The 57671-nt window shown below is 56.9% G+C and carries 52 protein-coding genes (2 of these 52 running past the window's edge); 31 read left to right on the top strand and 21 right to left on the bottom strand.

Annotated elements, in window-relative coordinates:
• From N5C09_RS10550 to N5C09_RS10490, 13 genes are all read left to right on the top strand, one after another.
• A protein-coding gene (locus N5C09_RS10550) for a DMSO/selenate family reductase complex B subunit (protein WP_022649006.1) crosses the window boundary here: on the top strand, positions 1-287 show its end. 343 nt of this gene lie to the left of the window's left edge; the window shows 287 of its 630 coding nt (coding positions 344-630); its start codon lies off the left edge, out of view; it ends in the stop codon at positions 285-287.
• A complete protein-coding gene (locus N5C09_RS10545; protein ID WP_279748997.1) occupies positions 280-1068 on the top strand; it encodes a DmsC/YnfH family molybdoenzyme membrane anchor subunit in 789 nt (262 codons plus the stop codon). The genes N5C09_RS10550 and N5C09_RS10545 overlap by 8 nt, the downstream gene beginning before the upstream one ends.
• Entirely contained in the window at positions 1068-1943 is an 876-nt protein-coding gene (locus N5C09_RS10540; RefSeq protein ID WP_279748996.1) for a 4Fe-4S binding protein, read from the top strand. The genes N5C09_RS10545 and N5C09_RS10540 overlap by 1 nt, the downstream gene beginning before the upstream one ends.
• 124 nt (positions 1944-2067) lie before the next feature.
• The gene (ndk, locus tag N5C09_RS10535) at positions 2068-2499 is read left to right on the top strand and encodes a nucleoside-diphosphate kinase (RefSeq protein WP_003860625.1); all 432 of its coding nucleotides are present in this window, start codon (positions 2068-2070) and stop codon (positions 2497-2499) included.
• A gap of 147 nt (positions 2500-2646) precedes the next feature.
• On the top strand, positions 2647-3813 hold the full coding sequence (locus N5C09_RS10530; protein ID WP_003860623.1) for a bifunctional tRNA (adenosine(37)-C2)-methyltransferase TrmG/ribosomal RNA large subunit methyltransferase RlmN: 1167 nt from the start codon (positions 2647-2649) through the stop codon (positions 3811-3813).
• A 291-nt stretch (positions 3814-4104) separates the two neighbouring features.
• A complete protein-coding gene (rodZ, locus tag N5C09_RS10525; RefSeq protein WP_279748995.1) occupies positions 4105-5109 on the top strand; it encodes a cytoskeleton protein RodZ in 1005 nt (334 codons plus the stop codon).
• Positions 5110-5135: 26 nt separating this feature from the next.
• Complete coding sequence (gene ispG / locus N5C09_RS10520) at positions 5136-6254, top strand: flavodoxin-dependent (E)-4-hydroxy-3-methylbut-2-enyl-diphosphate synthase (RefSeq protein WP_003860619.1); 1119 nt, start codon at positions 5136-5138, stop codon at positions 6252-6254.
• 81 nt (positions 6255-6335) lie between these two features.
• Positions 6336-7610, top strand: a complete 1275-nt coding sequence (gene hisS, locus N5C09_RS10515) for a histidine--tRNA ligase (protein WP_193033513.1) — start codon at positions 6336-6338, stop codon at positions 7608-7610.
• A gap of 13 nt (positions 7611-7623) precedes the next feature.
• Complete coding sequence (locus N5C09_RS10510; RefSeq protein ID WP_063450510.1) at positions 7624-8244, top strand: YfgM family protein; 621 nt, start codon at positions 7624-7626, stop codon at positions 8242-8244.
• A 10-nt stretch (positions 8245-8254) separates the two neighbouring features.
• On the top strand, positions 8255-9433 hold the full coding sequence (bamB, locus tag N5C09_RS10505; RefSeq protein WP_204642941.1) for an outer membrane protein assembly factor BamB: 1179 nt from the start codon (positions 8255-8257) through the stop codon (positions 9431-9433).
• Between the two features lie 112 nt (positions 9434-9545).
• On the top strand, positions 9546-11018 hold the full coding sequence (gene der / locus N5C09_RS10500) for a ribosome biogenesis GTPase Der (RefSeq protein ID WP_022648998.1): 1473 nt from the start codon (positions 9546-9548) through the stop codon (positions 11016-11018).
• Between the two features lie 301 nt (positions 11019-11319).
• Positions 11320-12861: a peptide MFS transporter gene (locus N5C09_RS10495; protein WP_107533509.1), complete on the top strand. Its 1542-nt coding sequence runs from the start codon at positions 11320-11322 to the stop codon at positions 12859-12861.
• A 58-nt stretch (positions 12862-12919) separates the two neighbouring features.
• Positions 12920-13141, top strand: a complete 222-nt coding sequence (locus tag N5C09_RS10490) for a zinc ribbon domain-containing protein (protein WP_193033517.1) — start codon at positions 12920-12922, stop codon at positions 13139-13141.
• On the opposite strand, the gene N5C09_RS10485 is transcribed toward N5C09_RS10490, so the two are convergent.
• Genes N5C09_RS10485 through xseA form a run of 3 tightly spaced genes read right to left on the bottom strand, consistent with a single transcriptional unit; the run spans position 13138 to position 15939 of the window.
• Complete coding sequence (locus tag N5C09_RS10485; RefSeq protein WP_063450506.1) at positions 13138-13488, bottom strand: protealysin inhibitor emfourin; 351 nt, start codon at positions 13486-13488, stop codon at positions 13138-13140. The genes N5C09_RS10490 and N5C09_RS10485 overlap by 4 nt on opposite strands.
• Positions 13488-14507 carry a M4 family metallopeptidase gene (locus tag N5C09_RS10480; RefSeq protein ID WP_032623783.1) on the bottom strand — a complete coding sequence of 340 codons (1020 nt, stop codon included), beginning with the start codon at positions 14505-14507 and terminating at the stop codon, positions 13488-13490. Before N5C09_RS10480 ends, N5C09_RS10485 begins: the two co-directional genes overlap by 1 nt.
• 58 nt (positions 14508-14565) lie before the next feature.
• Positions 14566-15939 (bottom strand): exodeoxyribonuclease VII large subunit, encoded by a 1374-nt coding sequence (gene xseA, locus N5C09_RS10475; RefSeq protein ID WP_279748994.1) that lies wholly within the window; start codon positions 15937-15939, stop codon positions 14566-14568.
• A 159-nt stretch (positions 15940-16098) separates the two neighbouring features.
• Here xseA and guaB point away from each other — a divergent pair, with 159 nt between their 5' ends.
• Both guaB and guaA read left to right on the top strand, forming a co-directional pair.
• On the top strand, positions 16099-17565 hold the full coding sequence (gene guaB / locus N5C09_RS10470; protein WP_039270203.1) for an IMP dehydrogenase: 1467 nt from the start codon (positions 16099-16101) through the stop codon (positions 17563-17565).
• A gap of 67 nt (positions 17566-17632) precedes the next feature.
• Positions 17633-19210, top strand: a complete 1578-nt coding sequence (guaA, locus tag N5C09_RS10465) for a glutamine-hydrolyzing GMP synthase (RefSeq protein WP_063450503.1) — start codon at positions 17633-17635, stop codon at positions 19208-19210.
• 92 nt (positions 19211-19302) lie between these two features.
• Here guaA and N5C09_RS10460 read toward each other — a convergent pair whose 3' ends face one another.
• Positions 19303-19656, bottom strand: a complete 354-nt coding sequence (locus N5C09_RS10460; protein ID WP_107533486.1) for a helix-turn-helix domain-containing protein — start codon at positions 19654-19656, stop codon at positions 19303-19305.
• A gap of 335 nt (positions 19657-19991) precedes the next feature.
• Here N5C09_RS10460 and N5C09_RS10455 point away from each other — a divergent pair, with 335 nt between their 5' ends.
• Entirely contained in the window at positions 19992-21167 is a 1176-nt protein-coding gene (locus N5C09_RS10455) for an efflux RND transporter periplasmic adaptor subunit (protein ID WP_063868025.1), read from the top strand.
• Between the two features lie 23 nt (positions 21168-21190).
• Positions 21191-24343, top strand: a complete 3153-nt coding sequence (gene oqxB / locus N5C09_RS10450) for a multidrug efflux RND transporter permease subunit OqxB (protein WP_063868027.1) — start codon at positions 21191-21193, stop codon at positions 24341-24343.
• 66 nt (positions 24344-24409) lie between these two features.
• Here the strand turns inward: oqxB and N5C09_RS10445 are convergent, their stop codons facing one another.
• From N5C09_RS10445 to N5C09_RS10435, 3 genes are all read right to left on the bottom strand, one after another.
• A complete protein-coding gene (locus N5C09_RS10445) occupies positions 24410-24889 on the bottom strand; it encodes an Rrf2 family transcriptional regulator (RefSeq protein ID WP_107533484.1) in 480 nt (159 codons plus the stop codon).
• A 153-nt stretch (positions 24890-25042) separates the two neighbouring features.
• A complete protein-coding gene (locus N5C09_RS10440; protein ID WP_279748993.1) occupies positions 25043-26431 on the bottom strand; it encodes a HAMP domain-containing sensor histidine kinase in 1389 nt (462 codons plus the stop codon).
• Positions 26431-27108: a response regulator gene (locus N5C09_RS10435; protein WP_112791776.1), complete on the bottom strand. Its 678-nt coding sequence runs from the start codon at positions 27106-27108 to the stop codon at positions 26431-26433. Before N5C09_RS10435 ends, N5C09_RS10440 begins: the two co-directional genes overlap by 1 nt.
• Before the next feature lie 203 nt (positions 27109-27311).
• Here N5C09_RS10435 and N5C09_RS10430 point away from each other — a divergent pair, with 203 nt between their 5' ends.
• On the top strand, positions 27312-28148 hold the full coding sequence (locus tag N5C09_RS10430) for a MipA/OmpV family protein (protein WP_279748992.1): 837 nt from the start codon (positions 27312-27314) through the stop codon (positions 28146-28148).
• A 112-nt stretch (positions 28149-28260) separates the two neighbouring features.
• Here N5C09_RS10430 and N5C09_RS10425 read toward each other — a convergent pair whose 3' ends face one another.
• Positions 28261-28728, bottom strand: a complete 468-nt coding sequence (locus N5C09_RS10425; protein ID WP_279748991.1) for a DUF6130 family protein — start codon at positions 28726-28728, stop codon at positions 28261-28263.
• Positions 28729-28884: 156 nt separating this feature from the next.
• Positions 28885-29055 carry a YfgG family protein gene (locus tag N5C09_RS10420; protein WP_193036686.1) on the bottom strand — a complete coding sequence of 57 codons (171 nt, stop codon included), beginning with the start codon at positions 29053-29055 and terminating at the stop codon, positions 28885-28887.
• Positions 29056-29422: 367 nt separating this feature from the next.
• On the opposite strand from N5C09_RS10420, the gene N5C09_RS10415 reads away from it, so the two are divergent.
• On the top strand, positions 29423-31663 hold the full coding sequence (locus N5C09_RS10415) for an EAL domain-containing protein (protein WP_193033527.1): 2241 nt from the start codon (positions 29423-29425) through the stop codon (positions 31661-31663).
• Positions 31664-31667: 4 nt separating this feature from the next.
• Here the strand turns inward: N5C09_RS10415 and ppx are convergent, their stop codons facing one another.
• From ppx to purM, 4 genes are all read right to left on the bottom strand, one after another.
• Positions 31668-33206, bottom strand: coding sequence for an exopolyphosphatase (gene ppx / locus N5C09_RS10410; RefSeq protein WP_063868035.1), 1539 nt, complete (start codon positions 33204-33206; stop codon positions 31668-31670).
• Positions 33207-33209: 3 nt separating this feature from the next.
• A complete protein-coding gene (ppk1, locus tag N5C09_RS10405; RefSeq protein ID WP_006811494.1) occupies positions 33210-35270 on the bottom strand; it encodes a polyphosphate kinase 1 in 2061 nt (686 codons plus the stop codon).
• Positions 35271-35498: 228 nt separating this feature from the next.
• Positions 35499-36140 (bottom strand): phosphoribosylglycinamide formyltransferase, encoded by a 642-nt coding sequence (purN, locus tag N5C09_RS10400; RefSeq protein ID WP_063868038.1) that lies wholly within the window; start codon positions 36138-36140, stop codon positions 35499-35501.
• Positions 36137-37174, bottom strand: coding sequence for a phosphoribosylformylglycinamidine cyclo-ligase (gene purM, locus N5C09_RS10395; protein ID WP_063450491.1), 1038 nt, complete (start codon positions 37172-37174; stop codon positions 36137-36139). The genes purN and purM overlap by 4 nt, the downstream gene beginning before the upstream one ends.
• Before the next feature lie 266 nt (positions 37175-37440).
• Here purM and N5C09_RS10390 point away from each other — a divergent pair, with 266 nt between their 5' ends.
• From N5C09_RS10390 to N5C09_RS10375, 4 genes are all read left to right on the top strand, one after another.
• The gene (locus N5C09_RS10390; RefSeq protein WP_107533479.1) at positions 37441-38871 is read left to right on the top strand and encodes a 6-phospho-beta-glucosidase; all 1431 of its coding nucleotides are present in this window, start codon (positions 37441-37443) and stop codon (positions 38869-38871) included.
• Between the two features lie 217 nt (positions 38872-39088).
• Positions 39089-39715 carry a uracil phosphoribosyltransferase gene (upp, locus tag N5C09_RS10385; protein ID WP_040074548.1) on the top strand — a complete coding sequence of 209 codons (627 nt, stop codon included), beginning with the start codon at positions 39089-39091 and terminating at the stop codon, positions 39713-39715.
• Between the two features lie 82 nt (positions 39716-39797).
• Positions 39798-41087, top strand: coding sequence for a uracil permease (uraA, locus tag N5C09_RS10380; RefSeq protein WP_063450489.1), 1290 nt, complete (start codon positions 39798-39800; stop codon positions 41085-41087).
• Between the two features lie 96 nt (positions 41088-41183).
• Positions 41184-41885 carry a DnaA inactivator Hda gene (locus N5C09_RS10375; protein WP_211482948.1) on the top strand — a complete coding sequence of 234 codons (702 nt, stop codon included), beginning with the start codon at positions 41184-41186 and terminating at the stop codon, positions 41883-41885.
• Positions 41886-42015: 130 nt separating this feature from the next.
• On the opposite strand, the gene N5C09_RS10370 is transcribed toward N5C09_RS10375, so the two are convergent.
• Genes N5C09_RS10370 through celB form a run of 3 tightly spaced genes read right to left on the bottom strand, consistent with a single transcriptional unit; the run spans position 42016 to position 45713 of the window.
• A complete protein-coding gene (locus N5C09_RS10370) occupies positions 42016-43434 on the bottom strand; it encodes a leucyl aminopeptidase family protein (protein ID WP_279749026.1) in 1419 nt (472 codons plus the stop codon).
• The gene (locus N5C09_RS10365) at positions 43434-44390 is read right to left on the bottom strand and encodes a N(4)-(beta-N-acetylglucosaminyl)-L-asparaginase (protein ID WP_279748990.1); all 957 of its coding nucleotides are present in this window, start codon (positions 44388-44390) and stop codon (positions 43434-43436) included. The genes N5C09_RS10370 and N5C09_RS10365 overlap by 1 nt, the downstream gene beginning before the upstream one ends.
• A 3-nt stretch (positions 44391-44393) precedes the next feature.
• A complete protein-coding gene (gene celB / locus N5C09_RS10360) occupies positions 44394-45713 on the bottom strand; it encodes a PTS cellobiose transporter subunit IIC (protein WP_279748989.1) in 1320 nt (439 codons plus the stop codon).
• A 147-nt stretch (positions 45714-45860) separates the two neighbouring features.
• Between celB and N5C09_RS10355 the strand changes: the two genes are divergently transcribed.
• Positions 45861-46685 (top strand): XRE family transcriptional regulator, encoded by an 825-nt coding sequence (locus tag N5C09_RS10355; protein WP_279748988.1) that lies wholly within the window; start codon positions 45861-45863, stop codon positions 46683-46685.
• Here N5C09_RS10355 and arsC read toward each other — a convergent pair.
• Entirely contained in the window at positions 46682-47038 is a 357-nt protein-coding gene (gene arsC / locus N5C09_RS10350) for an arsenate reductase (glutaredoxin) (RefSeq protein ID WP_203465007.1), read from the bottom strand. The genes N5C09_RS10355 and arsC overlap by 4 nt on opposite strands.
• A gap of 13 nt (positions 47039-47051) precedes the next feature.
• Positions 47052-48515, bottom strand: a complete 1464-nt coding sequence (gene bepA / locus N5C09_RS10345) for a beta-barrel assembly-enhancing protease (RefSeq protein WP_063450483.1) — start codon at positions 48513-48515, stop codon at positions 47052-47054.
• A gap of 220 nt (positions 48516-48735) precedes the next feature.
• Between bepA and N5C09_RS10340 the strand changes: the two genes are divergently transcribed.
• Positions 48736-49800 carry an AI-2E family transporter gene (locus N5C09_RS10340; protein WP_063868052.1) on the top strand — a complete coding sequence of 355 codons (1065 nt, stop codon included), beginning with the start codon at positions 48736-48738 and terminating at the stop codon, positions 49798-49800.
• An 82-nt stretch (positions 49801-49882) separates the two neighbouring features.
• Here N5C09_RS10340 and bcp read toward each other — a convergent pair whose 3' ends face one another.
• Together bcp and N5C09_RS10330 are read right to left on the bottom strand one after the other, a co-directional pair.
• A complete protein-coding gene (bcp, locus tag N5C09_RS10335) occupies positions 49883-50353 on the bottom strand; it encodes a thioredoxin-dependent thiol peroxidase (protein ID WP_045141746.1) in 471 nt (156 codons plus the stop codon).
• Complete coding sequence (locus N5C09_RS10330; protein ID WP_000213743.1) at positions 50353-50922, bottom strand: glycine cleavage system transcriptional repressor; 570 nt, start codon at positions 50920-50922, stop codon at positions 50353-50355. Before N5C09_RS10330 ends, bcp begins: the two co-directional genes overlap by 1 nt.
• Before the next feature lie 145 nt (positions 50923-51067).
• Here N5C09_RS10330 and dapA point away from each other — a divergent pair, with 145 nt between their 5' ends.
• From dapA to ypfH, 6 genes are all read left to right on the top strand, one after another.
• Positions 51068-51946, top strand: a complete 879-nt coding sequence (gene dapA / locus N5C09_RS10325; RefSeq protein WP_063450481.1) for a 4-hydroxy-tetrahydrodipicolinate synthase — start codon at positions 51068-51070, stop codon at positions 51944-51946.
• A gap of 16 nt (positions 51947-51962) precedes the next feature.
• Positions 51963-52997, top strand: a complete 1035-nt coding sequence (bamC, locus tag N5C09_RS10320) for an outer membrane protein assembly factor BamC (RefSeq protein ID WP_063868060.1) — start codon at positions 51963-51965, stop codon at positions 52995-52997.
• Between the two features lie 109 nt (positions 52998-53106).
• Positions 53107-53820, top strand: coding sequence for a phosphoribosylaminoimidazolesuccinocarboxamide synthase (gene purC, locus N5C09_RS10315; protein ID WP_001171626.1), 714 nt, complete (start codon positions 53107-53109; stop codon positions 53818-53820).
• 120 nt (positions 53821-53940) lie between these two features.
• Positions 53941-54810: a neutral zinc metallopeptidase gene (locus N5C09_RS10310; RefSeq protein ID WP_063450479.1), complete on the top strand. Its 870-nt coding sequence runs from the start codon at positions 53941-53943 to the stop codon at positions 54808-54810.
• Positions 54810-56756, top strand: a complete 1947-nt coding sequence (locus N5C09_RS10305) for a GNAT family N-acetyltransferase (RefSeq protein WP_279748987.1) — start codon at positions 54810-54812, stop codon at positions 56754-56756. Before N5C09_RS10310 ends, N5C09_RS10305 begins: the two co-directional genes overlap by 1 nt.
• A gap of 73 nt (positions 56757-56829) precedes the next feature.
• Complete coding sequence (ypfH, locus tag N5C09_RS10300; RefSeq protein ID WP_107533468.1) at positions 56830-57525, top strand: esterase; 696 nt, start codon at positions 56830-56832, stop codon at positions 57523-57525.
• A gap of 64 nt (positions 57526-57589) precedes the next feature.
• Here the strand turns inward: ypfH and N5C09_RS10295 are convergent, their stop codons facing one another.
• Positions 57590-57671 carry the end of a YpfN family protein gene (locus N5C09_RS10295; RefSeq protein ID WP_000383991.1) on the bottom strand. 116 nt of this gene lie beyond the right edge of the window, so 82 of the gene's 198 nt are visible here — the last part of the coding sequence; its start codon lies off the right edge, out of view; its stop codon occupies positions 57590-57592.

Genomic DNA, 57671 nt, shown 5'->3' with positions numbered 1-57671 from the left:
GGTACTGCGCGTGGTCTTGCCCTTACGGCGCGCCCCAGCTCAACGAGCAGACCGGGCAGATGTCCAAATGTGATTTCTGCGTGGATCTCCAGGCGAAGGGGGAACAGCCCGTCTGCGTGGCAACCTGTCCACTCGAAGCGATTAAATTCGGGCCGATTGATGAACTACGGGCGAAGTATGGTGCGGTCTGTGATGTGAAAGGGTTACCTGATTCCTCCATCACCAAACCAAACCTGGTGATCAAGGCGCATCAGGGCGCAGAGAAAGAGGGGAAACGTCATGCATGAGTTACCGCTGCTGATTTTTACGCTGTTCCTGCAAGGATCGGTTGGCGTTACGCTCTGGCTGGCGTTCGGGGGCGCGTACGCTTCGCAACGTAGCGTGCTGCTTCCTGCCGTCGGCGCGTTTGTGCTGGCAAGCCTTGGGCTGCTCGCCTCAGCGCTGCACATGGGCTATCCGCTTAATGCGCTTAACGCGCTGCGCCACATCTCCAGCTCCTGGCTGAGCCGTGAGATCATCTTTGCCAGCCTTTACCTTGCGGCGCTTGGTCTCGCCGTGCTGCTGATGTTTGTCAAAAAGCCGGGCTGGAAGCCGCTGCTGGTTGTGGCAGGTCTGGTGGGTCTGGTCGACGTGTTCTGCATGGCGCAGATCTACATGCATGCGTCTGTAGTGACGTGGCAGCACATTAACACGCTGGTGCTGTTTATCGGCTCGGTGGGGATCATCGGCTCAGCCTGCATGGCCTGTGCGCCGCATGCCCGCATCAACGTCCGTGCGGCGGTGGGCATTGTCACGCTGCTGGTGCTTGTGCGTCTGGTGATGCAGCCCGTCTGGCTGGCGGACATCACTGCCATGGACAACGCCGTAGTGACGTTCCCTCACGCTCCGCTACGGATGCTGGAGCAACTGCGCACCGTGCATCTGCTGAGCTGGTGCGTTTCTGTTGCGGGTCTGCTGTGCTTTGCTGCGGGCGGCTTAAGAGTGGCGCGCGGCACAATGCTGCTGGGCAGCGCCTTGCTGATTGTGGGTGAGCTGATGCTGCGCTTCGTTTTCTTCAGTATTGGCTGATGGGCGGATTAACGTTTGCCCCGGCGATGGACGTGACGCAGGCGTGCGTCCGTCGCCGTTTTCGCCACGCTTCCTGCTGCGCCTGTGCGGACGCCTGTCCTGTGCAGGCTTTTTCTTTTACGGACGCAGGCATCTCGGTTGATGAGAACCGCTGTATTGAATGCGGTGACTGCCTGTTTGTCTGCCCTACGGAGGCGATCGCCGGCATCACGCCGCGAAAACGCTTTCTGTATGGCGATACGCTGGTTGGGCCTTTTACTGAACGTGCGCCCGGGGTGAATGAGCTGCTGCTGTGGCACGTGCAGCACCACGTTCGTTTTATCAGTATCGACGCGGAGCAGTACCCTGACTGGCTGCTGGCGATTGCCCGGCTCAATCTTGCGCTTCGTCGACGCGGTGAAGCGGCGTGGGCGTTTAAGCTGATACCCGCCAGCGAGGTGAATATCGCCCGCCGCGCGCTGATGCACGTACCCCGTGAGGATGTCCGGGCCTGTAGCGTCGTGCCCGGTCAGCGTGAACTGCGCAGGGCGTTTTCTGCGTTTAGCGAGGCAGATATCACCCTCGACGCCGGAACGTGCGTACTGTGCGGCGCGTGCTGGCGGAGCTGTACGGAAAACGCGATTCGGTTTGAGAACGCTGAACTGGTCGTGGAAACCGGGCGCTGTACCGGCTGCGGCGGCTGCGAAGCGGTGTGCCAGCATGGGGCGATAAAAGTGACGCAAACAGAGGGGACAGCGAAAAGCGTGGCCATACCGGCATATGAAGCCGTTTGCCTGGCGTGCCACCGTCATTTCTGGTCATTTACGCCTGATGAAAAGCAGTGTCCGCTCTGTTTTCACCACCAATACGGTATGCGAAATACGGGCTGTTGCTAATCTTCGTCTCATTTTAAAAAAATGTTATGTATAACCATAGGCAATGGCGCTATTGCTCTTTATAATCCGCGCCACACCATACTCAGGTATGCAAAAACAACAGAACATTTTACAGAGGTTATCAATGGCTATTGAACGTACTTTTTCCATCATCAAACCAAACGCGGTGGCAAAAAACGTTATTGGCAGCATCTTCGCTCGCTTTGAATCAGCAGGGTTTAAGATCGTTGGCACCAAAATGCTGCACCTGACCGTTGAGCAGGCTCGCGGTTTCTACGCGGAGCACGAAGGTCGCCCATTCTTTGACGGTCTGGTCGAGTTCATGACTTCTGGCCCAATCGTGGTATCCGTACTGGAAGGCGAAAACGCGGTACAGCGTCACCGTGACCTGCTGGGTGCAACCAACCCGGACAACGCGCTGGCCGGTACTCTGCGCGCCGACTATGCAGACAGCTTCACCGAGAACGGCACCCACGGTTCCGACTCCGTTGAATCTGCTGCGCGCGAAATCGCGTTCTTCTTCGCTGAAGGCGAAGTGTGCCCGCGCACTCGCTAATAATTTCGTAAATGCCGCGTGCAAACGTGGCATCCCTGCGCCAGACTTTGTACAATGCAACGCCCCGGACGAGCAGACTGCTTACCGGGGCGTTTCTTTTCAACCCACCAAGGGCCACAACGTGTAACAACGAGGCCGGAAAATATTATGTCTGAATTAGTGAATACCTCCGAAGTCGCCATTCCTGCGGTTCCCAATAAAAATGGAAAAATTAACCTGCTGGACCTGAACCGTCAGCAGATGCGCGAGTTCTTTAAAGAGATGGGCGAGAAGCCGTTTCGTGCCGATCAGGTCATGAAATGGATGTACCACTATTGCAGCGACAATTTTGATGACATGACGGACATCAACAAAGTGCTGCGCAATAAGCTTAAAGAAGTGGCGGAAATCCGCGCGCCGGAAGTGGTGGAAGAGCAGCGCTCCTCGGATGGCACCATCAAGTGGGCCATTGCCGTTGGCGATCAGCGCGTTGAAACCGTGTATATCCCGGAAGACGATCGCGCCACGCTGTGCGTCTCTTCTCAGGTGGGCTGTGCTCTGGAGTGCAAATTCTGTTCGACGGCGCAGCAGGGCTTTAACCGTAACCTGCGCGTGTCGGAAATCATCGGCCAGGTCTGGCGTGCCGCGAAAATCGTGGGCGCGGCGAAAGTCACCGGTACGCGTCCCATCACCAACGTGGTGATGATGGGGATGGGTGAACCGCTGCTGAACCTGACCAACGTCGTGCCGGCGATGGAAATCATGCTCGACGACTTCGGTTTTGGTCTGTCCAAGCGCCGCGTGACGCTCTCTACTTCCGGCGTTGTGCCTGCGCTGGACAAGCTGGGCGACATGATTGACGTCGCGCTGGCAATCTCCCTTCACGCGCCTAACGACGCCATCCGTGACGAAATTGTGCCGATCAACAAAAAGTACAATATCGAAACCTTCCTGGCCGGCGTGCGCCGTTACCTGGAGAAATCCAACGCCAACCAGGGCCGCGTGACCATCGAATACGTGATGCTGGATCATGTCAACGACGGTACCGAGCATGCTCACGAGCTGGCAGAACTGCTGAAAGATACGCCATGCAAGATCAACCTGATCCCATGGAACCCGTTCCCGGGCGCGCCGTATGGCCGTAGCTCAAACAGCCGTATCGATCGCTTCTCCAAGGTGCTGATGGAGTATGGTTTCACCACCATCGTGCGTAAAACGCGTGGTGATGATATTGACGCAGCCTGTGGTCAGCTGGCGGGTGACGTTATTGACCGTACCAAACGTACGCTGCGCAAGCGCATGCAGGGTGAGTCAATCGCGGTTAAAACCGTCTGATTATTATGCAGACACGGCGCATTTTTTGCGCCGTGAAGCATTAATTTACTGAATAATCAGCCACAATCATTACAACTGATTAATAATTACGGTGCGTTTCATACGACTTTCGGGCAGTATGTAACGACGTAACAACAGTTTAGCGTGAAGGCCCGCCAGCGCTGTCATCTGCGGCCCGACAGTCTTATACTGTTTGTTCCAGGTTAACTGACCTGAAGTTTCGCGGTGCGGGTGGCATTGTGACTCACCGGCACCTGAACCCTTATTTTCACGTACCAGTAGTTGTAGCGAATGAATACTGAAGCCACTCACGATCAAAATGCAGCACTCTCCACTGGCGTTCGTCTTCGCAACGCCCGTGAACAACTCGGACTCAGCCAGCAAGCCGTTGCAGAACGCCTGTGCCTGAAGGTGTCCACCGTTCGCGACATTGAAGAAGATAAGGCTCCTGCCGATCTGGCTTCAACGTTTCTGCGCGGCTATATCCGTTCTTACGCCAAACTGGTTCATATTCCTGAAGACGAATTACTGCCGATGATGGAGAAGCAGGCGCCGGTACGTGCAGCAAAAGTGGCGCCGATGCAAAGCTTCTCGCTGGGTAAGCGTCGTAAAAAACGCGATGGCTGGCTGATGAGCTTTACCTGGCTGGTTCTGTTTGTGGTTGTCGGCCTGACGGGCGCATGGTGGTGGCAAAACCACAAAGCGCAGCAGGAAGAGATCACCACCATGGCCGATCAGTCCTCCGCTGAGCTTAATCAATCCAACGGTGCACAAAGCGTGCCGCTGAGTACGGAAGGGGCTTCGACCTCCAGCGAAACGCAGACGGCAGCAGCGAACGCGCCTGCAACCGAAGCTGCTCCAGCGCCAGAGGCGACGGCGAATACCGCGCCAGCAACCCAGGCTCAGGATCAGAATGCGGTGGTATCGCCTTCACAGGCAAATGATGATACCGCACCTGCGGCAACGGCACAGGCGGATAACACCGCGGCGTCGCTGCCAACTGACCCGGCTGGTACGGCGGCCCCTGCCGTTGACCCGAATGCGCTGGTAATGAATTTTACGGCGGATTGCTGGCTGGAAGTGACTGACGCAACAGGTAAAAAGCTGTTCAGCGGCCTGCAACGCAAAGATGGCACGTTAAATCTAACGGGCCAGGCACCTTACAAGCTTAAAATCGGCGCACCGGCAGCGGTACAGATCCAGTATCAAGGAAAACCTGTCGATCTGAGCCGCTTTATCAGAACTAACCAGGTTGCGCGTCTTACCGTTAATGCCGAACAATCAGCAGCACAGTAACAGACGGGCAATGCGGGAGATTTTACATGCATAACCAGGCTCCTATTCAACGTAGAAAATCGAAACGGATTTACGTTGGGAACGTGCCAATCGGCGATGGGGCGCCTATCGCCGTCCAGTCGATGACCAATACGCGCACCACGGACGTGGAAGCGACGGTCAATCAAATCAAAGCGTTAGAGCGCGTAGGCGCGGACATTGTTCGCGTCTCTGTGCCGACCATGGACGCCGCTGAGGCGTTCAAACTGATCAAACAGCAGGTGAGCGTGCCGCTGGTTGCCGATATTCACTTCGATTACCGTATCGCGCTGAAAGTCGCTGAATACGGTGTCGATTGCCTGCGCATTAACCCAGGCAACATCGGCAATGAAGAACGCATTCGCATGGTGGTTGACTGCGCCCGCGATAAAAACATTCCAATCCGTATCGGCGTGAACGCCGGCTCTCTGGAAAAAGATCTCCAGGAAAAGTATGGCGAGCCAACGCCGCAGGCGCTGCTCGAATCCGCCATGCGTCACGTCGATCATCTGGATCGCCTTAACTTCGATCAGTTCAAGGTGAGCGTAAAAGCCTCTGACGTTTTCCTGGCCGTTGAATCATATCGCCTGCTGGCGAAACAGATCGACCAGCCGCTGCACCTTGGGATCACCGAGGCAGGCGGCCTGCGCAGCGGTTCGGTAAAATCGGCGATTGGCCTTGGCCTGCTGCTCTCTGAAGGCATCGGCGACACGTTACGCGTCTCTCTGGCCGCCGATCCGGTGGAAGAGATCAAAGTCGGTTTTGATATCCTGAAATCACTGCGTATCCGCGCGCGTGGGATCAACTTCATTGCCTGCCCAACCTGTTCACGTCAGGAATTTGACGTGATCGGCACCGTGAACGCCCTGGAGCAGCGTCTGGAAGACATCATCACCCCGATGGACGTGTCCATCATCGGTTGCGTGGTGAACGGTCCGGGTGAAGCGCTGGTGTCCACGCTGGGCGTGACCGGCGGTAACAAGAAAAGTGGTCTCTATGAAGATGGCGTTCGTAAAGATCGTCTGGATAATAGTGACATGATCGACCAGCTCGAAGCCCGCATTCGCGCAAAAGCGACGATGATGGACGAAGCGCAGCGCATCAGCGTTCAGCAGGTTGAAAAATAACGTGATGGGAAGCAGGCTGCTTCCCATGTATGATTGAGCCCATTCTTTGGGTTCTTTTTTGTATATAGAAAGAGAATAAACGTGGCAAAAAACATTCAAGCCATCCGCGGCATGAACGATTATCTGCCTGGCGAAACCGCCATCTGGCAGCGCATTGAAGGCACACTGAAGCAGGTGCTCGGCAGCTACGGTTACAGCGAAATTCGTTTGCCGATTGTAGAGCAGACCCCGTTATTCAAACGCGCGATCGGTGAAGTGACCGACGTGGTTGAAAAAGAGATGTATACCTTTGAGGACCGCAACGGCGACAGCCTGACCCTGCGTCCTGAGGGGACGGCGGGTTGCGTACGCGCCGGCATCGAACATGGTCTCCTGTACAATCAGGAGCAGCGCCTGTGGTATATCGGCCCGATGTTCCGCCACGAACGTCCGCAGAAAGGCCGCTATCGTCAGTTCAACCAGCTTGGCGTGGAAGTGTTTGGCCTGCAAGGCCCAGATATCGACGCTGAACTGATTATGCTGACAGCCCGCTGGTGGCGTGCGCTCGGTATTTCTGAGCACGTTTCACTGGAGCTGAACTCAATCGGTTCTCTGGAAGCGCGTGCGAACTATCGCGATGCGCTGGTGGCATTCCTGGAACAGCATAAAGAGAAGCTGGACGACGATTGTAAGCGTCGTATGTACAGCAACCCGCTGCGCGTACTCGATTCCAAAAATCCTGACGTACAGGCGCTGCTGAACGATGCGCCTGCACTGGGTGACTACCTGGACGAAGAATCCCGCGAACACTTTGCCGGCCTGTGCAAGCTGCTTGAAGCGGCGGGCATTGCCTATACCGTTAACCAGCGTCTGGTTCGCGGTCTGGACTACTACAACCGCACCGTGTTTGAGTGGGTCACCTCCAGCCTCGGTTCGCAGGGCACCGTGTGTGCCGGCGGTCGTTATGACGGTCTGGTTGAGCAACTGGGTGGCCGTGCAGCACCGGCAGTTGGCTTCGCGATGGGCCTTGAGCGACTTGTTTTGCTGGTTCAGGCAGTTAATCCGGAATTTAAAGCCGATCCTGTTGTCGATATATACCTGGTGGCCTCAGGTGCGGATACGCAGTCTGCGGCAATGCAGCTTGCCGAACGCGTGCGCGATGCGCTGCCGGACGTTAAGCTGATGACCAACCACGGCGGCGGCAACTTTAAAAAACAGTTTGCTCGTGCCGATAAGTGGGGCGCAAGTATCGCACTGGTGCTGGGTGAGTCCGAAGTGGCCAACGGCGAAGTGGTAGTGAAAGACCTGCGCTCTGGTGAGCAAACTACGGTAACGCAGGACGGCGTTGCGGCACACTTGCGCACTCTATTAGGCTAAGGAGAAGGACTGCGTGGAAATTTACGAGAACGAACACGACCAGGTGGATGCGGTTAAACGCTTCTTTGCCGAAAACGGCAAGGCATTGGTTGTTGGGGTTATTTTAGGTGTAGGTGCGCTGGTAGGCTGGCGTTACTGGAACAATCATCAGGCTGACTCTGCTCGCGGTTCGTCCCTGAACTACGAAAATACCGTTAGCGCAATCAGTGCCGATCGGCCGCAAACCCTGGCGGCCGCGGAAAAATTTGCCGCTGATAACAAAAACACCTACGGCGCACTGGCTGCGCTGGAAGTGGCTCAGCAGTATGTTGATAAAAACGAACTGGACAAAGCCGCTGCGCAGCTGTCCCAGGGGCTTGCTGCTGCCAGTGACGAAAATCTGAAAGCGGTAATTAATCTGCGCCTGGCACGTATTCAGGTTCAGCAGAAAAAAGCTGACGACGCGCTGAAAACGCTTGATACCATCAAAGGCGAAGGCTTTGCCGCCATCGTTGCCGATCTCCGCGGTGAAGCACTGCTGAGCAAAGGTGACAAAGCGGGCGCGCGCAAAGCGTGGCAAGCTGGCGTGGATAGCAAAGCTTCACCTGCGCTGAGCGAAATGATGCAGATGAAAATAAATAATTTGTCCGTCTGAGAGGGACCCAATGCAATTGCGTAAATTACTTCTGCCAGGACTGCTTTCTGTTACGTTATTGAGCGGTTGTTCACTGTTCAGTGGCGAAGAAGACGTTGTCAAAATGTCCCCGCTGCCGACGGTTGAAAACCAGTTCACGCCAGCCACCGCCTGGGATACCTCCGTGGGTGATGGTATTGGCGATTTTTATTCCAACCTGCACCCGGCGTTTGCTGACGGCGTGGTCTATGCAGCCGATCGCAAAGGCACCGTCAAAGCGCTGAACGCGGATGACGGAAAAGAAGTGTGGTCCATTAACCTGGCGGAAAAAGACGGCTGGTTCTCCCGTAAGCCTGCACTGCTTTCTGGCGGCCTGACCGTTGCCGGTGGTCATGTGTACGTGGGCAGCGAAAAAGCGCAGGTTTACGCGCTGAATGCCAGCGACGGTTCTGTTGCATGGCAGACCGCCGTTGCCGGTGAATCCTTGTCTCGTCCGGTCGTGAGCGACGGGCTGGTGCTGATCCATACCAGCAACGGCCAGCTTCAGGCGCTGAACGAAGCCGACGGTCTGGTAAAATGGACCGTAAACCTGGATATGCCAGCGCTGTCTCTGCGCGGTGAATCTGCTCCGGCGACCGCCTTTGGCGCCGCTATTGTGGGCGGTGACAACGGCCGCGTCAGTGCGGTACTGATGCAGCAGGGTCAGATGATCTGGCAGCAGCGAATTTCTCAGGCGACCGGTTCAACTGAAATCGACCGTCTGAGCGACGTGGACACGACGCCAGTTATCGTTGACGGTGTGGTTTACGCGCTGGCGTATAACGGCAACCTGACGGCGCTGGACCTGCGTAGCGGCCAGATCATGTGGAAACGTGAGCTGGGTTCCGTGAACGATTTCATCGTCGACGGCAACCGTATTTATATGGTGGATCAGAACGACCGTCTGCTGGCGCTGAGCACCGAAGGTGGCGTGACGCTGTGGACGCAGAGCGATCTGCTGCACCGTCTGCTGACCGCACCGGCACTGTATAACGGTAGCCTGGTGGTGGGCGACAGCGAAGGCTATATGCACTGGATCGATCCAGAGAATGGCCGCTTCGTCGCGCAGCAGAAAGTGGACGGTTCAGGCTTCCTGACCGACCCGGTTGTGGCTGACGGCAAACTGCTGATTCAGGCAAAAGACGGCACGCTGTACGCGATCACGCGTTAATTACACGGCGGTTGTAGTATACTAAACGGCTCCTGTTCACTCAGGAGCCGTTTTGACATTTTTAAAAACGCCGCGAAAGCGACGTTATTTTGAATTTTATGAGGCTTCAAACATGGTACCTGTGGTCGCGCTTGTCGGGCGCCCTAACGTTGGAAAATCCACTCTTTTTAACCGTTTAACACGCACCCGTGATGCGCTGGTTGCGGATTTCCCGGGGCTGACGCGTGACCGTAAGTACGGTCGTGCAGAGGTGGAAGGACGCGAGTTCATCTGTATCGATACCGGGGGTATTGACGGTACGGAAGACGGCGTAGAAACCCGCATGGCAGAGCAGTCTCTGCTGGCTATCGAAGAAGCGGACGTGGTTCTGTTTATGGTGGATGCGCGCGCTGGCCTGATGCCTGCGGACTCTGCTATTGCCAAACATCTGCGTTCACGCGAAAAGCCAACCTTCCTGGTGGCGAACAAAACTGACGGTATCGACGCCGATCAGGCCGTTGCAGATTTCTGGTCTTTAGGCCTGGGCGATATTTATCCTATCGCGGCTTCGCATGGCCGCGGCGTGACCAGCCTGCTGGAAACCGTTCTGCTGCCGTGGGTGGATGAAGTGAACCCGCCGGAAGAGGTGGATGAAGACGCCGAATACTGGGCGCAGTTTGAAGCCGGAGAAGAAGGCGAGGAAGAGCCGGAAGACGACTTCAACCCGCAGGATCTGCCTATTAAGCTGGCTATCGTTGGTCGCCCTAACGTAGGTAAGTCTACGCTTACTAACCGTATTCTGGGTGAAGAACGCGTGGTGGTTTACGACATGCCGGGCACAACGCGTGACAGCATTTATATTCCAATGCAGCGCGATGAACGTGAGTATGTCCTTATCGACACCGCTGGCGTGCGTAAGCGCGGGAAAATCACCGATGTGGTGGAAAAATTCTCTGTGATCAAAACCCTTCAGGCGATTGAAGACGCGAACGTAGTGCTGCTGGTGATTGACGCACGTGAAGGTATCTCCGATCAGGATCTCTCTCTGCTCGGCTTTATCCTCAATAGTGGGCGCTCACTGGTTATCGTCGTCAACAAGTGGGACGGCCTGAGCAACGAGGTGCGTGAACAGGTGAAAGAGACGCTGGACTTCCGTCTGGGCTTTATCGACTTTGCCCGCGTACACTTTATCTCTGCCCTGCACGGCAGCGGCGTTGGTAACCTGTTCGAATCCGTTCGTGAAGCCTACGACAGCTCTACCCGCCGCCAGAGCACGGCGATGCTGACCCGTATTATGAATATGGCTGCGGAAGATCATCAGCCGCCGCTGGTGCGCGGTCGTCGCGTGAAGCTGAAATATGCCCACGCCGGTGGCTATAACCCGCCTATCGTGGTGATCCACGGCAACCAGGTGAAAGATCTGCCGGATTCCTACAAGCGCTACCTGATGAACTACTTCCGCAAGTCGCTGGATGTAATGGGTACGCCTATCCGTATTCAGTTTAAGGAAGGGGAAAACCCGTTTGCGAATAAACGCAACACCCTGACGCCGAACCAGATGCGTAAGCGTAAGCGTTTGATTAAGCACATTAAGAAAAGCAAATAAGCCTTGCTCTTCCCACTGAAACCCGCGCCTGTCGCGGGTTTTTTTATGCCTGGCGGCAGGCCATTATTAAGTCTCTGTGATGTCAATCACTATTCACTTTTAACCATGTTTATATCTAAGAAAGTAGACAATCGTCGAATTTTCGTCTTAAAGTCCAGGGTTCGGTACTAGACAAAACTAGCGCCTGGTTATCAAATGGTTAACCAACTTTTCGCCGCATGTAAAAAATCGATCGGATACGTAACCGTTCGGCGTACATGCTGGTGTTTACAAGCACGACACATACCTTTTCGGGAGAATTATGCAATCCTCTGTTAATCAAAAAGAGAGCCGAACCTTCTTCGGCCATCCTTATCCGCTCGGTTCGCTGTTCTTCACCGAGATGTGGGAGCGTTTCTCGTTTTACGGTATTCGCCCGCTGCTGATCCTGTTTATGGCCGCCACCGTCTATGACGGCGGGATGGGCCTGGCGCGCGAAAACGCCTCGGCGATTGTCGGTATCTTTGCCGGAACCATGTACCTGGCCGCGCTGCCGGGCGGCTGGCTGGCGGATAACTGGCTCGGCCAGCAGCGTGCCGTCTGGTACGGTTCGATTCTGATTGCGCTTGGTCACCTGTCGATCGCGCTGTCGGCCATCATGGGCGACAACCTGTTCTTCATCGGCCTGATGTTCATCGTGCTCGGCTCCGGCCTGTTTAAGACCTGTATCTCGGTCATGGTCGGTACCCTGTACAAAAAGGGCGATGCGCGTCGTGACGGCGGTTTCTCGCTGTTCTATATGGGTATCAACATGGGCTCGTTCATTGCCCCGCTGATTTCCGGCTGGCTGATCAAAACGCACGGCTGGCACTGGGGCTTTGGTATAGGCGGTATCGGGATGCTGGTGGCGCTGATCATCTTCCGCGTGTTTGCCGTTCCGGCCATGAAGCGCTATGACGCTGAAGTGGGTCTGGACTCCACCTGGAACAGCCCTGTGGTGAAACGTAACGGCGTAGGTGCCTGGCTGCTGGCGCTGGCGGTGGGTGTTGCAATCATCGTTACGTTGATTGCCCAGGGCGTGATTGTGATCAATCCGGTCGCGGTCGCCAGCGTGCTGGTGTATGTGATCGCCGCTTCCGTTGCGCTCTACTTTATCTACCTGTTCATCTTCGCCGGTCTGAACCGCAAAGAGCGCGCCAGGCTGCTGGTGTGCTTTATTCTGCTGGTCTCCGCCGCGTTCTTCTGGTCCGCGTTCGAGCAGAAGCCAACCTCCTTCAACCTGTTCGCCAACGACTACACTAACCGCATGATTGGTGATTTTGAAATCCCGGCGGTATGGTTCCAGTCGATTAATGCCCTGTTCATCATTCTGCTGGCCCCGGTATTTAGCTGGGCATGGCCAAAGCTGGCGAGCAATAATATTCGCCCGAGCAGCATCACCAAGTTCGTCATTGGTATTTTGTGTGCGGCAGGGGGCTTTGGGCTGATGATGCTGGCGGCACAGAACGTGCTGAGCAACGGTGGGGCAGGCGTATCGCCGTTCTGGCTGGTGGGCAGTATCCTGATGCTGACGCTCGGGGAACTGTGCCTGAGTCCAATCGGCTTGGCAACCATGACCCTGCTGGCACCGGAAAGAATGCGCGGCCAGATGATGGGCCTGTGGTTCTGCGCCAGTGCGCTGGGTAACCTGGCGGCGGGCCTCATTGGTGGGCACGTGAAGGCCGACCAGCTGGACATGCTGCCGGACCTCTTTGCCCGTTGCTCCATCGCGCTGCTGATTTGCGCTGCGGTGCTGATCGTCCTCATTGTTCCGGTACGTCGCATGCTGGAAAATGCGCAGACTAAACCGGCTACTGAAGCCTGATAATTCTCAGACTGCCGGGGCGGTTATCCTGCCCCGGCCCAACTTAACGGGAGAGAGCATGTCCATTACCTGTCCTGACTGCCACGCAGAGCTCGAGCCGCAAAACGGTATCGCGCACTGCGACAGCTGCAATAAAGATATTCCCCTCGAAGCGCGCTGCCCTGACTGTCACCAGCCGCTTCAGGTACTCAAAGCCTGCGGCGCGGTGGATTACTTCTGTCAGAACGGCCACGGACTGATCTCAAAAAAACGCGTCGAGTTCGTCAGGGCCGAGGCTTAATCGCACACGCAGCCTTCGCCTTTTTGCCACAGCTCGATCAGCGATTCCGGCGCTTCCTGCTCCGGAACCAGCACGATAATATCGGTATACTGCGCCTGATTGTGCCGGGTCCATATGATCTGAATGCGAAAATAGCGCTGATCGCCGCTGCCCGGGGACGACACCTGTCCCGGCGGCTGCCCGCGCGGGATAGCCTGTTCCAGAATATTCACCACGCGCTGACGCTGCGCCTCGTTGAGGGTGGAGAGGGCGATAGTGCGCTGACCGCTCAGCTTAGGAATAAAGGCGACGCCGCCTTCCCGGGCCAGCTCGACCACGGCGTCATCCGTCAGTTCCGGTACCTGCATTACAGTACTCCCACCTGTTCCCAGGCTTGTTTAATTGCCGCCCCAACGTCACTACCGGAGCGCTTCTCACCGTGGGCGATCGTCAGTTTTGCGAAAGCGTCAAAATCGGCATCCTGCGCCAGATTGCGATCGCACACCGTGTCGTACCAGGCATAACCAGCTTTTTCCCAGGCGTAACCGCCGATCGCCGTCGCGGCCAGGTAAAACGCCCGGTTGGGGATGCCGGAGTTGAGATGTACACCGCCGTTATCCTCGCGCGTCTTAATGAAATCTTTCATATGCCCGGGCTGCGGATCTTTGCCGAGCAGGGGATCGTTATAGGCGGTGCCGGGTTCAGACATAGAGCGCAGCCCTTTCCCGTTGATGCCTTCCGCCAGCAGTCCTTCGCCAATCAGCCAATCTGCCCGATCGGCGGTCTGCTTAAGATGGTATTGCTTCACCAGCGAACCAAACACGTCGGATAACGACTCGTTCAGGGCGCCTGACTGTTCAAAGTAGATCAGTCCGGCCTCGGTCTCCGTCACGCCGTGGCTCAGCTCATGCGCCACCACGTCGATGGCAATGGTGAAGCGGTTGAAGATTTCCCCGTCGCCATCGCCAAAGACCATCTGCTGGCCGTTCCAGAAGGCGTTTTGATACTCCCGGCCATAGTGCACGGTGCCGGTGAGGATCAGCCCTTTGTTATCTAGCGAATCGCGCTGATATTCCTTCCAGAAGAAATCATGGGTGATGCCCAGATAATCGTACGCTTCATCCACCGCCACATCGCCGTTGGACGGCTGGCCTTCATAGCGCACCTGGGTACCCGGCAGCTCCTGGGTCTGTTTTGCATCGTAGATGTCACGCTCAAGCTGACCGGCTTTATTGACGTGCGGCGCGGCGGGCTTACCCGGCATATGCGCCATCAGGGTTTGCACGTGGGTTAACGTCTGACGGGCGCAGCGCTGTTGGGGCTCTGACCCGCTTTCGATAATACGACGAAGAATATACGGAGGGATGACGCTATGTAGATGGGGCATGCTGCTCTCCTTATTAAAAAAGGCAATAGCAGCAGTATAGTTTGTAACCGGCGAAGATTTATCCGCTTTTACGCTGACGCGTTTTTTTCACCGGTTTGATCTCTTTGACTTCACTCTCAACCCAGCCGTCTGAAAGACGGGTGGTGAGCACATCCCCGGCTTTTACCTGTTTCGTTTGTTTCAGCACTTTGCCGTCCGTCGCGGTGGTCACGCTGTAGCCGCGCGCCAGCGTGGAGAGCGGGCTGACGGCTTCCAGATGGGTGACCGCATTGCCAAAACGCTCGCGGGTGGTGCTCAGGCGTGAACGAATATTTTCCGCAAGGCGATACTCGATCTGCTGGATCCGCGTTTGCGCACGGTAGATGGTCGGCTGCGGGTTTTGCTGATTCAGACGCTGCGTGACGCGCTGCTGACGGGATACCGCGCGCTTAAGCTGGGTATCTATCGCGAAGTTCATGCGTTGGCGCAGACGCTCCAGCACGGTTTGCTGGCGCGCCAGACGTAACTGCGGATGCTGCTGTTGCAGACGATGGTGAAGCTGGGTAAAGCGGCGGGTGCGGTTAGCGAGGAAATAGTCCATCGCCATCTCCAGGCGCTGCTGCCCGTTCTGGATCTGACGCAATAGCTCCTGCTGGTTACGGCTGACCACCTCTGCCGCCGCAGACGGCGTGGGCGCGCGTAAATCCGCGACAAAATCCGCAATCGTCACGTCCGTTTCGTGACCGACGGCGCTCACGACAGGAATAAGGCTGGCAAAGATTGCCCGCGCCACGCGCTCGTCGTTAAAGCTCCACAGGTCTTCCAGCGAGCCGCCGCCGCGCCCGACGATCAGGACATCACACTCCTGACGCGCATTCGCCAGCTCAATGGCGCGTACGATCTGCCCCGGCGCATCGTCACCCTGAACGGCAGTCGGGTAGATAATGACGGGCAGGGAAGGGTCACGACGCTTCAGCACGTGCAAAATATCGTGCAGGGCCGCACCGGTTTTCGAGGTGATAACCCCCACGCAGTGGGCAGGTGAGGGCAGGGGCTTTTTAAACTGCTGGTCAAACAACCCCTCAGCCGAAAGCATGGCTTTAAGCTGCTCGTACTTCTGTTGCAGCAAGCCTTCACCGGCGGGCTGCATGCTTTCGACGATAATCTGATAATCGCCGCGCGGCTCATAGAGGGTAATATTGGCGCGCACCAGAACCTGCTGGCCGTGCTGAGGACGGAACGTCACGCGACGGTTGCTGTTGCGGAACATGGCACAGCGCACCTGGGCGGTGTCGTCTTTCAGCGTAAAGTACCAGTGGCCGGAAGCGGGCTGCGTGAAGTTAGAGATTTCACCGCTGATCCAGACCTGCCCCATTTCCTGCTCAAGCAGCAAACGCACCGTCTGATTAAGGCGGCTGACAGTATAAATTGAGGGGGATTGAGAGGATAACATGTGAGCGGGATCAAATTCTAAATCAGCAAGTTATTCAGTCGATAGTAACCTGCTGAGAGGGGAGCGCAAGCATTTTTTTTAAAAAAGTGTAGATGCAATCGGTTACGCTCTGTATAATGCCACGGCAATATTTAACCACCCAGGTCAGAGATATTGCCCATGCTACGTATCGCTAAAGAAGCACTGACGTTTGACGACGTCCTCCTCGTTCCCGCTCATTCCACCGTTCTGCCGAATACTGCCGACCTCAGCACGCAGTTGACGAAAACCATTCGTCTGAACATTCCTATGCTCTCCGCAGCAATGGACACCGTGACGGAAGCGCGTCTGGCTATCGCCCTGGCACAGGAAGGCGGCATTGGCTTTATCCACAAAAACATGTCTATCGAGCGTCAGGCGGAAGAAGTTCGCCGCGTGAAGAAACATGAATCCGGTATTGTGTCCGACCCTCAGACCGTTCTGCCAACCACCACCCTGCACGAAGTGAAAGCGCTGACCGAGCGTAACGGCTTCGCGGGCTACCCGGTTGTGACCGAAGATAACGAGCTGGTGGGCATCATCACCGGTCGTGACGTGCGTTTTGTCACTGACCTGAACCAGCCTGTCAGCGTATACATGACGCCTAAAGAGCGTCTGGTGACCGTGCGTGAAGGCGAAACCCGCGACGTCGTGCTGGCGAAAATGCACGAAAAACGCGTTGAGAAAGCGCTGGTTGTGGATGCGAGCTTCCATCTGCGCGGCATGATCACCGTTAAAGATTTCCAGAAAGCAGAACGTAAACCGAACGCCTGTAAAGACGAGCATGGCCGTCTGCGCGTCGGTGCTGCGGTTGGCGCGGGTGCAGGTAACGAAGAGCGCGTTGACGCGCTGGTTGCTGCGGGCGTTGACGTGCTGCTGATTGACTCCTCCCACGGCCACTCCGAAGGCGTTCTGCAACGTATCCGTGAAACCCGTGCTAAATACCCGGATCTCCAGATCATCGGCGGTAACGTGGCAACGGGCGCAGGCGCTCGCGCACTGGCGGAAGCGGGTTGCAGCGCGGTGAAAGTGGGTATTGGCCCTGGCTCCATCTGTACCACCCGTATCGTTACCGGCGTAGGCGTTCCGCAGATCACCGCGGTTTCTGACGCGGTTGAAGCGCTGGAAGGGACCGGTATCCCGGTTATCGCTGACGGCGGTATTCGCTTCTCTGGCGACATCGCCAAAGCGATCGCCGCAGGTGCAGCCGCCGTGATGGTGGGCTCTATGCTGGCCGGTACTGAAGAATCCCCGGGTGAAATCGAACTCTACCAGGGCCGTTCTTATAAATCCTATCGCGGTATGGGCTCCCTCGGTGCGATGTCCAAAGGTTCCTCCGACCGTTACTTCCAGACCGATAACGCCGCAGACAAACTGGTGCCGGAAGGTATCGAAGGTCGCGTGGCCTATAAAGGCCGCCTGAAAGAGATCATTCACCAGCAGATGGGCGGCCTGCGCTCCTGTATGGGTCTGACCGGCTGTGGTACCATCGACCTGCTGCGTACCAAAGCGGAATTCGTACGCATCAGCGGTGCGGGTATTCAGGAGAGCCACGTTCACGACGTGACGATCACCAAAGAGTCCCCGAACTACCGTCTGGGCTCCTGATAAATTTCCGCGCCCGGCTCAATGCCGGGCGCTTTGTTTTGTTTCACTTGCCTCGGAATTAGCGTCAATGACGGAAAACATTCATAAACATCGCATTCTCATCCTGGACTTCGGTTCTCAGTACACTCAGCTGGTGGCGCGCCGCGTGCGTGAGCTGGGCGTTTACTGTGAGCTGTGGGCGTGGGATGTCACGGAAGCACAGATTCGCGAGTTCAATCCAAGCGGCATCATCCTCTCCGGCGGTCCGGAAAGCACCACCGAAGAGAACAGCCCGCGCGCACCACAATACGTGTTCGAAGCGGGCGTACCGGTGTTCGGCGTTTGCTACGGCATGCAGACCATGGCGATGCAGCTGGGCGGCCACGTAGAAGGCTCTAACGAGCGTGAGTTCGGCTACGCGCAGGTTGAAGTGGTCACCGACAGCGCGCTGGTGCGTGGTATCGAAGACTCCCTGACCGCAGACGGCAAGCCGCTGCTGGACGTGTGGATGAGCCACGGCGACAAGGTTACCGCCATCCCGTCCGACTTCGTGACCGTTGCCAGCACCGAAAGCTGCCCGTTCGCCATCATGGCGAACGAAGAAAAGCGCTTCTACGGCGTGCAGTTCCACCCGGAAGTGACCCACACCCGTCAGGGTATGCGCATGCTGGAGCGCTTCGTGCGTGACATCTGCCAGTGTGAAGCCCTGTGGACCCCGGCAAAAATCATCGACGACGCCGTGGAGCGTATCCGCCAGCAGGTTGGCGATGACAAAGTGATCCTCGGCCTCTCCGGCGGCGTGGACTCCTCCGTCACCGCGATGCTGCTGCACCGCGCGATCGGTAAAAACCTGACCTGCGTCTTCGTGGACAACGGCCTGCTGCGCCTGAACGAAGCCCAGCAGGTAATGGACATGTTTGGCGACCACTTCGGTCTGAACATCGTTCACGTGGAAGGCGAACAGCGCTTCCTCGACGCGCTGGCCGGCGAGAACGATCCGGAAGCGAAACGTAAAATCATTGGCCGCGTGTTCGTGGAAGTGTTCGACGAAGAAGCGCTGAAGCTGGAAGACGTGAAGTGGCTGGCGCAGGGCACTATCTACCCTGACGTGATCGAGTCTGCGGCCTCCGCAACCGGTAAAGCGCACGTCATCAAATCTCACCACAACGTGGGCGGCCTGCCGAAAGAGATGAAGATGGGCCTGGTTGAACCGCTGCGCGAGCTGTTCAAAGATGAAGTGCGTAAGATCGGCCTGGAGCTGGGTCTGCCGTACGACATGCTCTACCGTCACCCGTTCCCGGGTCCGGGCCTCGGCGTGCGCGTGCTGGGTGAAGTGAAGAAAGAGTACTGCGACCTGCTGCGTCGCGCGGACGCGATCTTCATCGAAGAGCTGCACAAAGCTGACCTGTACAACAAGGTCAGCCAGGCGTTCACCGTGTTCCTGCCGGTTCGCTCCGTCGGCGTGATGGGCGATGGCCGTAAGTACGACTGGGTTGTCTCCCTGCGTGCGGTGGAAACCATCGACTTCATGACCGCGCACTGGGCGCATCTGCCGTATGACTTCTTAGGCCGTGTGTCTAACCGCATCATCAACGAAGTTAACGGCATTTCCCGCGTGGTGTATGACATCAGCGGTAAGCCACCGGCGACGATTGAGTGGGAATAAGCCAGTAACCCAACCTGTTTTCTCATAAACAGGCAGAAGTATTAAAACCCTCTGTTAAACAGAGGGTTTTTTTTGCCTGACCGGAACGTGAACTACTGGCTCATCTGCCGCGATCCACGGCAGCCGATACTGCGCCGCCATGCGCCTGGCGCCTGACCGTACTGACGTTTAAAGCTGCGGTTGAAGGACTGCTGCGAGTCAAAGCCCAGCGCGATCGCCACGTTCAGAATCGGTTCATCGCTGTGGGCCAGGCGCTCAACCGATTTTTGCAGCTTTTGTGCGCGAATATATTCGGCGAGAGGGGAGCCGGTATGTTCTTTAAAGATCCGCTGGAGATGCCATTTCGAATACCCGGCTCGCCTGGAGACGGTTTCAATGTCCAGACGGCTATCAAGGTTGTTGTCGATCCAGTCGAGTAAATCGTGAATGAATGCACCCGTGTTCATCTTGCTTCCCCCTACGCCACGCATCAAAAAGCATCTTTGTTTGTTGCATTTAAAGGTGGCCCGTTTTTGCATTAATTGCAAGTATTATTGTTACATTTAAATCCCTTCTAAAAACAGGTTATTCACCTTCACCGCAAATAGCACATAAAGTGCAACAATTATTCTTGCACTTAATTAAGCGCCTTCCTACAATCGCCGCGATAGTGTATTCGCAACTGTTACAGTTTTGTGGCGATGAACGACACTAATGGCCTTCAGCCAGCCCGGACAAAGGAAGTGGCGCGGCGCCTCCCGCTGCGTCTTGCCCGGCGGCTACAATAACCGGAATAAAAATAATGAGCCTGCAAAAAACCTGGGGTAACTTTCATCTGAGCGCGATGGGGGTGATATTACTCTCCGCGCTGCTGGTCGGGTGCGATGACAGCGTCGCGCAAAATGCTGCGCCGCAGGCGCCCGCCGTCAGCGCCGCTGACGTGGTTGTGAAATCCATTAGCCAGTGGGACAGCTTTAACGGTCGCATTGAAGCGGTGGAAAGCGTCCAGCTGCGCCCGCGCGTCTCCGGCTACATTGATAAAGTGAATTACACCGACGGCCAGGAGGTGAAAAAGGGCGAGGTGCTGTTCACGATTGACGACCGAACCTATCGCGCCGCGCTGGAACAGGCGCAGGCGGCGCTGGCGAGAGCCAAAACGCAGGCCAGCCTGGCGCGAAGCGAGGCTAACCGGACCGATAAACTGGTCAACACTAACGTGGTTTCCCGTGAAGAGTGGGAGCAGCGTCGTTCGGCCGCCACCCAGGCGCAGGCCGACATTCGCGCAGCGCAGGCGGCGGTTGATGCCGCGCAGCTTAACCTGGACTTCACCAAAGTGACCGCGCCCATTGATGGCCGCGCCAGCCGTGCACTGATCACCAGCGGTAATCTGGTCACCGCCGGCGACAGCGCCAGCGTGCTCACCACCCTGGTCTCGCAGAAGACGGTTTACGTCTACTTCGACGTGGACGAGTCAACCTACCTGCACTATCAGAACCTTGCCCGCAGCGGGCAGGGGGCGTCCAGTCATCATACGGCGCTGCCGGTGGAGATCGGCCTGACCGGTGAGGAGGGTTATCCCCATCAGGGCAAAGTGGATTTTCTTGATAATCAGCTCACGCCGAGTACCGGAACGATCCGCATGCGCGCCCTGTTAGATAACGCGCAGCGTCAGTTCACGCCGGGTCTTTTTGCCCGCGTGCGCCTGCCGGGCAGCGCGGAATTTAAAGCCACGCTTGTTGACGATAAAGCGGTGCTGACCGATCAGGATCGTAAATATGTTTATGTCGTTGATAAAGAGGGAAAAGCGCAGCGTCGCGATATCACGCCCGGGCGTCTGGCCGACGGTTTACGCATCGTACAGCAGGGACTGAATCCTGGGGATAAAGTCATCGTCGATGGTTTACAAAAAGTGTTTATGCCGGGTATGCCGGTTAACGCGAAAACCGTTTCCATGACCGCCAGCACCGCCCTTAACTGATCCCTTATCTGAGAATCCAACCCATGGACTTTTCCCGTTTTTTCATCGACAGGCCGATTTTTGCCGCCGTACTGTCGATTCTGATTTTTATCACCGGATTAATCGCTATCCCGCTGCTGCCGGTGAGCGAATATCCTGACGTCGTCCCGCCAAGCGTGCAGGTGCGCGCGGAGTATCCGGGCGCCAACCCAAAGGTGATTGCCGAGACCGTGGCAACGCCGCTGGAAGAGGCGATCAACGGCGTTGAAAACATGATGTACATGAAGTCCGTTGCGGGTTCCGATGGCGTGCTGGTGACCACCGTCACCTTCCGTCCAGGTACCGACCCGGATCAGGCGCAGGTTCAGGTGCAAAACCGGGTAGCGCAGGCTGAAGCGCGTCTGCCGGAAGATGTGCGGCGTTTGGGCATCACCACTCAGAAGCAGTCCCCGACGCTGACGCTGGTGGTGCATCTGTTTTCGCCCGGCGGTAAGTACGATTCACTGTACATGCGTAACTACGCCACGCTGAAGGTGAAGGACGAGCTGGCGCGCCTGCCCGGCGTGGGGCAGATTCAGATTTTCGGCTCGGGCGAATACGCGATGCGCGTCTGGCTGGACCCGAACAAGGTGGCGGCGCGCGGGCTGACGGCCTCGGACGTGGTGACGGCGATGCAGGAGCAGAACGTGCAGGTGTCTGCCGGGCAGCTTGGTGCCGAGCCGCTGCCGAAAGAGAGCGATTTCCTGATCTCCATTAATGCTCAGGGCCGGCTGCATACCGAAGAAGAGTTTGGCAATATTGTCCTGAAAACAACGCAGGATGGGACGGTCGTCCGCCTGCGCGACGTGGCGCGCATCGAGATGGGTTCCGGCAGCTATGCGCTGCGTTCACAACTCAACAATAAAGACGCGGTCGGGATTGGTATCTTCCAGTCTCCCGGGGCAAACGCCATCGATCTGTCTAACGCGGTGCGTGCGAAAATGGACGAACTGTCCACCCGTTTTCCGGACGATATGAAATGGGCGGCGCCTTACGACCCGACCGTTTTCGTCCGCGATTCCATCCGCGCGGTGGTGCAGACGCTGCTGGAAGCGGTGGTGCTGGTCGTGCTGGTGGTGATCCTGTTCCTGCAAACCTGGCGGGCGTCGATCATCCCGCTGATCGCGGTGCCGGTATCCGTCGTGGGCACATTCAGTATTCTCTATCTGCTGGGCTTTTCGCTTAATACCCTGAGTTTATTCGGGCTGGTGCTGGCGATTGGTATCGTGGTGGACGATGCCATCGTGGTGGTGGAGAACGTCGAGCGAAATATTGAAGAGGGGCTCGCCCCGCTTGCGGCAGCGCATCAGGCGATGCGGGAAGTGTCCGGGCCGATTATCGCCATAGCGCTGGTGCTGTGCGCGGTGTTTGTGCCGATGGCATTCCTCTCTGGCGTTACCGGCCAGTTCTACAAGCAGTTTGCGGTAACGATAGCCATTTCAACGGTGATCTCCGCGATCAACTCGCTGACGCTCTCGCCAGCGCTGGCCGCGCTGCTGTTGAAGCCGCACGGCGCGCCGAAAGATTTCCCGACCCGGCTTATCGATCGTCTGTTTGGCTGGATCTTCCGTCCGTTTAACCGCTTTTTCCACCGCAGCTCAACCGGCTATCAGGGGCTGGTGGGCAAAACGCTTGGCCGACGCGGGGCGGTGTTTGCGGTTTATCTGCTGCTGCTTTGTGCCGCGGGCGTGATGTTTAAAGCCGTACCCGGCGGGTTTATTCCGACGCAGGATAAGCTGTACCTGATCGGCGGCGTGAAAATGCCGGAAGGCTCGTCGCTGGCGCGTACCGATGCGGTGATCCGCAAAATGAGCGAAATCGGTATGAATACCGAAGGCGTGGATTATGCGGTCGCGTTTCCTGGCCTGAATGCGCTCCAGTTCACCAATACGCCGAACACCGGGACGGTATTTTTTGGCCTGAAGCCATTTGACCAGCGTAAACACTCTGCGGCGGAAATTAACGCGGAGATCAACGCGAAAATTGCGCAAATCCAGCAGGGCTTCGGCTTCTCGATTCTGCCGCCGCCGATTCTGGGGCTGGGACAGGGATCGGGCTATTCCCTGTACATTCAGGATCGCGCAGGTCTGGGCTATGGCGCACTGCAAAATGCGGTGAACACCATGTCCGGCGCAATAATGCAGACGCCGGGGATGCACTTCCCCATCTCAACCTATCAGGCTAACGTTCCGCAGCTGGACGTGCAGGTCGACCGTGATAAGGCGAAAGCGCAGGGCGTGTCGCTCACCGATCTGTTCGGTACGCTGCAAACCTATCTGGGCTCGTCATACGTAAACGACTTTAACCAGTTTGGACGCACCTGGCGCGTGATGGCGCAGGCCGACGGGCAGTTCCGCGACAGCGTGGAAGATATTGCGAATTTACGTACCCGCAATAACCTCGGCGAAATGGTGCCGATCGGCAGCATGGTGAATATCAGCACCACCTACGGACCGGACCCGGTGATCCGCTACAATGGTTACCCGGCGGCGGATCTGATTGGCGATGCCGATCCTCGCGTGCTCTCGTCCGCGCAGGCCATGACGCAGCTGGACGCCATGTCTAAGCAGATCCTGCCGAACGGAATGAATATTGAATGGACGGACCTGAGCTTCCAGCAAGCTACGCAGGGCAACACGGCGCTGATCGTCTTCCCGGTCGCGGTACTGCTGGCGTTCCTGGTGCTGGCGGCGCTGTATGAGAGCTGGACGCTGCCGCTGGCGGTGATCCTCATCGTGCCGATGACCATGCTCTCCGCGCTGTTTGGCGTCTGGCTGACCGGGGGCGATAACAACGTCTTCGTGCAGGTGGGTCTGGTGGTGCTGATGGGGCTGGCCTGTAAGAATGCGATTCTTATCGTAGAGTTTGCCCGCGAGCTGGAAATGCAGGGCAAAGGCATTATGGAAGCCGCGCTGGAAGCGTGCCGCCTGCGTTTACGTCCGATTGTGATGACCTCAATCGCCTTTATTGCCGGGACGATCCCTCTCATCCTCGGCCACGGCGCGGGTGCCGAAGTGCGCGGCGTCACCGGGATCACCGTGTTCTCCGGTATGCTGGGCGTCACGCTGTTTGGTCTGTTCCTGACGCCGGTCTTTTACGTCACGCTGCGTAAGTTCGTGACGCGCGGCAAAGCGGAAAGAGAGGTGCTGCCTGCGTAGGACGTAGCAGATAATAAAAAACCGCCTTCACAGTGAAGGCGGTTTTTTTTCGCCGTCCGTAAAGGATTAAGGCGTTTTTTTATGCTGCGTACAGATTTCCGGCACCGGATCGCACCCGCTGGTGTCGGCTTTTTTTACCTCTTCCAGCGCGCTGGCGACTGTATGGCGCGCTAAAACCTCCAGCGAAGCCTGCTCCGCTTCATCAGCAATGGATTTGAAATACCAGCAGGCGTTGGCGCTGACCACGCAGCGGGCCGGGACGTCAGGACGGGACGCCCACAGCTTTTTATCTTCCGTGACGGAGAGGTAAATATCACGCAGGGTAATCTCTTCTGCCGGGCGGCCAAGGTGAATAGAGCCGTTGCGGCCAAGCGTGGAGACGATAATGCCGTCGCGAGCGAGCGGAACCATTAACTTGCGGATAAAGCTCGGATTCGCCTCCAGGCCGTAGGCCAGGATTGCACTCGTCGAACGTTCACCCGATTGCTCCGCCATCGCTACGCTGAGAACCATCTGCAAAGCTGTCGGGAAGCGGTAATCTAGCATTTTTCTGTCCTGGGTCGCGGTGAATCTTGTTCTTTTTGGCACCGCAGAGGTGAATAATCAATAAGTAACAATATAACAAATACGGTAATCTTATTGAAGCAATCTGCGGCATCCGCAAAATAACGCAGCCGTCGGGGAGCGCCGCGTTTCCGTTCATGTGAACGCGGGGCTCGGGAAGTCAACGGTCACCATCAGGCCACCTTCTGCTGACGTGCTCAGGTTGACCCTGCCGTTGTGCTGCTGCGTAACGGCTTTGACGATGGCAAGCCCTAAGCCACTCCCGCTCTGGATCTGATTGGGATCGCGGAAAAACCTGTCGAACACCCGCTCCCGCAGTTCAACCGGAATGCCGGGCCCCGCATCCGAGACGCGCAGCTGAGCGGATGTCTCTCTCGATTGCAGCTGCACCTCTATGCGTCCCCCCTCGGGGCTGTATTTCACGGCATTTTCAATCAAATTGTCGATCAGTGACACCAGCCGTTCCCGGATGCCTGCGACCCGGATTTCATCGTCGGCGAAAAACTCAAACTCAATACTGCGCGCCGACGCCAGCGGCTCCAGGGCAGCCATGCGCTCCTGAATAAGCGTTGTCAGCGGCACAGGCTCCATAACCGTGTCGATGTGCGCTTCGCTGTGCTGCATCAGCAGAAGCTGATTGACGAGACGAGCAGCACGGCTATTGCTGCGAACAATGCCTGCAAGCAGCTCCTGCTGGCTTTCGCTGATGACCCAGGACTGCAACGCCTCGACGTTGATCCGCATCGCGGCCAGAGGCGTTCGCAGCTCGTGTGCGGCATCGGCAATAAAAATTCTCTCCCTTTCGGCGCTTTCCCGCACCCTGGCGAGAAAGTCATTAATCGCGTCCACCGTCTGGCGAAGCTCCCTGTGCCTCGGGACGGACTTTAAAGGAGAGAGATCGTCCGGCGTACGTAATGAAATTTCATTCACCACCCTGTTCCAGGGGCGCATCGCGATGCGGATTGACAGCCACGCGGGAAACAGAAGAAAAGGGATGCATATCATCAGCGGCATGACGTAGTAGCCGCGCGAGTTCAGGTAGATAAAGAAATTCCAGCTCCCGGCCGGGGTGAAGAGGGTGACCTCCACGTCGGAGTGCGCGGATTTGAGCGTACGGCTCGTCCAGGCGTGGTCCTCAGTCTCGACACGCTGCATTTCCCCCAGGCGGCTATTTTTCACCTCCGTTGGCGCGCCAGGCGATGAATAAATAACCTCATTATGCTTGCGAACAATGAGGTTGATGGACAGCTCCGGATCTTCGCCGCCGCCATATCCCTCCCGCAGCGCTTTGCTGAACGCTGCCAGCACAACATCACGCGCCTGCGGGCGATCGTCCATGCTCTCGACAAGGGAAAAAACGGTTTCGTAAGTCTCACTGCCCGTGAGGATCGGCGGGCTGCGCAGGTCCTCCAGCAAAATGAAGGTTAAAAAAAGACACCACAGCAGCGTAAGCAGCAGCATCTGGGCGACCATCATTCGCCTGACCAGCGTAGGGAGCCTGAGGTGATACCAAACTTTACGCATCAGCCTGCCGCCTTCTGAACCGGTACGGTATCAATGACGTACCCAACGCCGCGCACCGTTCGCACAAAGCCCTCGCCAATCTTTCGCCGGAGGTTACCCATATGCACGTCGAGCGCGTTGCTGAGGTTTTCTTTTGTGCCGAATATTCTTTCTTCCAGATACCGCCGCGTAAGCACGCGGTCGGCGCGCAGCATTAAGGTTTCAAGCAGCGCATATTCACTGGCCGTCAGCTCAACGTGACGTGCGCTTACGGTCACGCGGCGCGTCGGCACATGAAGCGATAAACCGCGAATTTCTATTGCTTCATTTTCAAAGCCATAGCTACGCCGCGCAAGGGCCCGTACGCGCGCCAGCAGCTCGGCGAGAACAAAAGGTTTGACCAGATAGTCGTCTGCACCTGCATCCAGCCCGCACAGGCGGTCCTGTAGCGTGCCCCGCGCCGTCAGGATGATGACGGGGACGCCCTTAAGCTGTTGACGCAGGCGCGTCATTAGGCTCATGCCATCGCCATCGGGTAGCCCCAGGTCGAGCAAAATAAGTTCCGGCACGCAGAGCGCAAGCTGATGCAGCGCATCCTCTTTGCGGCGTACCCATATAACATCAAATCCCTGATCTGCAAGGGCGATACGTACGCCATTGCCGAGATCCAGGTCGTCTTCAATGAGGAGAATTTTCACATTGGTCACTGTATCAACAGAGAATGAAGAACAACTGAAGAAAAAACGGTAACAGGAATTATTCAGTGTTTACAGCAAGTTCACGTGCTTCAGCATTTCTTCATTTACGGCTCATTAGAACCTCAGGGTGGGTATTCAGAATGTTCGTTCTGGCGTTTAACACCGCTTGTATCGTAATTATCTGAATCCAAAGGGCTTCTTTAATGAGAAACATCAAACTGCGTCATAGTTTTCTCCGTTCACGCATCGGTCGCAGCATGAAAAGCATCCTGCCGGGGGCCGTCCTGGCGTTACTGGCCGCCCCGGCGCTGGCGGCTGATCAGCCGCAGGGCAATGTGTTAACCCTGGGGGGCGGCGTCGACGTTGCGCCACGCTATTCCGGTTCGGATAAGAGCCGCGTCACGGCGGCTCAGGTGGTTGATTACGCTATGGCGAATGGTTTCTTTGTCAGCACCACGCGGGGGATCGGCTACGGCAATAGCTTTGGCAACCTGAACTACAACGCTGCGCTGAGCTATCGCGCAGGACGTAAGGATCGCGATGTAAGCAGCGATTCGATCGCCTCCGGCAGCGACTACCTGCGGGGAATGGGTGACGTTAAAGGCTCAGCTATCGTTGTGCCCGGTCTGGAATACAAGGTGACCGACTGGCTTAACGTGCAGATGCAGGCTGAGGTTCCGGTTTCGGAGAGAGACAACGGGGAAGCTGTGCATTTCGGCATTGCCAGCCCGCTTTATACATCTCCCAAAAATACGGTAACGCTGGCGCTGACCGGCAGTTGGGGTTCCAGCAAGTACATGCAAACGTACTACGGCGTCAGCGCCGACCAGTCGGCCGCGTCGGGATTTGCCCGACATGAAGCCGGTTCCGGAATATATGCGTATTCGCTGAACCTGGACTGGACCCATAAGCTCACCTCTCGCTGGAGCCTGCTTGCCGCAGCCGGCGTTACGCAGCTGACGGGTGATGCAGGCGATAGCCCAATTGTTCAGCGAAAAACGTCCCCTACGGGAAGCCTGAAGGTGGCATATAGCTTCTGATGGTTAAGCGAGGGGGAGGGGGCATTTGTGACTAATTAATAGGATTGCGCACATTGCCCCGTGCACCAGCAGCGCCGCTGTTAATACAAACAATGCTTTCTTAACAGGCTCCTTAAAAGTGATGAACCGCAGCGTGTGGCGGCACGGTGAATACAACGGTTTTATGGTCGATGGGTTTATGGGTCGGGTCGGCAATGATGATGGTTACCTTGTGTTTCCCGGCAGGCAGCCCGACCAGAATCACCGGCTCGCCGCTGGTATCAGCCCAGTGCCAGGGCGCGTCATCCACCACAACGTGAATATGGCCGATACGCGGAGTGACTTTCAGCGCATCGGGTCCAAATACAGGTTCAATGCGCAGGTTTTCTACGCGGTACTGAATAAAGACCGCACCTTTACTCAGCGGTCCCGCCAGCGGCGGATCGACGATCAGTTTTGCGGGCGGCTGGGGTTTTTCCAGCGGGGCTACGGCGGCCGGGCCATTAACCTCAGCGGCGCTCAGGCCATCCAACGGTGCGGCCAGTGCGCCAGCAAATGACGTCAGCGCAAATACAGGAAGCAGGAAATATCGACGAATCATCTGTGTGTTTCCTCATCAGTTTATTATGGCGAGGGATACAGAAGACCATTTTTATGTATCGGGTATGTTTGCTTTTGCGGGCGTTTTGTACCAGTTTGTCAGCCTGGCGCTCGGGATACAGTGCGATACAGTTTGTCTGCCGGGAGCGAACAAGCGTTAGCGCTCGGGCGTATCCACCACAATACCTGACTGCTGCGACTGAATTTTGTCCTGATGGTGATACCAGGCGCCGATGGAGGAATATACAAAGCGGCCGAAGAAAAACATGAAGCTGATGAGCAGTATGATGCGGGTCATCCGGGTGTTGAATCGATGTCGTTTTCGCATACGCGTAGCCTGACTCACTTTATTTTTCCTGAGTATACCCTTTTGGGCGATACGGCTATTAAGGCACAGCCGCAAATCAGGGTCAATTCTGCGGAATGTAAAATACCGTCAATGCTTACATTAATTTATGTTATTAAAAACAACGCATTTATTTATCGCCTTGATAATTACAGGAAAAATATTCAAAAAAAACGTAAGAAAGATTTATTCAGATAATTTAATTTGATTTAGGTCAACGGAATCCCGCCTCTGGTATTTAAAATCCTTCCTCCACTGCTTGCCAGGAATTTTCCAGGCAATTTATACGTCAGGTTGGATGCCTGTCTTCACTTACCCTCTGGAGCGCAAGGGTTGTAAACGAGCATCTATGAATATTCAGCACATCCTGAAGCAAAATAAAGACCGCTGGTGGGCACTTCCTCTTATTTTACCCGTGGTGTTACTCCCGGTGCTGAGCGTGGCTAATACCTTAACGCAGCTGGGCGAGGGTATCGTTGCGCTCTATTATTTACCGCTCTCTTTTCTGCTGACGCTGATGCTGTTCTTCGGCATGGAGGCGCTCCCCGGCATCGTGGTGTCGCTGTTTTTACGCTATTACCCTTCCGTTGGGCTGTATGAAACCGTGGCCGGCATTCTGCATTTTATCGTTCCCCTGGTGCTCAGCTGGGGCGGTTATCGCGTGTTTGCGCCCCGACGCAATATGACCGCGTACGGCGACGTGCGCCTGATGGGACAGCGTATTTTCTGGCAGGTTTTCTGCCCCGCAACGCTCTTTTTGATACTGTTTCAGTTTGCGGTGTATCTCGGCGTGTACGAAAGCCGCCAGAGCCTGGCAGGGTTAAATCCTTTCAACATCCGCACGCTCATTAACTATCAGGCGCTGCTGGTGAGCGGGCTGACGGGCGTGCCGCTCAGCTATTTGCTGATCCGTCTGATTCGCCATCCGCGCTACGTCAAAGGGCTGATATCCCAGATTCGCGCGCAAATAGACAAAAAGGTCACCGTCGTAGAGTTTGTGGCGTGGTTTTTAGCGCTGGGCGGGCTGCTGGGCATGCTGCTGCTGCCCATGAACATCAACAGCTCTATTTTCAGTACAAACTATACCTTGTCTCTGCTGATGCCCGTGATGCTCTGGGGCGCAATGCGCTTCGGTTACAAGCTGATGTCGATTATCTGGACGCCGGTCCTGCTGGTGTCGATTCACTATTATTATCACTACATTCCGCAGCATCAGGGCTATGACATTCAGCTGGCGATTACCTCCTCCAGCTATCTGGTCTTTTCATTTATCGTCATTTACATGTCGATGCTGGCGACACGCCAGCGCGCCATTAATATTCGTTCCCGCAGACAGGCGTTTCTCGATCCGGTTGTGCATATGCCGAATCTGCGGGCGCTGTCGCGCGAGCTGGCCAGTAACCCCTGGTCGGCGCTCTGCTTACTGCGCGTGCCCGAGCTGGAAGTGCTGGGGCGTAATTACGGCGTACTGCTGCGCATCCAGTATAAACAGCAGCTGGCGCAATGGATAAATGGCACCCTTCAGCCAAATGAGCGCGTCTATCACCTCACCGGGTATGACATGGCGGTGCGTCTGGATGCGGAGTCGCATCAGCAGCGTATTGAGACGCTGGACGAGCATATCAAGCAGTTCGTTTTTATCTGGGATGGTATGCCGGTACAGCCTCAGGTCGGCGTGAGCTACTGCTATGTACGTTCTCCCGTCAATCATCTCTATCTGGTGCTGGGAGAACTGGGCATCGTGGCCGACCTCTCCCTCTCCACCAACCACCCGGAAAATCTTCAGCAGCGCGGGGCCGTTCACTTGCAGCGTAGCCTGAAAGATAAGGTGGCGATGATGAGTCGTTTGCAGGCCGCGCTGGAGCAGGATGCCTTTACCCTGCTGGTTCAGCCGGTTCGCGGGCTGCGCGGCGATCGTTACCACGAGGTGCTGCTGCGGATGCGCGACGATAACGGTGCGCTGATCTTTCCCGAGCAGTTCCTGCCCATAGCACAGGAGTTTGGCTTATCGTCGCGTGTGGATTTATGGGTACTCGAGCGTACGTTGCGTTTCCTGGCGCAGCACCGTCAGCGTCTGCCGGGCCAGCGCTTTGCGATCAACCTTGCGCCGTCTACCGTCTACCGGGCTCAGTTCCCGCTTGAGGTGAGCCGCCTGCTAGCGAAATATGCCGTTGAAGCGTGGCAGCTGATTTTTGAAGTGACCGAAAGCAGCGCCTTTGGTCATGCGGATCGGGCGGAAACCAACCTCAGGAAATTACAAAAAATGGGGATACGGATCGCCATTGATGATTTTGGCACCGGCTACGCCAGCTACGCGCGGTTAAAAAGCGTGGACGCCGACATCCTCAAAATCGACGGCGGCTTTATTCGCAATATTGTCAGCAACAGTCTGGATTACCAGATTGTGGCCTCCATTTGCCATCTGGCCCGGATGAAGAAAATGCTGGTGGTGGCGGAATACGTGGAAACAGAAGAGATACGTAGCGCGGTACACGCGCTAGGTATCGATTATGTGCAGGGCTATCTGATTGGGCTGCCGGTGGAGCTCGAAACATTGCTCGAAACGCAGCCTTCTGAGGAAAGCGCCTGAGCCGTTACGCGGCTGCCTCTGAGCTCTCTTCTTCAATCTTCAACAGCCAGCCGGTGACCGCTTCCCAGTACTGCTGCTCTTTTTCCAGATCCAGCAGAACCAGCGCGTTCTGGCTGAACCAGTCGTGCGGGAAGCTCAGCGTCCAGTGGTGGTCGTCCGTTTTCAGCTTCAGCGTCGGCGGCGTGGTGGTTGCCTGACGCTGGTTATTAAGCAGCACGCCAAGGCGCAACAGCTGAATCAGCGGCAGGAACTGCTTTTTCTTGAACAGCGTAAAGCGCGGCAGATCGTCGAGCTTAATGGCTTTGCGGTGATAGCGCACCAGCGTCGCCATCATGGTTTGCTGCTCCTGGTTGAAGCCAGGCAGATCGCTGTTTTGCAGAATATAGGCTGAATGACGATGCATCCCGCTGTGGTTGATGTTCAGCCCCACCTCGTGCAGCATCGCGGCCCATTTTAACAGCGCGGCGAGCTGCGGGTGCGCCAGCTTCGGATTCTGCTCCTCCCACTGCTCGTACATCTGAACCGTGGTTTCCAGAACCCGTTTCGCCTGCTCGCGGTCGATGTTGTACTGGTTCGCCAGGCTCTGTGCGGTGCGGCTGCGAATATCCTGATGACGGAAGCGGCCCTCCATCTCATACAGCACGCCTTCGCGCAGGGCGCCGTCAGAGAGGCGCAGCTCTTTGATCGCCAGCGCGTCAAACACGCCGCACAGGATCGCCAGCCCCGGCACGAACACCGCTTTACGTTCGTCGGACAGGCCCGGCAGACTCAGGGCGTCGAAGCTCTTATGCTTAAGCACCTCTTCGGTGAGTTTTACCAGGCGCTCAGGCGTAATAAACCCGTCTTTTTCACCCATCGCCAGCAGCACTTCGTGGGCGGCTTTAATCGAACCCGATGCCCCGAGCGCCACGTTCCAGCCCTGAATACGGTACTGCCAGGCCAGGTTTTCCAGTTTTTGTACGGCGGCCATGCGCGCGCGCTGGAAGTTTTCGCGGGTGATTACGCCGCCCGGGAAATACATCTGCGCGAAGCTGACGCAGCCCATACGGCGGCTTTCCACCAGGCGCGGCTCGAAGTCTTCGCCAATCACCAGTTCAGTTGAGCCGCCGCCGATATCAATCACCAGCTTGCGGCCTTTTTCCGGTTGGGTATGCTCCACGCCCATAAAAATCAGGCGTGCTTCTTCGTTACCGGAGATGATCTCAATCGGGTAGGGGATGACCTTTTCCGCGCGCTTCAGAAACTCCGGCGCGTTCAGCGCCTGGCGTAGCGTATGCGTCCCGACGATGCAGACGCTGGAGGGCGAAAAGCCTTGCAGACGTTCTGCGAACAGCGACAGGCAGTTTAGCCCGCGCTCCATTGCCTCTTCGCTCAGCATGTTACGCGCATCAAGACCATCGGCCAGATGCACGCGCTGTTTCAGGCGACCGATGATCTGCATGGCGCCATCCACCTCGCGGGCGATGACCATATGGAAACTGTTTGAGCCAAGATCGACCGCAGCGAACTCCTGCGGGCGGGGGGTATTATCGTTTATTGGCATAGGTTAATCGGGTTGCTCAAGTGATTTGATGTAATCGTAAATCGCCAGCTGCGACCGGACTTTTCGGCGATTGCCGCGCGGTACATAGCGATTACTGAGTTCTTTGTCGATATAACGTGCTTTCACCGTATCGCTGAACAGGATCTCGATAATGTCCAGAATACGCTGCTTAAGGCGGGGATCCAGCAGCGGCGCCGCCACTTCAATACGGTAATCAATATTACGCGTCATCCAGTCGGCAGAAGAGAGATATACGCGCTTATCACCGGCATTATCGAAAATATAAACGCGATCGTGTTCAAGGTAGCGATCCACAATGCTGATCACGCGGATGTTGTCGCTGATGCCTTCCAGTTCGGGGATGAGCGAGCACATGCCGCGAATGAGCAGATTAACCGGCACGCCGGAGCTGGAGGCCGCGTACAGGCGGTCCACCAGGCCTTTATCCACCAGGTTGTTGAGCTTCAGCGTGATGCCGGACGACAACCCGTTCTGCGCGTTGGCAATCTCTTTGTCGATCATATCGTACAGCAGGCGGCGCGAGTTCTGCGGGGACACCAGCAGGTAGTCGAAGCTAACCGGGCGGTACGGGTTCTCAATGAAGTTAAACACCCGACGCACTTCGTTGGTAATGCGCGCATCGGCCGTCAGCAGCGAGTAGTCGGTGTAAATTCGCGCGGTTTTCTCGTTGAAGTTACCGGTGCCGATATGGGCATAACGCACCACGTCGTCGCCTTCTTTACGGGAAATCAGGAACAGCTTGGCGTGAATTTTCAGCCCCGGCGCGGAGAAGATGACGTGCACGCCCGCTTCCGTCAGGCGGCGCGCCCAGTGGATGTTGGCCTCTTCGTCGAAGCGTGCCTGTAGCTCAACCACCACGGTCACTTTCTTGCCGTTGTGCGCCGCGTGGATCATCGCGTCGATGATGCGGGAATCTTTCGCCACGCGATAGATGTTGATTTTAATCGCCAGCACGTTCGGATCGAACGAGGCCTGACGCAGCAGCTCCAGCACGTGTTCAAAGGTGTGATACGGATAGTAGAGCAGCACATCGCGCTCGCGGATGGCGTCGAACCCGTTACGGAACTTATCGAACCAGATATGGCGCAGGCGCGGCAGCGGCTTGTTCACCAGGTTGGCTTTGCCAACGTTCGGGAAGCCGATGAAATCTTTAAAGTTGTGGTAACGCCCGCCGGGGATAATGGAATCGTAGCGGGAGATGGTCAGCTTATCGCGCAGCATTTCCACCATCGCGTCCGGCATATCGCGCTGATAAACAAAACGCACCGGCTCTGCGGTCAGGCGCTGCTTGAGGCTGGAGGACATCAGCTCCATCAGGCTGGCTTCCATCTCGTGCACCAGATCGTACTCAGCATCACGGGTCATCTTCATTGAGTAGGCGTTTAGCGCGTCGTAATCGAAGAAGCCCTTGAAGATATCGTCAAGGCAGTAACGCAGGATGTTATCAAGCAGAATCATCGGCTTACGTCGACGCGGCGTTTCCGGCGGCAGGTTCACAAAGCGCGGAACCTTATCGGACGGAATTTCCAGCAGCGCATAGTTGATGGTCTCGCCGCGAATGATTTCCACTGCCAGATAGGTGTAATCATCTTTCAGGAACTGCACCAGATCGGTTTCACGGTTGATCAAAATCGGGGTGATGTGCTGGCGCAGATAATGTTTGAAATAGTGGCGAAGCCAGTTTTGCTGATTCGCGGAGAGCTGACGTTCGTTGATCAGGAAGATTTGATTGCGTGCCATTTCCAGCAGCAGCTCGTTATAGAGGCCATCAAATTCCTGATCGGCTTTCATGACGCGAGACTGGATTTTTCCAAGCAGATGCCGCGAGTGGGAGTTTAAGCCCTGTTCTTCACTGATGATGATTCGGCGCTTCAGTTCGGCAAAGCGAACCTTATAGAACTCATCCAGATTGTTGGAATAGATGCCTAAAAAACGCATGCGCTCAATCAGCGGGTTACTTTTATCGGCCGCTTCCTGAAGTACACGTTCGTTGAATGCTAACCAGCTTAGCTCTTTCTCAATGTATAACTTTTCCTGACCCATTACAGCTCACACTCCAGTTCAATCACAGGACGTGGTAAATCCGTCTCGTCCTTATTATGGCGAGCATTTCCACGATATGTCCAACAGTGCCAGAAAAGTATGACAGTTATTTTTTTTGTTGGGGATTTTAGAGGGTTGGGGGAGGGGTGTCGGGTGGCGCTGCGCTTACCACGACCTACGGGACCGTAGGCCCGTGCAAGCGAAGCGCCGCCGGGCAATTCAAACAGACTACTCTTCGGCCGCATAACCCTGCGGGGGCAACTTCACGCCGTCCAGCCAGGCTGCGCCGTTGCGCATCTCCAGGCGTCCATCGACAAACCAGCTTACCACCAGGGGATAAATGGCGTGCTCCTGCGTCTGTACGCGTTCGGTCACGTCGTCTTCGTTGTCGCCGTCAAAGACCGGTACTTTCGCCTGCAAAATCACCGGACCGCCGTCCAGCTCGTCGGTGACGAAATGCACGGAGGTACCGTGCTCCTCATCGCCGTTCTCCAGCACCTGACGATGGGTGTGCAGGCCGGGGTATTTTGGCAGCAGGGAAGGGTGAATATTGAGCAGCCGACCGGCGTAGTGTTCAACAAAAGCCGGGCTCAGGATGCGCATGTAGCCTGCCAGCACCACGACGTCGGGCGCGTAGGCGTCAATTTCCTGCACCAGTTCGCGGTCAAACGCTTCACGGCCCGCAAACTGACTGGCTTCCAGCGCGTGCGCGGGGATATTGGCTTCCCGCGCGCGCTCAAGGCCGAATGCATCGGCCTTGTTGCTGAATACTGCCCGAATGGTGCCATTGATTTTCTTCTGTTTGCAGGCATCTATGATTGCCTGCAAATTGCTTCCGTTGCCGGAAATAAGCACCACGATATTTTTCATTCAATGACCACACGCTGTTCGGAATCGGACGCTTTAATCGTACCGATTTTCCACGCGTTTTCACCTTTTTCTGTCAGCAGCTTAACCGCTTTATCCGCTTCGCTTGCCGGCAGGGCGATAACCATGCCCACGCCGCAGTTAAAGGTGCGGTACATTTCGTGCGAGCTCACGTTGCCGGCGGTTTGCAGCCAGTTGAAGACGGACGGCCACTGCCATGAGGAGGCGTCGATTACCGCCTGGGTATTGTCCGGTAACACGCGCGGAATATTTTCCCAGAAGCCGCCGCCGGTCAGGTGAGCGATGGCGTGAACGTCGACGTTCTCAATCAGCGCCAGCACGTTTTTCACGTAGATGCGGGTCGGGGCCAGCAGGTGATCGGCCAGCGGTTTGCCGTCCAGCTCGGTGGTCAGCGGGTCGCAACCGCTCACTTCGAGGATTTTACGCACCAGAGAGTAGCCGTTAGAGTGCGGGCCGCTGGAGGCCAGCGCAACCAGCACATCGCCGTCAGCCACTTTGCTGCCGTCGATAATTTCTGATTTTTCTACCACGCCAACGCAGAAGCCTGCGACGTCATAATCTTCACCGTGATACATGCCGGGCATTTCAGCGGTTTCACCGCCGACCAGCGCACAGCCGGATTGCAGACAGCCTTCGGCAATGCCGTTAATGACGCTGGCTGCGGTGTCCACGTCCAGCTTGCCGGTCGCGTAGTAATCCAGGAAGAACAGCGGCTCAGCGCCCTGTACCACCAGGTCGTTGACGCACATCGCCACCAGATCGATACCGATCGTATCGTGACGTTTTAAATCCATCGCCAGGCGCAGCTTGGTGCCTACGCCGTCAGTACCCGAGACCAGAACAGGTTCACGATATTTTTGCGGCAGCGCGCACAGTGCGCCGAATCCACCCAGGCCACCCATCACTTCCGGGCGGCGGGTTTTTTTCACCACACCTTTGATTCGGTCAACCAGCGCATTACCTGCGTCAATATCAACACCGGCATCTTTGTAGCTGAGAGAAGTTTTGTTGGTCACGGCTCAAGTCCCCACGCGATTGCATAGCTAGTAAGAAAAATCGGCGCAATTCTAACAGTCCAGGCAAACGTTTGCGAGCCTATTCTCGGCGCGAAGATCTTTTTTTCGCAAAGGCCTGTAAAGGGCGACAAACTTGACTCTGTTCACGAAAATGAAACCGGTTTCTGCGATCTGCTTGCAACGGCTTTCCCCTTTGCACATCATCAAACTGAAACCGGTTTCTGTAACTGTTTTTGCAGAAAATAACGCAGAATGAGGGAAAGCAAATGTCTGGATTTAAAGCAGGTTTTCTGTGGGGTGGGGCTGTTGCGGCGCACCAGCTTGAAGGCGGCTGGAAAGAGGGCGGCAAGGGGGTAAGCGTTGCCGACGTCATGACCGCGGGCGCCCACGGCGTGCCGCGTGAAATCACCAACGGCGTGCTGGAGGGGAAAAATTACCCAAACCACGAAGCCATCGATTTCTACCACCGTTATAAAGAAGACATCAAACTCTTTGCCGAGATGGGGTTCAAATGCTTCCGCACCTCCATCGCCTGGACGCGTATCTTCCCGAAAGGCGACGAGCTGGAGCCGAACGAAGCAGGACTCAAATTCTACGATGACCTGTTTGACGAGTGCCTGAAGTACGGCATCGAACCGGTTATCACGCTTTCCCACTTCGAGATGCCTTTCCACCTGGTAACGGAATACGGCGGCTGGCGCAACCGTAAGCTGATCGACTTCTTCGTGCGCTTCGCGAAGGTCGTTTTTGAGCGTTACCAGCACAAGGTGAAGTACTGGATGACCTTTAACGAGATCAACAACCAGGCCAACTTCCACGAAGACTTTGCGCCGTTCACCAACTCCGGGCTGAAATATGCGCCGGGTGAAGACCGCGAGCCGGTCATGTTCCAGGCGGCGCACTATGAGCTGGTGGCCAGCGCCCTGGCGGTGAAGGCGGGCCGCGAGATCAACCCGTCGCTGCAAATCGGCTGCATGATTGCCATGTGTCCCATCTACCCGCTGACCTGCGCGCCGGACGACATGATGATGGCGATGAACGCCATGCATCGCCGCTACTGGTTCACCGACGTGCACGTGCGCGGCAAGTATCCGCAGCATCTGCTCAACTACTTCGAGCGTCGCGGCTTCGCGCTGGATATCACCGAAGAAGATAAGGCGGCGCTGACGCAGGGCTGCGTGGATTACATCGGGTTCAGCTACTACATGTCTTTCGCCACCAAAGCGACGGCAGATAACCCGGCGCTGGATTACGACGAGAGCAAGAGTCTGGTCTCTAACCCGTACGTGCAGAAATCCGACTGGGGCTGGCAGATTGACCCTGTCGGCCTGCGCTACTCTTTGAACTGGTTCTGGGATCACTATCAGCTGCCGCTGTTCATTGTTGAAAACGGCTTTGGCGCGATCGACGTGCAGGAGAGCGACGGCACGGTAAACGACCAGTACCGCATTGATTATCTGTCTGCACACATCCGCGAGATGAAAAAAGCGGTGGTGGAAGATGGCGTCGATCTGATGGGCTATACCCCGTGGGGCTGTATCGACCTGGTCTCTGCCGGAACGGGTGAAATGAAGAAACGCTACGGCTTTATCTTTGTCGATAAAGATAACGAAGGGAACGGCACGCTGAACCGCAGCAAGAAGAAGTCGTTCGACTGGTATAAGCAGGTGATTGCCAGCAACGGCGATAACCTCTAATTGTCGGGTGGCGCTCACGCTTACCCGACCTACAATACACGTAGGCCCGCGTAAGCGCAGCGCCACCGGGCAAGATCCCGCACCCAAGCCGGAGCCCTGCCTCCGGCTTTTTTGTTTTTGATTGATATACGTCAAGCAAGTTGGGTATGGCGCAATCCGAAAAAAGCGGTATAATCCCGCGATTTTTTTGCGGATGCCACCTCAGAGGAGAAAGAGAATGAAGATTGTGGAAGTGAAACACCCACTCGTTAAACACAAGTTGGGCCTGATGCGTGAGCATGACATCAGCACGAAGCGTTTTCGCGAACTGGCTTCTGAAGTGGGCAGCCTGCTGACCTACGAAGCAACCTCCGATCTGGAAACGGAAAAAGTGACCATCGAAGGCTGGAACGGTCCGGTACAGGTTGAGCAGATCAAAGGTAAAAAAATTACCGTGGTGCCAATCCTGCGTGCGGGTCTGGGCATGATGGAAGGCGTACTGGAGCACGTGCCAAGCGCGCGTATCAGCGTGGTGGGTATCTACCGTGACGAAGAGACCCTTGAGCCGGTCCCGTACTTCCAGAAGCTGGTCTCTAACATCGACGAGCGTATGGCGCTGGTGGTTGACCCGATGCTGGCGACCGGTGGTTCGATGATCGCCACCATCGACCTGCTGAAAAAAGCCGGATGCAGCAGCATTAAAGTGCTGGTCCTGGTCGCAGCGCCGGAAGGTATTGCGGCGCTGGAAAAAGCGCACCCGGACGTTGAACTGTATACCGCATCCGTCGACCAGGGGCTGAACGAGCACGGGTACATCATCCCGGGGCTTGGCGATGCCGGCGATAAGATTTTTGGTACTAAATAATCGAATAACGATAAAGAAGCCGACTTTGATAGTCGGCTTTTTTTTGAATAAAAACCAACAATAACACTCAGAGGAAAACACTATGACGCGCCGTGCTATCGGGGTGAGTGAAAGACCGCCGCTTTTACAGACAATCCCGCTTAGTTTGCAGCACCTGTTCGCCATGTTTGGCGCAACCGTGCTGGTGCCAATCCTGTTTCACATTAACCCGGCTACCGTGCTGCTGTTCAACGGCGTCGGTACGCTGCTTTACCTCTTTATCTGTAAAGGCAAAATTCCAGCCTATCTCGGGTCGAGCTTCGCCTTTATCTCTCCGGTACTGCTGCTGTTGCCGCTGGGTTATGAGGTCGCGCTGGGCGGCTTTATCATGTGCGGCGTCCTGTTCTGCCTGGTCTCCTTCATCGTGAAGAAAGCGGGCACCGGTTGGCTGGACGTGATGTTCCCGCCTGCGGCGATGGGCGCCATCGTTGCCGTCATCGGCCTGGAGCTGGCTGGCGTGGCGGCGAACATGGCCGGCCTGCTGCCGGCGGATGGTCAGTCACCGGATTCTAAAACCATTATTATCTCGCTGGTGACGCTGGGCGTGACGGTGTTCGGCTCCGTGCTGTTCCGCGGCTTTATGGCGATTATCCCGATCCTGATCGGCGTGCTGGCGGGCTACGCGCTCTCCTTCGTGATGGGCGTTGTGGATACTACGCCGATTGCCGAGGCGCACTGGTTCGCGCTGCCAACCTTCTACACCCCACGCTTCGAATGGTTTGCTATCTTCACCATTCTGCCTGCCGCGCTGGTGGTAATTGCCGAGCACGTCGGCCACCTGGTGGTGACGGCGAACATCGTGAAGCGCGACCTGATCCGCGACCCGGGCCTGCATCGCTCCATGTTTGCCAACGGTTTCTCCACCATCATCTCCGGCTTCTTCGGCTCCACGCCAAACACCACCTACGGCGAGAACATCGGCGTAATGGCGATCACCCGCGTCTACAGCACCTGGGTTATCGGCGGCGCGGCGATCATCGCCATTCTGCTCTCCTGCGTTGGCAAGCTGGCGGCAGCGATCCAGATTATCCCGGTGCCGGTGATGGGCGGCGTCTCGCTGCTGCTGTACGGGGTGATCGGTGCCTCCGGTATTCGCGTGCTGATTGAATCCAAAGTGGATTACAGCAAAGCGCAGAACCTGATCCTGACCTCCGTTATCCTGATTATCGGGGTGAGCGGTGCGAAGGTGCACATCGGCGCAGCGGAGCTGAAGGGCATGGCGCTGGCGACCATCGTGGGCGTCGGCCTCAGCCTGATTTTCAAGCTGATCTCGGTGATCCGCCCGGAAGAGGTGGTCCTGGACGCGGACGAAAGCGAAAAAGCGCCACATTGATCGTCATGCCGGGCGACGGATCGCCCGGTTCTCTCCTTGCAGGTTCCGTGTTAAACTCCATTCCGATTTTATGTAAGATCTCTGGTTGAGGTATTTCTGAACGGACCGGCACAGCTCTCTCTGCCACTTTATCTCCCTGACGATGAAACTTTCGCGAGTTTCTGGCCGGGTGATAACCCCTCTTTACTGGCTGCACTGCAAAACGTGCTGCGCCAGGAACACAGCGGATACATCTATATCTGGTCACGCGAAGGCGCGGGGCGCAGCCACCTGCTGCATGCGGCCTGTGCCGAGCTTTCGGCGCGCGGCGATGCGGTCGGCTACGTGCCGCTGGATAAACGTACCTGGTTTGTGCCTGAAGTGCTTGAGGGCATGGAACATCTTTCCCTGGTCTGCATCGATAATATTGAATGCGTGGCGGGGGACGAGCCGTGGGAAATGGCAATCTTTAACCTCTATAACCGCATTCTGGAGTCGGGCAAAACCCGGCTGCTGATCACCGGCGATCGTCCACCGCGTCAGCTTAATCTTGGGCTGCCGGATCTGGCGTCTCGTCTGGACTGGGGGCAAATCTACAAGCTGCAACCGCTGTCGGATGAAGACAAACTCCAGGCGCTTCAGCTGCGGGCAAGACTGCGCGGCTTCGAACTGCCGGAAGACGTGGGCCGTTTCCTGCTGAAGCGGCTGGATCGCGAGATGCGTACGCTCTTTGACACGCTCGATCAGCTCGATCGCGCGTCCATTACCGCCCAGCGCAAGCTGACCATTCCGTTTGTGAAAGATATTCTTAAGCTGTAGTTATGCCGGGTGGCGGCGACGCCTTACCCGGCCTACAAGGAGAGTGGTTTTCGTAGGCCGGGTAAGGCGTCGCCGCCACCGGGCAAAAAAATCAAAGCCATAGGCCGGGTAAGCCGCAGCCGTCACCCGGCTAAAGATCCCCCACCAAGTGCTCCACCAGCAGTGGAATCGGCCTTCCCGACGCCACGCTCCTGCCGTTCTCCCGCCATAGCGCCGTTCCGCTGATATCCAGATGCGCCCACGGGATCGTCGGCGGGCAGAAGTGGTGCAGCAGCCACGCCGCCGACGCGCTGATCGCCGCATTGTTGGTCGGCGTATTGCACAGATCGGCGATGGCGCTGTCGGTCTGCTTTTTCAGCCGCGCATCCAGCGGCAGCGACCACACTTCGTCGCCGCTCTGCTTACCCGCCTGCGTCAGCGCGGCGCGCAGCGGTTCATCCTGCGTCATTAATCCGCTCAGCTCATACCCCAGCGCTTTCACCACCGCGCCCGTTAACGTTGCCATATCAATGATATAGCGGGCCTGCGGGTGCTGCTGGCTGGCCCAGGCGATGGCGTCTGCCAGCACCAGCCGGCCCTCGGCATCGGTATTGTTAATCTCAACGGTGGTGCCGTTGCAGGCCGTTGCCACCGTGCCGGGCTGCATCGCCTCCGGGCCGATGGCGTTTTCCGCCAGCGCCAGCACGCCCATGATGCGTACGGGCAATTTCAGCTCCGCAACGGTCAGCATCAGACCGAGCACGTTAGCCGCGCCGCACATGTCATATTTCATGGTGTACATGCCCGCGCCTTCCTTCAGCCACAGGCCGCCGGTGTCAAAGGTAATGCCTTTACCGACATAGCAGCGTACCGGGCCTTCAGAGACACCGTTATAGTGGACAGCCAGCAGACGCGGCGGGCAGGCCGCCCCTTTGCCAACCGCGTGCAGCAGCCCAAGACCCTGCTCAACAATATCCTTTTCGTTCAGCACCTCGCAGCGTAGGGAAGGGTAGGTGGTACACAGTTTTTGCGCCTCTTCGACCATAAACTGCGGCGTACAGCGGTCGGAAGGGATATCTGCCAGCCGCCGCGCCGCGACCATGCCGAGGGCAATAGCCTGCTGCTGGCGGAAGAACGTCTCCAGCTTCGCCCGCTGTTCCGGCAGACAGAGGGCGGTGATGCACGTAAGACGCACCGCGTCGTCCGTTTTCTTCAGCTTCAGATCGCTCAGCCTGTGCGCCTGATTAAAGAGAAATCGCAGCACCTGCGCCAGCACCACCTCGTCGATATCCGTCACGTCCAGCACGATATCGGCGCTGGCGGGGGCGGCAAGCAGCGGCCGCAGGGCGGTGAGCAGCCCTTCGGTCAGGGCGTCATGCCAGAGCGCATCCGGCAGCAGGGTGATGCGGGCAAACGGCGCGCAGCCAAAGCGGGTGTCCGCGATGCAGTCAGAGTCGCGCATTTCATCGACAAGCGCGCTTTCCGGTAACAGAGAACTGGCCGAGCGCGCAATCAAATGGCTGTTCGGCTTCGCGTCCGCAAGCGCGCTGATAAACTGATACGTAATCATCATGACTCCTCAATGGGCGCGCGGATCCGCGCGGCATAGGCCTGCATCCACGCCTCGTCTACCGCGTGATAATGCGTTTTCTCCCGCAGGCGCTCGGTACGAAAAACCGTGAGCGGCTGGCGGGCCGTCGCCACCACAAACGAGAAGGTTTTGATGTTAGTGGCGGCGCCAAACTCGCCTCTGTTGTTCATGCACACCACGGAGAGATCGCCTGCGCGGCCAAAGCGCGACATCAGCCTGTCTTCCAGTTCAAAGACGACCGAATCCGCCGCCTGCTGCGGCGTCATGCCCTGTGCCATCCTGCGAACGATTTCGTAGCTGGTGCAGCCTTTCATCAGGTCTTCACCGACCCCCGTGGCGGTGGCCGCCCCGGTTTCGCTGTCGCAGTAAAAGCCGGAGCCGATAATCGGCGAGTCACCGAGGCGACCGCGTTTTTTCATGAACAGGCCGCTGGTGGAGGTGGCAACGCTCATTGAGCCCTGTTTATCGAGACCGATAACGCCGACGGTGTCGTGCCCGTCGTAGGGGCTTAACCCCTTATCCAGCGTCTCACGGCAGCGCTTACGGTAGTGCTGCATGGCGCGATCCGTGAGCATGGTTTTGTCGGTAAAGCCCTGGCTCAGTGCCCACTCGCGCGCGCCCTGGCCGACCAGCAGGCTGTTATAGCGCTGACGGCTGAGCGCGTGCGCCACGCGCACCGGGTTGGCGATATCCACCAGATTCCCCACCGCGCCGAACGCCAGCGTGTCGCCGTCCATGAATGCCGCGTCCAGCTCCACCTCACCGTTTTCGGTCGGCAGCCCGCCGTAGCCGACGGATTTATACAGCGGAAAGTCTTCGACGGCGGCGACGGCATCAACCACCGCCGTGGCGACCGGTTTTCCCGCCGCCAGGGCAGACGCAGATTCCGTTACCCCTTCAAGCGCCATTCGCCAGGTTGCGATAATTCCCCACATGCTTTACTCCTGTTTTGCAAGGGTGGTGTCGGTTTGCGTCACCGGGGTCAGTTCCGCGGCGCGGTACTGTTTATCCACGATACGCATGAAAGGCAGGTACAGCATGGCGCCAATCAGCAGGTTGATCAGCTGCATCACGCTGCCGCTCAGGTGGCCGGTGACGATAAAACCGCTAATCACCGGCGGCAGCGTCCAGGGGATAAACACCCCGGTGGTGACGGCGACCGCGCCAACCTTCATCGCCGCATACTGCACGGTGACCAGCACCAGCGGCACCAGGTTGAACGGAATAAGCATGATCGGGTTCATGATCACCGGCAGGCCAAACAGGATCGGCTCGTTGATGTTAAATACCGATGCCCCTGCGCCGAGGCGCGCCACTTCACGCATGTTTTTGCTGCGGGCGAAAATCAGCATCGCGATCACCAGCGACAGCGTGGCCCCCGCGCCGCCCATCCAGATCATGTCGAAAAACTGTTCCGTGATAATGTGCGGCGGCGTCGTCCCCGCCTGGATCGCGGCGATATTATCGGTCTGGTTCTCCATCCACAGCGGGCGAATAATGCCATTGATCATCGAACCGGAGTTAATGCCCACTGACCACAGAATGGTGATGCTGAATACCGTCATCAGCGCACCGAAATAGGAGGTGCCGTAGTGGCGCACCGGGGTAGCAACCACTTCATAAATAAACTGGTGGATGGTGCTGTAATGGGTGTTTTCGAAGATGATGCGGATGATAAGCACCAGAATCATCACCAGCAGGGCCGGGATCAGCGCCGCGAACGACTCCTGTACCGCCGGGGGCACGCCGTCCGGCATTTTGATGACCAGCTTTTTGCGCTTCAGCCAGCAGAACAGTTCCGTCCACAGCAGGGAACCGATCATCGCCACGAACAGCCCTTTGCTGCCGATCCACTCCACCGGCATCACGGTAATACCACCGTTGTCCGCCACTTTGATAAAAGGCGTCAGGATCAGAAACGCGACCAGCGCCAGGATGCCGCAGGAGATGCGGTCCTCGCCGTAGTGTTCCGCCAGGCGGTAGGCCACCAGGAAGCTGATAAACAGCGACATGGTCGAGAACACCGCGTTGAAGGGGATCTCAATAATCGCGCTCCAGCTGTCACCAAAGGCCTGAGACATAAATTGCTGATAGGCCTGGTTAGGGAAAGAGGAGATCACCAGCAGGATGGAGCCGACGATGATAAACGGCATGAATGAAACGTAGGCCCCACGGATGGCCCCAAGATGGCGCTGCTGGGCTGTTTTCGCCGCCAGCGGCATCAGTTTTGCTTCAAGAAATCCCAGAACATTGTTCATTGTGAACTCCGTACAAGATTGAGGGGTGTGGTTTATGTTATGTCTGTGGATTATCAGTGAAGCGCGGCGAACGAAAGGTGAAATCGGTCACAAAGCATTCGCTGCTGCATAATAAATCTCATAAGATTAGTTGCGGAGAGAGACACGATGGAAATCAAACTGCATGCCAACGCCACGACCACGCCGCGTATCCGTCGCTACCTTCAGCAGTCCGATAAAAGCGACAGAGAGCTGGCCATTGAGCTGGGGATCTCGGTCACCACCGTCAGGCGCTGGCGCAACCGTGACCAGGTATCGGATAACCACACTACGCCAAAAGTGATACACAAAGCGTTGAGACAGGAACAGGCGTCACTGATAAATGCCCTGCGGGATATCACCGGCGCGCCGCTGGATGAGCTGCTGCTGTTGGTGAATGACGGGCTCGGGATCGCCGTTTCCCGCGCGACCCTGAACCGCTACCTCAAGCCGGCTTCGGTAAAACAAAAGGGGGCATTGTTGCAGGGCAAAAAGGCGCTTAAGGCCGGCATCATGCCGCAGAAACTACTCCTGCATCATCAGCCGCTGTCGCTGCATATGGACGACGGTGGCGAGCAACATCTGCTCTGGGCGCGTGAACCCGTCAGCGGCTGGTGCTACGCCCGGCTTTATGCCGGCGTTTCCCCGCAGTTGTTAACCCACTGGGCGAATGAGGTGCTGGAAGCGTGTCCGGCAGATATTCAATCTGTTGAGACTTTTGGACTGGCGGTGACGCTGCCGGTGCACAGCGTTAGCGTGAAAGCGCATCCGCAGCAAATCCGCGCCGTACTGGTGGCGCTGCCGTTACGCGACATCATTCCACGGGTGAACAAAGAACCGATGGGAGAGCTGTTGATTCAACTGTGTGATTTTTACAACCGGGGGAAAGCGCAGAAAAAGCTGGGAGAGCGTACGCCGCAGGCGTTTCTGGAAGCGCTGCGGCGTAACGATTAGACGATTTCGAGCACGTTTTCCGGCGGACGACCAATACGCGCCTTGCCGTTCGCCACCACAATCGGACGCTCAATCAGCTTTGGGTTATCGACCATTGCCTGGATCAGCCGCTCTTCAGTGAGATGCGTATCGTTCAGATTGAGCGATTTATACAGATCTTCTTTCTGACGCATCAGCTCGCGCGCGCTGCTCATATCGAGCATCTTAAGCAGCTGACGGATCGTCTGCGCGTCCGGCGGCGTCTCCAGATACAGCACCACTTCCGGTTCGATGCCGTTAGACTTCAGCAGGCTGAGGGTGTCGCGGCTCTTGGAGCAGCGAGGGTTATGGTAAATTTTTACCGCGTCTGTCATGACTTCTCCTTTATTACATCTTCTCGTACGGCTTAAAGCGTTGTTGCAGGCCGCGCAGCTGGTCGATTCGCGCGTCGTAGCGGGCCTGTTGCAGGCTGCCGAGCTTCACCTGTGAACTGGCGCTGCTCAACAGGGAAATAGCCTGGTCGAGGCGGCCCGCCAGTGCCAGACCTTCCGCACGCGCGGCCAGTTCCTGATCGCGGTTACCCAGTTGCCCCTGCGCCTGGGCGAGCAGCTCCCAGCCGTTCTGGTCATCTTTATTGTTAAAGGTGTAGCGGTTCAGAATGGTCACTGCCTCGCCGGGCTGTCCACCCTGTAAGTAAGCGTTCGCCAGGTTAAGCTGCAATACCGGATTGTTACGAAGATCTTTCGCCCCCTTCAGGCGATTAATCGCATCGGTCGCTTTTTTCTGTCCCAAATCGATATCGGTGGCGAGGTCGAGATACCACGGGTTATTTGGGGCCGCCGCCAGAAGCGGCTGTAGCGCTTTACGCGCTTCATCATATTTGCTGGCCTCCATAGCCTGGAGCGCCTGACCATACTGCGCCGCGTTTTTCTCGCGCACGTTGCCTTTCGCCAGCGCGTCCAGCAGATCGCTGGTGAGCTGATTACGCCCGGAGTTGTACATGCCAAGCGTTCTCACTTTTGCCATGTAGAAATCCTGCGAGGACTGCACGACCACCGGACGCATCTGGTTGGCACGGTTACGCGCATCCGAGAGGCGGCTTTCCGGCAGCGGGTGGGTCAATAGAATTTCAGGGGGACGCGACGAGTAGCGTGCCTGGTCGAGCAGTTTTTCCAGGAAGCTCGGCATGGCCTGCGGGTCAAAGCCTGCACGCTGTAAAACCTGAATGCCGATGCGGTCTGCCTCCTGTTCGTTCTGCTGGGTAAAGCTGATCATCCCCTGACGCGTTCCCGCCAGCGTCCCGGTGAGGGCCGCCATCCCGGCCTGCGGGCTGGCCATCGCCAGCAGAATAGAGCCCAGCGCGCCCACCCAGGTCAGCGGGGCGTTACGCTTCTGGTCTTCCATCGCACGCGCCAGATGGCGCTGGGTAACGTGCGAAATTTCGTGCGCCATGACCGACGCCAGCTGGCTTTCATTATCGGAATAACGGAATAACGCCGAATGCAGCACCACGTTCCCGCCAAAGAAGGCGAAGGCGTTGATTTCGTCGTTATTGATTAAGAAGAAGTGGAAGGGCGTTTTTACCGAGTCCGCGTGCGCCACCAGCCGCATCCCCAGACCGTTGATGTACTGGACCAGCAAAGGGTCGTTGATCAGCGGAGCACTGCCGCGCAGCTGGCGTACGTAATAATCCCCCATCTGCATCTCCTGCCCGATGGAGAGCGTGCTTCCTGCCGTGGTGCCCATGTCCGGCAATGAATCGGACGAGTCAGCGAAAGCGGGCAACACCTGGCCGACCGTCACGGCGGCAATCAGTGTCGCAACCAGTGTTTTTCTCAACTGCCTGAACATAACCACTGTCCTGTATGTTGGATGTGCTAATTTGACCGATGAACCCGCATAACGTTCATCTCCGCTGCCCTGCGAGTGTAGCCGTGTTAAGAGATGAAGAAAATCCCATTCATCAGGGTTTTGCGAAACCTGACAGTGAAACAAAAAGGAAAGTCTTTTTTGTGACAGTTAGATACAATTCACCGTCTCACTCCCGCCATTCGATTCAGGGAAGGGTTGTATGCTCGAAATGTTAATGCAGTGGTATCGGCGTCGGTTTAGCGATCCGGAAGCCATTGCTTTACTGGTTATTCTGGTTGCCGGATTCGGTATCCTGTTCTTCTTTAGCGGCCTGCTGGCACCGCTGCTGGTGGCGATCGTGCTGGCGTATCTGCTGGAGTGGCCCACCGCGCGTCTGGAACATATCGGCTGTTCCCGCCGCTGGGCGACCAGCATCGTGCTGGTGCTGTTTGTCGGTATACTGCTGCTGATGTCCTTCGTGGTCATGCCCATCGCCTGGCAACAGGGGATATATTTGATCCGCGATATGCCCGGCATGCTGAATAAACTGTCTGATTTTGCCGCCACGCTGCCGCGCCGCTATCCCGCGCTGATGGACGCCGGGATCATCGATGCGATGGCCGAAAATATGCGCGCCCGCATCATGACCATGGGCGATTCGGTGGTGAAGTACTCGCTGGCCTCGCTGGTGGGGCTGCTGACCCTGGCCGTCTATCTGGTCCTCGTGCCGCTGATGGTGTTCTTCCTGGTCAAAGATAAAGAGCAGATGCTGAACGCGGTACGCCGCGTGCTGCCGCGCAATCGCGGCCTGGCCGGGCAGGTCTGGCAGGAGATGAACCAGCAGATCACCAACTACATTCGCGGCAAGGTGCTGGAGATGATCGTGGTGGGCGTGGCGACCTGGGTTGGCTTTGTGATCTTTGGGCTGAATTATTCGCTGCTGCTGGCGGTGCTGGTTGGATTCTCGGTTCTGATCCCGTATATCGGCGCGTTTGTGGTGACCATTCCGGTCGTCGGCGTCGCGCTGTTCCAGTTTGGTCTGGGCACGGAGTTCTGGAGCTGCTTCGCGGTATACCTGATCATTCAGGGGCTGGACGGTAACCTGCTGGTGCCGGTGCTGTTCTCAGAAGCTGTTAACCTGCATCCGCTGGTGATTATTCTGTCAGTGGTGATTTTCGGCGGGCTGTGGGGTTTCTGGGGCGTGTTCTTTGCCATACCGCTGGCGACGCTGATTAAAGCCGTGGTCCACGCATGGCCGGATGTGCCGGCGGTGGAAGAGAAGTAGTTTTGCCGGGTGGCGCTGCGCTTACCCGGCCTACTTATTCTTGTAGGTCGGGTAAGGCGAAGCCGCCACCCGACACTCACTTTCAGGCACTTTCTTTCAGCCAGTTCAACACCACGTCGTGGTGATTACTGGTTTTGAAGTCGTCAAACACGTGCTCAACTTTACCGTCAGCGCCAATCAGGAAGCTGATGCGGTGGATCCCGTCGTAGGTTTTGCCCATAAAGGACTTCTCACCCCAGACGCCAAACTGCTCGCAAACCTGGTGGTCTTCATCGGAAAGCAGCGTGAAGTTCAGCAGCTCTTTTTCCGCAAAGCGTGACAGCTTTTCTGGCTTATCGGTGCTGATGCCCAGCACTTCCACACCGACTTTCTTCAACTCATCCATGTTATCGCGTAAACCGCAGGCCTGTACGGTACAGCCCGGCGTCATGGCTTTCGGGTAGAAATAGACCAGAACACGCTGTCCCTGGAAGTCGGTCAAATTTACTTGCTCGCCGTCTTGATCCGGTAAGCTAAATTTCGGTGCGATATCACCGGCTTTCAGTGGGTTCATTACTCAACTCCATCCTGTTCGTGCTGCGAATAATCGACGACGCTTATACTGCCTTGCGCGTGTAATTCTGTACAGAGGGCTTTGAATGCTTGCTCGATATTTGACGCATCCTGCGAGGCAGGGCTGTGGGCGGTAATTTGAATAAACAGCGTCGGGATGGCGTTCTCATCACCCGGCTGTGTGCGGGAAACCAGTTCGGCAATGTTCATCTGATGGCTGTCAAACAGCGCCGTGAAACGTTCAATCAGATGAGGTGAATCAGGCACTTCAACCTGTACCCAGACCGTGGCAGGCAGAGCCGGACGCGGGCGCGCGGTGGTGCGCTTCATCACAATCAGTAAATCCAGCTCTGCGCCCTTCAGCGGCAGGGTAGATTCAATGAGGGTAATGGCATTCCATGTTCCGGAAAGCAGCATAATGAACGTGAACTCTTCACCCAGCATAGCCAGCCGGCTGTCTTCGATATTGCAGCCGCAGCTGCTCACGTGGCGAGTGATGGTATTCACGATACCCGGCCTGTCAGCACCCAGCGCAGTGATAACCAGGTAATGTTGTGATGAGGTTGTCAAACCTGTTCTTCCTTTGCGTGGTTAAGTCTTCCTAAGGAAAGCATAAAAAAAACATGCATACAACCGCCTGAGAGCCTCAGGTCGCTTGCTTTTATTACAGTTCCAAACGTAACATTGAGGCTCTTGTTCGCACAGAGGATGGCTCATGTTCACGGGAAGTATTGTCGCGCTTGTTACACCGATGGATGAAAAAGGTAATGTCTGCCGGTCAAGCATGAAGAAGCTCATTGATTACCATGTCGCCAATGGAACCTCGGCGATCGTTTCGGTAGGGACTACCGGTGAATCCGCAACGCTGAGCCACGACGAGCACGGCGACGTTGTGATGCTGACCCTTGAGCTGGCTGACGGGCGTATTCCGGTCATCGCGGGTACGGGCGCAAACGCAACGGCTGAGGCCATTAGCCTGACCCAGCGTTTTAACGACAGCGGTGTTGTTGGCTGTCTGACGGTCACGCCTTACTACAACCGTCCTACTCAGGAAGGTTTGTTCCAGCATTTCAAAGCCATCGCCGAACATACTGACTTGCCACAAATTCTGTATAATGTGCCGTCTCGTACCGGTTGCGATATGCTGCCGGAAACCGTTGGCCGTCTCTCGAAAGTAAAAAATATTATCGGGATTAAAGAGGCGACAGGGAACTTAAGCCGCGTTCATCAGATCAAAGAGCTGGTTTCAGACGACTTTATCCTGTTGAGCGGTGACGATGCGACCGCGCTGGACTTTATGCAGCTCGGAGGAAATGGCGTGATTTCCGTGACGGCGAACGTTGCGGCGCGCGATATGGCTGACATGTGCAAGCTGGCCGCAGCCGGTCACTTTGATGAAGCTCGCGTGATTAATCAGCGTCTGATGCCGTTGCATAATAAATTATTTGTCGAACCCAATCCGATCCCAGTGAAATGGGCATGTAAGGAGTTGGGGCTTGTAGCAACCGACACGCTGCGTCTGCCAATGACACCTATTACCGACCACGGTCGTGAAATTGTCGCTGGCGCGCTGAAGCATGCCGGTCTGCTGTAAAGTTTAGGGAGATTTGATGGCTTATTCAGTACAGAAGTCGCGCCTGGCGAAGGTTGCGGGTGTTTCGCTTGTTATGCTCCTCGCTGCCTGTAGTTCAGACTCGCGCTACAAGCGCCAGGTGAGCGGTGATGAATCCTATCTGGATTCGCCGCCGCTTGCTGAACTTCACGCGCCTGCCGGCATGATCCTGCCGATCCAGAACGGTGATTATAATATTCCGGTCACGAACGGTAGCGGTCTGGTGGGTAAAGCGCTCGATATTCGTCCGCCGGCTCAGCCTCTGGCGCTGGTGAGTGGCGCGCGTACTCAGTTTACCGGTGATACGGCCTCTCTGCTGGTGGAAAGCGCACGCGGCACCACGCTGTGGCCGCAGGTGGTGAGCGTAATTCAGTCGAAAAATTACACGATTGATAAACGCGACGACGCCAGTCAGACCTTAACCACCGACTGGATTGAGTGGAACCGTCTCGATGAAGATCAGCAGTATCGCGGTCGTTATCAAGTCTCCGTTAAGCCGCAGGGTTATCAGCAGGCGGTTACCGTTAAGCTGTTAAATCTTGAGCAGGCGGGCAAACCGATTGCCGATCCGGCTGCCTTGCAGCGCTACAGCACCGAAATGCTGAACGTGATTGCAGCGGGTCTGGATAAGAACGCCACCGATGCCGCTAACGCCGCGCAGAACCGTAACGGTTCAACGTTTGACGTGCAGAGCGGTGCCGATGATACCGGTCTGCCAATGCTGGTGGTGCGTGCGCCGTTTAACCAGACCTGGCAGCGTTTGCCGGCTACGCTTGAAAAAGTGGGCATGAAGGTGACCGACAGCACCCGTTCAACGGGCAGCATCACAGCGACTTATAAGCCGCTGTCCGATAGTGCCTGGCAGGAACTGGGGGCAAGCGATCCGCAGCTGCCTTCCGGTGACTACAAAATCCAGGTCGGCGACCTCGATAACCGCAGCAGCCTGCAATTTATCGATCCGAAAGGACACACGCTGACCCAGTCGCAAAACGATGCGCTGGTCGCTGCCTTCCAGGCCGCATTCAGCAAATAATAGCGAGGGCTGGATAATCCAGCCCTTTTTATTTTCGTGCTACGCAAACGTGTGCGTGGCATAATATGCCCAGTTTTGAATACAAATCATCACACCAGGAGTAATGAAGATGCAGAAGCAAGCTGAGTTGTATCGTGGCAAAGCGAAAACCGTATACAGCACGGAAAACCCGGATCTGTTGGTGCTCGAGTTCCGCAATGATACGTCAGCAGGAGACGGCGCGCGCATTGAGCAGTTCGATCGTAAAGGCATGGTGAACAATAAGTTCAACCACTTCATTATGACCAAGCTGGCCGAAGCCGGTATCCCTACTCAGATGGAAGCGTTGCTGTCCGATACGGAATGTCTGGTAAAAAAACTGGATATGGTGCCGGTAGAGTGCGTTATCCGTAACCGTGCCGCAGGCTCCCTGGTGAAGCGTCTGGGCATTGAAGAGGGTATCGAACTGAATCCACCGCTGTTCGATCTGTTCCTGAAAAACGATGCCATGCACGACCCGATGGTCAATGAATCCTACTGCGAAACCTTCGGCTGGGTAAGCAAAGAGAACCTGGCGCGCATGCAGGAACTGACCTACAAAGCCAACGACGTGCTGAAAAAGCTGTTTGATGACGCGGGCCTGATCCTGGTCGATTTCAAGCTGGAGTTCGGTCTGTACAAAGGCGAAGTGGTGCTGGGCGACGAATTCTCTCCGGACGGCAGCCGTCTGTGGGACAAAGAGACGCTGGATAAAATGGACAAAGACCGTTTCCGCCAGAGCCTGGGTGGGGTGGTCGAAGCGTACGAAGCGGTTGCTCACCGTTTAGGCGTTAAGCTCGACTAATACGCGCATTTGCCAAAGGATGTTTGCATCCTTTGGCGTCTTATCCTTGTTTACTATGGTAATCCTTTCATTAACCGCCTACGATCATAGCTATTATAAATGGAATAGTTCGAGGTGTTTATGCGCTGGCAAGGGCGTCGTGAAAGTGACAACGTAGAAGACAGACGCAGCAGTGGTGGCGGTGGTCCGTCTATGGGCGGGCCAGGTTTCCGGTTACCCAGCGGCAAGGGCGGTATTATTCTGCTGGTCGTGGTGCTGGTGGCGGGCTACTACGGCGTCGATCTGACCGGTTTAATGACCGGTGAAACCGGGCAACAGCAGCAGTATTCGCAGCGCTCCATCAGCCCGAATGAAGATGAAGCGGCGAAATTTACTTCCGTTATTCTCGCGACGACCGAAGATACCTGGGGTCAGCAGTTCGAGAAAATGGGGCGGACCTATCAGCCGCCAAAACTGGTGATGTACCGGGGCGCAACCCGCACAGGCTGCGGCACCGGACAGTCCGTGATGGGGCCGTTCTACTGCCCGGCGGACAGCACCGTCTATATCGATCTCTCCTTCTATGACGACATGAAAAGCAAGCTGGGCGCCGACGGCGATTTTGCCCAGGGCTACGTGATCGCGCACGAAGTCGGCCACCACGTGCAGAAGCTCCTCGGCATTGAGCCTAAGGTGCGTCAGATGCAGCAGAATGCGTCTCAGGCGGAGGTGAATCACCTTTCCGTGCGCATGGAGCTTCAGGCGGACTGTTTCGCTGGCGTCTGGGGACACAGCATGCAGCAGCAGGGCGTGCTGGAAACAGGCGATCTGGAAGAGGCCCTGAATGCCGCCCAGGCGATTGGGGACGATCGCTTGCAGCAGCAGAGCCAGGGGCGCGTTGTGCCGGACAGCTTTACCCACGGCACCTCCGAACAGCGCTACAGCTGGTTTAAGCGTGGCTTCGACAGCGGCAACCCGTCACAGTGTGATACCTTCGGCAAAGCAATGTGATGCTGGGGTTTGAAGCGCTGGTTAGTCAGCTTCAGCGTACCGGGCACCGCCGGCTGGTGGTGCTCAGCGGCGATGAAGCGTGGACGTTGAGCCAGGCGACTACCCTGCGCGACACGTTACCGGGAGACTGGCTGTGGCTGGAGGAGAACCCGTCTAAGGCCATCAGCGGCCTGCTGGGACGTGAATACCTGCACGCCGTTTTTGACGCGCGAGACGGGTTTGACGTCTCGGCCTTCGCCGCCCTCAGCGGGACGCTGCGCGCCGGTAGCCTTCTGGTGCTGCTGGTGCCGCCGTTCGCCGTCTGGGCCGACAGGCCCGACAGGGATTCTCTGCGCTGGAGCGACAGCGCAGAGCCGATCGCCACTCCGCATTTTGTTCACCATTTTTGCCGGACGCTTGCCGCCGATTCGGACGCCATCGTCTGGCAGCAGCACCATTCCCTGCGCCTTCCCGTTGCGCCAGATGTTCCCGCCTGGCAGCCCGCCAGCGGTGAACCGCAGCGCGAGCAGGCTGAGATCCTCGACGCCCTTCTGACGATGCCTGCGGGCGTGGCCGCCGTTACGGCACCGCGCGGGCGCGGAAAGTCAGCGCTGGCAGGCATGTTGCTCAACGGCATACGCGGGAATGCGGTGGTGACGGCACCGGCCAAAGGGGCGACGGACGTCATCGCGCGTTTCGCCGGCGAATATTTTCACTTTATGGCCCCGGATGCGCTGCTGGCCTCCCCGTTGCATGCCGACTGGCTGATTGTCGATGAGGCGGCCGCTATTCCCGGCCCGCTGCTCGAGATGCTGGTGACGCGATTTCCGCGCGTGCTGTTAACCACAACGGTACAGGGCTATGAAGGAACGGGCAGGGGATTTCTGCTTAAATTCTGCGCCCGGTTCAGCGGGCTGCGGCGTTATACCTTATCTACGCCCGTTCGCTGGGCTGCCGGATGTCCGCTTGAGCGGATTGTGGCGAACGCGCTGCTGTTTGACGATGCGCTTATCGACCGCAAACCGGCAGGCGAAGTATGTTTAAGGTCGCTGGAGCCACGCGCGTGGGAGAGCGATCCGGCGCGCGTGGCAAGCGTATACGAACTGCTGTGCGCCGCGCATTATCGCACCTCACCCCTCGATTTACGCCGGATGATGGACGCCCCCGGCCAGCACTTTGCCGTTGCGCACGCGGGCGCGGACATCGCGGGCGCGCTCTGGCTGGTGGAGGAGGGGGGATTATCCCCTGAACTGAGCCGCGCGGTATGGGCGGGTTTTCGTCGGCCGCGTGGAAATCTGGTGGCGCAGTCGCTGGCGGCGCACGGCGGATCGCCCCTCGCGGCGACGCTTCAGGGGCGACGCGTCAGCCGCATTGCGGTTCATCCCCATCGCCAGCGGGAAGGCATCGGCCAGCGGCTGATCCGCAGCGCCAGCGGAGAAGATTATCTCTCGGTCAGCTTTGGCTTTACCGACGAGCTGTGGCGCTTCTGGCAGCAGTGCGGTTTTGTGCTGGTGCGAATGGGCAGCCATCGGGAGGCGAGCAGCGGGTGCTATACGGCGATGGCGCTGCTGCCGCTAAGCGAGGCGGGGCATCAGCTCTGCGAGCAGGCACATCAACGTTTATGTCGTGATATGCGCGTCCTGTCGGCCTGGAACGGCGAAAAGATCCCGGTGACGGATGCGTGGGAAGCTACCCTTAATAGTGACGACTGGCTGGAGCTGGCGGGATTTGCCTTTGCGCACCGGGCGTTTTCGACCTCGGTAGCGGCACTGACCCGGTTGTTGTCAGCCGTGGAGATGCCGCTTCCAGCGCTGCGCGGAAAAATGGCAGGGCATACACACGACGTCGGACGGAAAGCGCTGCTGGCAAAGTTACGCGAAGAAACCGCACAAGCGCTTGAAAGGCTTGATTATCCCCGCAGCCAGCAGCTGAAAGCCGACATTTTGCAATGGCAATTTTTTCAATGACTTCTTCAGTAAAGTGGCATGGTCATTACCCCGCAGAGGCGTAAAATCCTGCTTATCAATTAAGGAGATCGCCATGAAACATGACCATTTTGTTGTGCAAAGCCCGGACACACCGGCTAAACAGTTACTGCTTCTGTTTCATGGCGTCGGCGACAATGCCGTCAACATGGGACAGATAGGCAGCTGGTTTGCACCCGTTTTCCCGCAGGCGCTGATCGTCAGCATCGGTGGCGTGGAGCCGTGCGGCCCGAACGGACGGCAGTGGTTCTCCGTTGAGGGCGTGACGGAAGAGAGCCGTCAGGCGCGTGTTGATGCCGCTATGCCTGCGTTTATCGACACCGTACGCTACTGGCAGCAGCAGAGCGGCGTGGGTGCCGACGCGACGGCGCTGATTGGCTTTTCGCAGGGGTCGATCATGTCCCTTGAGAGCGTAAAAGCGCAGCCGGGGCTGGCGTCCCGCGTGATTGCCTTTAACGGCCGCTTCGCGACGCTGCCGCAAAGCGCGACGACGCAGACCACGATCCATCTGATCCACGGGGGGGAAGACCGGGTGATTGAGCTTTCGCATGCGGTTGCAGCCCAGGACGCGCTGATGCGTGAAGGCGGGGATGTGACGCTGGATATCGTGGACGATCTGGGGCATGCCATTGACGATCGCAGCATGCAGTTTGCGCTCGATCATCTGCGCTATACCGTACCGAAGCACTACTTTGATGAAGCGCTCAGCGGCGGTAAGCCGAATGATGATGATATTGTAGAGTTTATGTGAGTTGCCCCTCACCCCCAGCCCCTCTCCCCTTTGGGGAGAGGGTCAGGATGAGAGGTGTGCACAATTACTTCTTCTGGTCCTTCTTCGGCCAGTCGTCTTCATCGTCCCACTTGTCGTTAAAATCACGATGCGGCGGAAGATCCGGC

It is taken from the genome of Enterobacter sp. GD03975 (assembly GCF_029838645.1).
Taxonomy (GTDB): Bacteria; Pseudomonadota; Gammaproteobacteria; order Enterobacterales; family Enterobacteriaceae; genus Enterobacter; species Enterobacter quasihormaechei.
This window is presented reverse-complemented; position numbering and strand designations above follow the sequence as displayed.

Coding starts and splice junctions, on each gene's coding strand:
- ispG (WP_003860619.1), top strand. CDS start 5,136: ATGCATAACCAGGCTCCTATTCAACGTAGAAAATCGAAACGGATTTAC.
- oqxB (WP_063868027.1), top strand. CDS start 21,191: ATGGACTTTTCCCGTTTTTTCATCGACAGGCCGATTTTTGCCGCCGTA.
- N5C09_RS10340 (WP_063868052.1), top strand. CDS start 48,736: ATGCTCGAAATGTTAATGCAGTGGTATCGGCGTCGGTTTAGCGATCCG.
- N5C09_RS10390 (WP_107533479.1), top strand. CDS start 37,441: ATGTCTGGATTTAAAGCAGGTTTTCTGTGGGGTGGGGCTGTTGCGGCG.
- N5C09_RS10430 (WP_279748992.1), top strand. CDS start 27,312: ATGAGAAACATCAAACTGCGTCATAGTTTTCTCCGTTCACGCATCGGT.
- bamB (WP_204642941.1), top strand. CDS start 8,255: ATGCAATTGCGTAAATTACTTCTGCCAGGACTGCTTTCTGTTACGTTA.
- N5C09_RS10540 (WP_279748996.1), top strand. CDS start 1,068: ATGGGCGGATTAACGTTTGCCCCGGCGATGGACGTGACGCAGGCGTGC.
- N5C09_RS10445 (WP_107533484.1), bottom strand. CDS start 24,889: ATGCTAGATTACCGCTTCCCGACAGCTTTGCAGATGGTTCTCAGCGTA.
- uraA (WP_063450489.1), top strand. CDS start 39,798: ATGACGCGCCGTGCTATCGGGGTGAGTGAAAGACCGCCGCTTTTACAG.
- guaA (WP_063450503.1), top strand. CDS start 17,633: ATGACGGAAAACATTCATAAACATCGCATTCTCATCCTGGACTTCGGT.
- ypfH (WP_107533468.1), top strand. CDS start 56,830: ATGAAACATGACCATTTTGTTGTGCAAAGCCCGGACACACCGGCTAAA.
- ndk (WP_003860625.1), top strand. CDS start 2,068: ATGGCTATTGAACGTACTTTTTCCATCATCAAACCAAACGCGGTGGCA.
- ppx (WP_063868035.1), bottom strand. CDS start 33,206: ATGCCAATAAACGATAATACCCCCCGCCCGCAGGAGTTCGCTGCGGTC.
- N5C09_RS10455 (WP_063868025.1), top strand. CDS start 19,992: ATGAGCCTGCAAAAAACCTGGGGTAACTTTCATCTGAGCGCGATGGGG.
- der (WP_022648998.1), top strand. CDS start 9,546: ATGGTACCTGTGGTCGCGCTTGTCGGGCGCCCTAACGTTGGAAAATCC.
- xseA (WP_279748994.1), bottom strand. CDS start 15,939: ATGTTATCCTCTCAATCCCCCTCAATTTATACTGTCAGCCGCCTTAAT.
- bamC (WP_063868060.1), top strand. CDS start 51,963: ATGGCTTATTCAGTACAGAAGTCGCGCCTGGCGAAGGTTGCGGGTGTT.
- N5C09_RS10480 (WP_032623783.1), bottom strand. CDS start 14,507: ATGCCCCATCTACATAGCGTCATCCCTCCGTATATTCTTCGTCGTATT.
- N5C09_RS10460 (WP_107533486.1), bottom strand. CDS start 19,656: ATGAACACGGGTGCATTCATTCACGATTTACTCGACTGGATCGACAAC.
- arsC (WP_203465007.1), bottom strand. CDS start 47,038: ATGACAGACGCGGTAAAAATTTACCATAACCCTCGCTGCTCCAAGAGC.
- N5C09_RS10490 (WP_193033517.1), top strand. CDS start 12,920: ATGTCCATTACCTGTCCTGACTGCCACGCAGAGCTCGAGCCGCAAAAC.
- bcp (WP_045141746.1), bottom strand. CDS start 50,353: ATGAACCCACTGAAAGCCGGTGATATCGCACCGAAATTTAGCTTACCG.
- purN (WP_063868038.1), bottom strand. CDS start 36,140: ATGAAAAATATCGTGGTGCTTATTTCCGGCAACGGAAGCAATTTGCAG.
- bepA (WP_063450483.1), bottom strand. CDS start 48,515: ATGTTCAGGCAGTTGAGAAAAACACTGGTTGCGACACTGATTGCCGCC.
- rodZ (WP_279748995.1), top strand. CDS start 4,105: ATGAATACTGAAGCCACTCACGATCAAAATGCAGCACTCTCCACTGGC.
- upp (WP_040074548.1), top strand. CDS start 39,089: ATGAAGATTGTGGAAGTGAAACACCCACTCGTTAAACACAAGTTGGGC.
- purC (WP_001171626.1), top strand. CDS start 53,107: ATGCAGAAGCAAGCTGAGTTGTATCGTGGCAAAGCGAAAACCGTATAC.
- N5C09_RS10365 (WP_279748990.1), bottom strand. CDS start 44,390: ATGTGGGGAATTATCGCAACCTGGCGAATGGCGCTTGAAGGGGTAACG.
- N5C09_RS10530 (WP_003860623.1), top strand. CDS start 2,647: ATGTCTGAATTAGTGAATACCTCCGAAGTCGCCATTCCTGCGGTTCCC.
- N5C09_RS10545 (WP_279748997.1), top strand. CDS start 280: ATGCATGAGTTACCGCTGCTGATTTTTACGCTGTTCCTGCAAGGATCG.
- N5C09_RS10415 (WP_193033527.1), top strand. CDS start 29,423: ATGAATATTCAGCACATCCTGAAGCAAAATAAAGACCGCTGGTGGGCA.
- N5C09_RS10495 (WP_107533509.1), top strand. CDS start 11,320: ATGCAATCCTCTGTTAATCAAAAAGAGAGCCGAACCTTCTTCGGCCAT.
- N5C09_RS10310 (WP_063450479.1), top strand. CDS start 53,941: ATGCGCTGGCAAGGGCGTCGTGAAAGTGACAACGTAGAAGACAGACGC.
- N5C09_RS10355 (WP_279748988.1), top strand. CDS start 45,861: ATGGAAATCAAACTGCATGCCAACGCCACGACCACGCCGCGTATCCGT.
- N5C09_RS10370 (WP_279749026.1), bottom strand. CDS start 43,434: ATGATTACGTATCAGTTTATCAGCGCGCTTGCGGACGCGAAGCCGAAC.
- N5C09_RS10305 (WP_279748987.1), top strand. CDS start 54,810: ATGCTGGGGTTTGAAGCGCTGGTTAGTCAGCTTCAGCGTACCGGGCAC.
- ppk1 (WP_006811494.1), bottom strand. CDS start 35,270: ATGGGTCAGGAAAAGTTATACATTGAGAAAGAGCTAAGCTGGTTAGCA.
- N5C09_RS10425 (WP_279748991.1), bottom strand. CDS start 28,728: ATGATTCGTCGATATTTCCTGCTTCCTGTATTTGCGCTGACGTCATTT.
- N5C09_RS10485 (WP_063450506.1), bottom strand. CDS start 13,488: ATGCAGGTACCGGAACTGACGGATGACGCCGTGGTCGAGCTGGCCCGG.
- N5C09_RS10440 (WP_279748993.1), bottom strand. CDS start 26,431: ATGCGTAAAGTTTGGTATCACCTCAGGCTCCCTACGCTGGTCAGGCGA.
- dapA (WP_063450481.1), top strand. CDS start 51,068: ATGTTCACGGGAAGTATTGTCGCGCTTGTTACACCGATGGATGAAAAA.
- celB (WP_279748989.1), bottom strand. CDS start 45,713: ATGAACAATGTTCTGGGATTTCTTGAAGCAAAACTGATGCCGCTGGCG.
- guaB (WP_039270203.1), top strand. CDS start 16,099: ATGCTACGTATCGCTAAAGAAGCACTGACGTTTGACGACGTCCTCCTC.
- N5C09_RS10420 (WP_193036686.1), bottom strand. CDS start 29,055: ATGCGAAAACGACATCGATTCAACACCCGGATGACCCGCATCATACTG.